This is a genomic window from Pseudomonas sp. FG98, assembly GCF_057808595.1.
In genome coordinates, this window is record NZ_JBMDIJ010000014.1 from 1 (window position 1) to 53,541 (window position 53,541).

A 53,541-nucleotide genomic window follows, 5' to 3' on the forward strand; every position below is an offset into this window, starting at 1 on the left:
GGCTCGAAGTTGCGTTCGAGCAAGTTTTTGGCCACAAAGGCTTCGACGCCTCTGGAACGATATTGATGTCGGCGGCGCTGCCTGCTGGTCAGACTTGCCTCCTCCATGAGTTTTCCTGCCAGATGCCTTCCCACCTTGATCTGCTGGGCCTTCAGGCACTGAGAGATCATCCTCGCACCGGCACTTCCCCGGCTTTCGGCATGCAACTGCACGACTTTTGCCCTGAGTCCGTCACGCTTGAGATTCGGCGTTGAACGGCGACGGTGCCAGTCATAAAACGCGCTCCGGGAAACACCCAGCGCACTGCAAACCTGGCTTGTCGGATACGACTCTCTCAGTTCTTCGATCAGGAAAAACGACCGGGATCCGACATCAAGAGAGCCGTAGCCTTTTTTAAGATTTCGGCCTCGGTTTCCAGCCGTTTGATCTTGGCTCGTAGTTGCTGAAGCTCTCGCTGTTCTTCGCTGATCGCCTTGGTACCTGCCACTGGCTGACCCTTCTGGCGCTCTTTGCGAACCTGATCAACCCAACGCCGCAACGCCGTAGGGCCAACCTGCATCGACGCACAGACGTCGGGAACTGAGCAGTTGTCATCGAGAACCATGCCAGCGCAACGTTGTTTGAACTCGCGGGTATAGGTCTTTCGTTCTTGCATGGAACCTCCTGAATGGGCGAATCATATCGCCCTTAAGAGGTGTCCGGGATCATTAGGCCAGTTCAAGCCAGCTCCCACAAGTTCCTGTGTCGGGCCTGGATCCTGCGGCTGGCCCGGTACCCTGTGGGAGCCGGCTTGCCGGCGATGAGGCCATCAGCTTCGACATCGATCTGCCGGCCGGATTGTTCTTGCGGGCCTCATCGCTGGCAATGCCAGCTCCCACAGGTTCTACGTCTGACCTGCGCCCGGTGCTTGCCCGGGATCCCTGTAGGAGTCTGAACCGCGTTCGTTCTTGCCTTCCGTCGACCAGCTCGTGTTAAATGAGATTCATTACCACTTGTTTCCGTCCGGTCCCTCCATGTCCTCCGCCGACCTCTCCCTGCAAAAAGCCGTGCATTCCCTGTACGAGGATCATCATTCCTGGCTCTGTGGCTGGCTGCGCAACCGACTCGGCTGTGTCGAGCATGCGGCGGACCTGGCCCAGGATACCTTCATCCGCGTTATCACCCTGCGCAAGGCCGCCGAGCTGCGCGAGCCGCGAGCCTATCTGAGCAGTGTGGCGCGCAGCCTGATGATCGATCTGTTCCGCCGTCGTGCACTGGAGCAGGCCTATCTGGAGGCGCTTGCAGCTCGCCCCGAGGCACTGGAGGTGTCCCCGGAAACCCGCCTGCAGATCATCGAAACCCTGGTGGAAATCGACCGCCTGCTCGACGGCCTGGGCGGCCGCACCCGGGAAATCTTCCTGATGGCCCAGCTCGATGGCCTGAGCTACGTGGAGATCGCCCGGCGCCTGGCGGTGTCGGTGACCACGGTGAAGAAGCATGCGGTACGGGCCTTGACCCATTGCCTGCTGCTGGTCGGGGACTGAGCCGTGAGCCTGCCCCGTGACGTGCTCGAAGCCGCCGCCCGGTGGTATGTCGAGCTGCGCTGCGAGCCGAACGCGGCAACCCGTGCCGCACACCAGCGCTGGCTGGACAGCGATCCACGCAACCAGCAGGCCTGGGCCCGGCTCGACAAGTTGCAGGGCACCTTCGGCCAGGTTGCCCCGCAACTGACGCGCAGTGCCTTGGCCGGGGCCCGGGCCAAACGGCGCGAGGTGCTCAAGGTGCTGTCGATCCTGCTCGCCAGTGGCGGCGCCGGTACCCTGGCCTGGCGCGGCACGCCGGTGCAGGCCTTGCTTGCCGACCAGCGCACCGCTACCGGCGAGCGGCATGCCCTGCGCCTGCCCGACGGCAGCCGCTTGCAGCTCAATACCGCCAGCGCGGTGAACATCCGCTACAGCAACGAGCTGCGCCAACTCGACCTGGTCGAGGGCGAGATCCTCGTGGAAACCGCTCGCGATGCCCTGGCCCGGCCCTTTGTCGTGCACACCGCCGAGGGCAGCATCCGAGCCCTCGGCACGCGTTTCCTGGTCCGCCGCGATGCCGGGCTGAGCCAGGTCAGCGTCCTGGAGCATGCGGTGGAGGTGCGTTGTGCGACGGGCGCCCAGGTGCAGCGTGTCGAGGCCGGCCAGCGCCTGGCCTTCAGTGCCGAATCTCCCGGCCCATTGCGCGCGGCACTGCCCGGGGCGGATGCCTGGAGCCGCGACCTGCTGGTGGTCAGCGACTGGCGCCTGGGGGATTTCATCGCCGAACTGCAACGCTATCGCCCTGGCCACCTGGGCTGCGCCGATGCCGTTGGCGATCTGCGGATTTCCGGGGCCTTCCAGTTGGGCGACAGCGATATCGTGCTGGACAACCTGACCACCACCTTGCCGGTGCGCATCCGCCGCTTCAGCCGCTTCTGGGTGCGGGTCGAGGCGGCCTGAAGATTTTTTCACCCAGGGGGTTATCGATTGCGGAACTGCTTCGACTTGTAGGTAGAGGCGCCACAGAGACGCCATTCATCACTGCCACAGGGCGAAAGGAAACCGCATGTCCCGTTCCGTCATCACTCCCTTGAACACCCCGGTCCTGCGCCGGGCGATCCGCTGCGCACTGCTGGGTGCGGCCCTGGCCGCTCCCGCCGGGCTGCTGTTGGGCACTGCTCCGGCACTGGCGCAGGAGCAGGTCGAAATGAGCTTCGATATCGCCCCCGGTCCGCTGGACAGCGCGCTCAGCCAGTTCGCCGCCAACGCCGGGATCACCCTGTCATTCGACCCGGCCCATGCTCGTGGCCTGAAGTCGCCAGGGCTGCGCGGCCGCTACCCGGTCGATGCTGGGCTACGCCAGCTGCTGGCCGGCAGCCGCCTGACGGCGTTGCGCCAGGCCAACGGCAGCTATTCGTTGCTGCCGGCAGCCGGCGAGGGGGTGATGCAACTGGACGCCACCAGCATTACCGGCGCTGTTGCCGAATCGGCCTGGGGCCCGGTGGACGGCTATGTCGCCAGTCGCAGTGCCAGCGCCACCAAGACCGATACGCCGATCCTGGAAATCCCCCAGAGCATCAACGTGGTCACCGCCGAGCAGGTGCAGAACCAGGGCGCGCGCAACCTGACCCAGGCGCTGCGCTACACCCCGGGCCTGAACATCGGCGGCTTCACCGACCGCAACAGCATCGCCGACGAAATCACCAGCCGCGGTTTCGCCCCGACGCCGCTGTATTTCGATGGCGCCTACGTGCCCTACGCCGGCAGCCTCGGCGGCGCGCCGCAGATCGATCCCTACACCCTGGAACGCATCGAAGTGCTCAAGGGACCGTCCTCGGTGCTGTTCGGGCAGAACCAGCCGGGCGGGCTGATCAACATGGTGTCCAAGCGTCCGACCAGCGAAGCGCGCAACCAGGTCAGGCTCGGCGCCGGCAGCTACAACCGGGTCAACGGAGCCTTCGACAGCAGCGGGCCGCTGGATGAGCAGGGCGAGTTCGCCTATCGCCTGATCGGCCTGGCCAACAAGGGCAACGAGCAGGTCGACCACACCCATTCCGAACGCACGCTGCTGGCACCAAGCCTGAGCTGGACGCCGAACGAGGCGACCAGCCTGACCCTGCTGGCGCAGATCCAGCACGACGAGGGTGCGCCCGACTACCAGTCGTTGCCGCGGGTCGGCTCTCTCGACCGGGGCCCGAATGGTGAGCGTATCGATCGCAATTTCTACTCCGGCGACTCGCGCTACAACGACTATCGGCGCGACCAGTTGATCCTCGGCTACGAGTTGCGCCACGACTTCAACGACGATCTGACCCTGCGTTCCACCGCGCGCTATATCGATATTCGCGACCGCTATCGCGGCTTCTACCTGCGCAGCTTCGCCAGCGATGGCGCCGGCGGCACCGACTACACCCGGGCCAACCGGACCAAGCTCGACTGGCGCCAGCACAACATCGCCTGGACCCTGGACAACAACCTCGAATACACCTTCGCCACCGGCGCCTTGCAGCACACCGCCCTTGTGGGCGTCGACTACCGTCACTTCAGCCGCCGCTACGATGGCTACAACGCCAACAACGTGCTGCCGGTGGACCTGTACGGCAAGAACAACTACGACACTTCGAGCGTGGTGCCGACCCTGGATACCCGCTGGGACAACACCGTGCGCCAGACCGGGCTCTATGTGCAGGACCAGATTCGCCTCGACCAGTGGGTGCTGACCATCGGTGGCCGCCAGGACTGGGCCGAGCTGGACAACAAGGACCTGCTGGCGCACTCCATCGCCTCGCAGCGTGACAGCAAGTTCACCGGTCGCGTCGGCCTGACCTACCTCACCAGCTTTGGCCTGGCGCCCTATGTCAGTTACTCGCAGTCGTTCCTGCCCAGTGTCGGCACCGAAGCGCCGGAGCGCGGCGGCAAGGCGTTCGAGCCGACCGAGGGCGAGCAATACGAGTTGGGGGTGAAGTACCAGCCGTGGGAGAAGACCCTGCTGACGGCCTCGCTGTACCAGGTCAAGCAGAAGAACGTGCTGACCGGCGATACCGAGTACCCGCAGTACCAGGCCCAGGATGGCGAGGTGCGGTCGCGGGGCGTGGAACTTGAGTTGAAGACCAGCCTGGAGGCCTTCGACGTGCTCGCTGCGGCGGGTTACATCGACTCCATCTACACCGCCAGCACCTACGGCGACGAGGGCAACCGCAGCGAGGCGCAGGCACCGGTTTCGGCGAGCCTGTGGGTGGACTATCACGTCACGGCGGCCGGCCTGGATGGCCTCACCGTTGGCGGTGGTGCGCGCTACACCGGACGCAAGCCGGGAGATTCGTCGAACTCCTTCGACGTCCCGGCCTACACCGTGTACGACGCCACCCTGCGTTATGACCTGGGACGGCTGCAGCCGAGCCTGCGCGGTTTGCAGGCCAGCCTCAATGTGCAGAACCTGTTCGACCGCAAGTATGTGTCCGACTGCAACTACTCGTTCGGTTGCTACTACGGGCAGGAGCGGGTGGCTTCGGTGCAGATGAGCTACGACTGGTAAAGCGTTCTGCGTTGATGCCAATGGCTTCATCGCTGGCAAGCCAGCTCCCACAGGTTATGCGCCGAGCACAAGTACTGTGGCTGGCCCAAAATCCTGTGGGAGCCGGCTTGCCGGCGATGAGGCCATCAGTCATTCAGACCCCTTTGGTCGACGGCAGCAGGATGGTCAGGATCCCCAGCAACGGCAGGAACGAGCACAGGGTGTAGACCTCGGTGATGCCGTGGATGTCCGCCAGGTGCCCGAGCAGTGCCGCGCCGATGCCGCCGAAGCCGAACATCAGGCCGAAGAAGATCCCGGCGATCATGCCGACGTTGCCCGGTACCAGCTCCTGGGCATAGACCACGATGGCGGAGAACGCCGAGGCCATGATGAAGCCGATGATCACGCTGAGTACGCTGGTCCAGAACAGGTCGGTGTAGGGCAGCGCCAGGGTGAAGGGCGCAGCACCGAGGATCGAGAACCAGATCACTGCCTTGCGTCCGATGCGGTCACCGATCGGTCCGCCGAAGAAGGTGCCGGCTGCCACTGCGCCGAGGAACAGGAACAGATGCAACTGCGAGCTGGCCACCGACAGGTCGAACTTCTCGATCAGGTAGAAGGTGAAGTAGCTGGTGAAGCTGGTCATGTAGAAGTACTTGGAGAACACCAGCAGGGCGAGGATCACCAGGGCGAAGGTCACCCGGCGCCGCGACAGGCCGTGGGTGGCCTTGGTCCCGGCCTTGAGCTTGAACAGGCTCAGGTGGTTGCTGTACCAGCGGCTCAGCTTGTACAGGACGAACATCGAGAACAGCGCCACCAGGCCGAACCAGGCCGTGTGGGTTTGCCCGTAGGGAATGATGATCGCCGCCGCCAGCAGCGGGCCGAAGGCGGAGCCGGCGTTGCCGCCGACCTGGAAGGTCGACTGGGCCAGGCCGAAGCGGCCGCCCGAGGCCAGGCGGGCGATGCGCGAGGCTTCCGGGTGGAAGGTCGAGGAGCCGATGCCGACCAGCGCCGACGCCAGCAGGATGGCACCGAAGCTGCCGACGAAGGCCAGCATGATGATGCCGACCAGGGTGCAGATCGAGCCGACCGGCAGCAGCCATGGCTTGGGATGGCGGTCGGTGTGGTAGCCGACCCAGGGCTGCAGCAGCGAGGCGGTGAGCTGGAAGGTCAGGGTGATCAGGCCGATCTGGGTGAAGCTCAGGCCGTAGCTGGCCTTGAGGATCGGGTAGATCGACGGCAGCACGGCCTGGATCAGGTCATTGACCAGGTGGGCGAGGGCGCAGCCGGCGATGATCTGCATCACCAGCGGGCTGCCGGTGCTGGTGCTGGCTGTGGCTGAGACGGGTGGAGCGGTACTGGCTGTTGTAGTGGACATGCGGGACCTTCCGGAAATAACTCGACACACAAGGAGAAAGCGAGCTTATGCTAGGCGCCCCTCGGTCGCCTGTCTCGCGCGATTGGGACAATGGCTGTCGAGAAACGGGCAAGATGATCAGACCACTGGAAGAATTCGTTCGCGATATCGACCGCGGCGACTGGCGCGTTATCAGCAGCGCCACCGACTACCCGGAAAACTGGCACATCCAGCCGCATTCCCACGAGAAGCATCAACTGATCTACGCCATCGAAGGGGTGATGGTGGTGCACTCGGCCGAGGAGCAGTGGACCGTGCCGCCCAGCCGTGGCATCTGGATGCCGCGCGGGCAGGAGCATTCGATCCGCTGTGTCGGCCCGGTGAAGATGCGCAGCGTGTTCATCCAGCCCGACGATCAACTGCACCTGCCCCGGCAGACCTGCGCGGTGAGCATCTCCAGCCTGCTCAGCGAACTGATCAAGGTCTCGGTGGAGATCCGCCATCCCTGCGCTCCGGACTCCCGCGAGGCGCGGGTCCTGCGGCTGATCCTCGACGAGCTGGAAATCCTCCCGACCTTGCCATTGAACCTGCCGCAACCGCAGGAACCACGTCTGCACAGGCTCTGCGCGGCGTTGCAGGACAACCCCGGCGATAACTCGACCCTGGCGGACTGGAGTGCGCGTCTGGGGCTGGATGAAAAGACCATCCAGCGCCTGTTCCAGCGCCACACCGGGATGACCTTCGGCCAATGGCGCCAGCAGGCGCGCTTGCTGGCGGCGCTGGAGCGGATTGCCCTGGGCGAGAAGATCATCGAGGTGGCGGGGGCGCTGGGGTACGACAGCCCGAGTGCGTTCAGTGCGATGTTCCGGAAGCATTTCGGGCGCACGCCGAGCCGGTTCTTCAACTAGCAGTGGGGACCAATCGCTGCCCGGGTATCTACACATCTCTCTCAGGTACAACACGGACCTTGTGGGAGCCGGCATTGCCGGCGATGAGGCCATCAGATTCGACATATTCCCTGCTGGTCTGTGTTGTTCTTACCGGCCCCATCGCTGGCAAGGCCAGCTCCCACAAGTTTCTGTGTCGGGCCTAGATCCCGTGGTCGACCGGAACCTGTGGGAGCCGGCTTGCCGGCGATAGGGCCAATGGCTGCGGCACCTCCTTCGGATCAGTAGGCGTAGCGCAAGGTCGTCATGAAATTACGCGGTGCCCCGTACAAGCCGGCCGCCGTGGTAGTCAGGTATTCCTTGTCGAACAGGTTGTTGACGTTGACCGTGGCCGACAGCGACGGGGTGATCTGGTAGCGCGCCATCAGGTTGGCGATGGCGTAGCTGCTCTGGGTGGTGGCGTAGCTCAGGGCGTAGCCGGTTTCGCTCTGCCAGTTGACCCCGCCACCCACGGTCAGCTTGTCCAGCTCGCCAGGCAGGCGGTAGCTGGTGAACAGCTTGACGCTGTTGCGCGGGATCTCGGTGACGATGCGCTTGTCATCCGAGTTGAAACTGACGTTGTAGGAGTAGCCGCCGGTGACCTGCCAGCCTTCGCTGATCTCGCCATTGACCTCCAGTTCCACGCCTTCGCTGGTAGTGCCGCTTTCCGCCTTGTAGGCCTGGAAACCGTTGGGTTGCAGCAGGCCGCCGTCGGCCACGGCGAGGTTGTCCTGTTCGACGCGGAACAGCGCCAGGCTGGTGTTCAGGCGGTCGTCGAGGAAGCCGGCCTTGATCCCCACCTCATAACCAGTGCCTTCCTGCGGATCCAGCGGGGTGCCGTTGACGTCGCGGATATTGGCGTTCTGCGGGTTGAAGATCTGCGTGTAGCTGGCGTACGCGGTCCAGGTGTCGTCGAGGTCGTAGACCAGGCCGGCATAGGGGATGACGATGCCGGTCTCGGTGCGCTCGGTCCTGGTCACCGCGCCGGTGCTGTACAGCCGGCTCTTGCTGTCGCGGTTCCAGTCCACCACCCGCGCGCCGAGGATCAGGCTGGCGGCATCGGTCAGGTGCCAGCGCGAGGTCAGGTAGGCGGCGTACTGGGTCTCGGTCAGGTCGCTGTCGCCGAGTTTTTTGAACACCGGCTTCGGTGTGTGCCCGTCCCAGGCGAAGATGTTGTCGATGGTCCCGGCATAACCCGAGCTCGCCCGCTGCCAGCCGCCGTAGTTGGCGGTGCCGCGCTCCTCGATGCGCGACAGGGTGACGCCGCCGATCAATTCGTGCTCGCGGCCGAACAGGTCGAAGCCGCCGGTGAGGTAGGCGTCGATGTTGTCCTGGGTCGGCGCGGCCTGCCAGCGGGTCGGCATGATGAAGGCGCCGCTGCCGTCGGCCATGTCGATTTCGCCGTCCATGTAGGCGACCACCGTGTCGTAGTCGTTGCGCGCGTGGCTGTATTCCAGCTTGCCGCTCCAGCCATTGGCGAAGTGGTGTTCCAGCGAGGTGAACAGGGTGCTTTGCTGGCGATCGTAGTAGGACCAGTCCGGCGAGGTATTGAACGAGCGCTTGATGTCGGTACGCCCGCCATCGGTGGTGAACAGCGGGAAGCCGGTGCGCATCGGCGCGTTGCTGTGGGTCACCTGGTGGCTGAAGCCGGCGGTGAACAGGGTGTCCTCGTCCAGGTCGATTTCGCCGATGCCGTAGAGGGTGGTCAGTTCCTGGCTGAAGCGGTCGATCCAGGCATGCTGGTTCTTCTGCTCGGCGACGAAGCGTCCGCGCACGTTGCCGGCGTCGTTCAGCGCGCCGCCGACGTCCAGGCTCAGGCCATAGCGATCCCAACTGCCGGCTTCGGCGCTGATCAGCACCTGTGGTTCGACGGTCGGCCGCTTGCGGATCAGGTTGATGGTCGCCGACGGGTTGCCCAGGCCGCTGATCAGGCCGGTGGCACCACGGACCACTTCGACGCGGTCATACATCGCGGTGTTCTGCGTGTAGTTGTCCATGTTCGCCGAGGTCGGCACGCCGTCGATCTCGAAGTTGCGGATGGCGAAGCCGCGGGACATGTAGGCGGTGCTGTCGGCGCCGAGGCTTTCGCGGATCACGGTGATGCCGGTGGTGGCGTCGAGGGCGTCGGTGAGGTTGTCGAGTTTCTGGTCTTCCAGGCGCTGGCGGGTGAGCACCGTGATCGACTGCGGGGTTTCCTTGAGCGACAGGTTGAGCCGCGTCGAGCTGCTCGACGACTCGGTGGTGTAGGAGCCGGAGCCTTCGGTGGTGGAGCCCGGCGCCTTGCCGGAAATGCTCAGGGCGCCGAGCTCGATGGTGGAATCGCCGCTTGCGGTGCGGGGCATCAGCAGGTAGCTGCCGTTGCCGTCGCGACGGGCTTGCAGGCCGCTGCCTTCGAGCAGGCGGGCGAGGCCGTCTTCCACCGAATAGTCACCGTGCAGGCCGGGGGACGACAGGCCCTGGACCTGCTCGCTGGGGAAGGCGAAGGTCACCCCGGCACGGGCGGCGAACTGGCTGAGTGCAACGCCGAGCGGGCCGGGGGCGATCTCGAAGCGTGCTACCTGGGTCTGCGCCATGGCCACGCCGGGCACGACCATCACGGGGCTGGCCAGTGCCCCCAGCAGGGCCAGATGGACAGCGCGGGCCAGGGGTGTCGCGGCGTGCTTGGCAAAACGGGACATGCGGATTTCCTTCGGTTGGCGTGGCAGAAGTGCGGCAGTTGTCGCCGCTTCAGTGCATGGCCGAACGAGAATGAAAATCGGCAACCCTTGAGACGAAAGTTTTTTCACGCCGCATCGAGACGCACCCAGTAGCGGGTCAGATAGCGAACGCGGATGGGCAGGGAGCTGGCCAGGTAGCCGAGGACGGCGTCGCTGTCGTCGAGGCGGAAGGCACCGGTGACCTTGAGCCCGGCCAATTCGTTGGCACAGCCCAGGTAGCCCGGGCGGTAGCGGCCCAGTTCGTGGAGCAGGCGCGGTAGCGGCCAGTCCACGGCCATCAGCATGCCGCGGGTCCAGGCGTCGCTGGCGTCGGCCAGGGGCGTGATGTCCTGCAGATGCTGGCTGTCGAAGGCCGCTTGCTGTCCGGCCTCGATGCGCTGGACCCGCTCAGGCGCGCTGCCGGGGCGTATCTCCACGGCATGCTCGAACACCCGCACTTCGCTGCGCCCGTCATGGCTGTAGACGCTGAAGCGGGTGCCAAGGGCGCGCACGCTGCCTTGCGGCGTGTGCACCAGCAGCGGTCGATTGGCCGGGTCCTTGGCGGTTTGCAGCAGCAGTTCGCCGCGATGCAGGCGGATCTCGCGCAGTTCACTGTCGTAGTGCACATCCGCTGCGCTGTCGGTGTTGAGGATCAACTGGCTGCCATCGGCCAGTTGCAGCTCGCGACGTTCGCCCTTGGCCGTACGGTACTCGGCCAGGCGCGACGACAGCGGTTCCACCGCCAGCAGGCTGGCGCCGCCGGCACTGGCCATCAGCAACAGGCCGAGGACCTTGTTCACCGCACGCCGGCGCGCCCGCACATCGGCCAGGGTCGGCAGGGCCAGGTCCGGCGAGAGCAGGGACAGGCGCTGTTGCAGGTGCTCGACCTGGGTCCAGGCCTCGGCATGTCGCACATCTTCGGCCAGCCAGTTGCGCCAGGCCTTGCGCTCCTGTTCGCAGCCCGGCGCGGCACTGAGGTTGACGTACCAGGTGGCGGCGGCTTGCAGCACTTCGCGATCGAGCATGGCGTCAGCCCTGGGCCAGCAGCAGGCATTGGGTGATGGCGCGGACCATGTGCTTCTTCACCGTGGTCACCGACACCCCCAGGCGTTCGCCCACCGCGACATAGCTCAGGCCCTCCAGTTGCACGGCGAGGAAGATGGTGCGGGTGCGTTCGCCGAGCTCGTCGAGCATGACGTCGACGGCGGTCAGGGTCTCGATGATCAGCAGGCGGGTTTCCGGGGAGATATCCGTGGCTTCCGGGCGCAGGGCCAGGGCGTCGAGATAGGCCTGTTCGATGGCGCGACGGCGGAAGCGGTCGATCATCAGCGCCCGGGCGATGGCGCTGAGGTAGGTGCGCGGCTCGCGGATCGCCTCGACATTGCGCGCGCTGAGCACCCTGACGAAGGTGTCCTGGGCCAGGTCCGCGGCATCGCTGGAATTGCCCAGGCGTGTGCGCAGCCAGGTGTTCAGCCAACCGTTGTGCTGCTGGTAGAGGTGGTGCAGGGCGGAGGAGTCGGACATGGCAGGGAAAGGTATTGAGAATTATTCGCTGCATTGTTGGTGAAACGGGTGGGGATAACAAGTCGGCATGAGGAGCTGTTCACCCGCAAAGAACAGATCCAGGAGCAACGCGGACCCTGTGGGAGCTGGCTTGCCAGCGATAGCTGTGGTGAATTCACCGACGTCATCGCTGGCAAGCCAGCTCCCACAGGGGGCGCGTCGCTATCTGAAATTGTGGAGATACCCATGCAGCCATAGGGCAGTCAGCAGCGAAACCCTAGTGTGGCCAGGCCTCCACCAGAAAATCCCGCACCGCCTTGATCCGCGCACTTTCCCGCAGCGAGCGGTGGGTGCACAGCCACACTTCGCGGGTCAGTCCGGGCATGTCCATGACCAGTTCCAGGGTGGGCGTGAGCCGGGCCGTGCGCTTTTCGACGATGCCCAGGCCGGCACCGGCGATCACCCCGTCGTAGATGCCCAGGGTCTGGTTGCAGCGCAGCCATGGCGGCGGGGCGCCGTCCAGGCCTTGCCACCAGGTTTCCAGGTCCTGGTCCAGGCGCGACTCTTCCAGCCCGACGAAATCCAGGCGCGCCCAGTCCCGTGCGGCCACGGCCGGGCGGTGCTGGTCGAGGTAGCGGTTGGCGCCGTACAGGGCGAACTCGATTTCACCGAGGGGTTCGGCGATCAGGTCCCTGGTTTCCGGCTCGGCATAGCGCAGCGACAGGTCGGCTTCGCGGCGGGCCAGGTTGACCGGGTGCGGGGTGGTCAGCACCTCCATGTCCAGCAGCGGATGGCGCGGGCGGATCGGCGCCAGCAAGGCGATGACCAGGAACGACAGCCATTCATCGGCATTGACCCGCACCGTGCCTTCGACGCTTTCCGGCGAGTCGGCCTCGCGCAGGATCTCGTTGGCCGCGCCTTCCATCTGCTCGGCGAAACCGGCGATGCGCTGGCCGAAGGCGGTGGGCAGACAGCCGGTGGAGCTGCGTTCGAGCAGTTGCCCGCCGAGTTGCTCCTCCAGCGCATCGAGGCGCCGCGACAGGGTGGCGGTACTCAGGCGCAGGCGCTGGGCCGCGCGTTTCAGATTGCCGGTCCGGACCACGGCCAGCAGCACATGCAGGTTGTCCCATTCCAGGCGTTTCATATTTGCAACCAGTGCTTGGGATATTGGCTGTTGAGGTACGGAAATGTAGGTCATAAGCTGGCCGGGTTCAACGTTTCCAGGAGTGGCTGACATGACCACCGACAAGACCCTGACTACCCGAATCGTCCATGCGCTGGGCTTCGAATTCTTCGCACTGCTGCTGTGCGCACCGACCATCGCCCTGCTGATGGACAAACCCTTGATGAGTGCCGGGCTGCTGACCCTGGCCATCTCGGTCACCGCTACGCTGTGGAACATGCTCTACAACGTCATGTTCGATCGCCTGCAGGCGCGCCTGGGCTTCCAGCGCACGCCGCTGGTGCGTATCGCCCATGCCCTCGGCTTCGAGGGCGGGCTGATCCTGGCGGTAGTGCCGGCGGCGGCCTGGTGGTTGTCGATCAGCCTGGTGGAAGCCTTCCTCATGGAGGTGGGGCTGCTGGTGTTCCTGCTGCCCTACACCTACCTGTACAACCTGGGCTTCGACAGGCTGCTGGAGCGGCGTCAGCGCCTCACTGTGGCGTTGAAGCCCTGAGCCTTAGCGCTCTTGCAGATGATGGGCGAGTCGCCATGTCACAGCAGCGCCTCGGTTAGGCTGCGCGACCGGCCATCATCCAGGTACCCGGCCCTCGAATTGATCTGTTTGATCAGCTCGAGTGGGTTCAGGGGGATCTTCAGGAAGCATTTCGGGCACTCCCGGCCGGCTTTTCACCTGGCGCGATTTTTTCGTAACTGTCCTTTTGCCATCATTGCGAACTCTTTAGAATCCATACGCGTTCTCCGCTGGTGGAGGCGCATTCGAATGATCAAGGAAGCTGTTATGCATGTAGGAAAAGCGCTGGGCCTGTCGTTGGCACTTACACTGAGCGGTTGCGCCAGCTTCACTTCGGACCAGGTAGCACCGGTGAGCATGCCGTCGATGGCCAGCTACACCAACAAACCGAACGTTTATGTGGATTTTGACTTCTATCAGGGTGAACCGCAGCAGGCCTCTGCCGTGGAAATGCCTGGAGCCCGTGACTCATTGCGTCCGGCACTGCAGAAGACCCTCAATGATTCGGGCCTGTTCGGTCGTATTACCCTTGACGAGTTCCAGAAGCAGCCGGGCGACTACACCTTGCGCTTGAAGGTCTATAACCACGGTGCCAACGGTGGCCAACTGGTGATGGCTGCCATTAGCGGTTTCAGCTTTGGCGTGATTCCGGCTATGGCTACCGACCAATACACCATGACCCTGGAGGCGCTGGATCAGCAGGGTGCTTCGCTGCACAACATCAGCAACCACGACGAGGTCAACACCTGGATCGGCCTGATCTTCATTCCGCTGATGGTCAAGACCCCGACTGCTGCGGTCAATGACACCTTCACCCGTCAGGTCAATGCCCTGCTCAAGCAGATGGTGGAGAGCCAGCAGTTGAAATACTCGGCGCTGGAGTTGCGCACACCACGGGCTTGAATGGAGAAAGAGCCGCTGATACGGCTCTTTCTCTGTGCGTCACTTCATCGCCTGGATGAACAGCGGATCGCTGTACAGCGACTTCAGAAGGTCCTGGACCATCGGGTTGTAGGAGTTGGCGGCGGCAGGGATGGCAACGGCGCCGACGAAGTGACTCTCCCAGGTACGAGTCACGGATTTTGTCTGGTCGTAGATCACCTGGTCGCTGTTGCGCAGGGTAAAGCGTGCCTGCAACTCGCCCTGGCCGGTGCTCGAACCTGCGGTCAGATCGCTCTTGAGCACCAGCACGTCCAGATGGCGCTGCGATTTGGCATCGAGCAGGCCGGCGCGACCCAGCTCATCGTTGATCGCTTCCTGGATGTGCAGGGGGATGCTGCCGCTGGGCGAACGGATCGGGTTGTTCCGCACGGTCAGCGCCTGCTGTTCCTTGCCGGCCTTGACCTCGGCGCGGTCCACTGCCTGCAACGGCGCATGCTCCTTGAGTTGCTGGACGTTGGCGTAGCTCGGCTCGTAGCGAGCCATGTTTACACCGCAGCCTTGCAGGACGAGTATCAATGGAATGAGCAGAAGGGATTTTTTCATGGTGCTTCCTGGCATTTGAATGAGGCGGCGGATTATCTGGTGATGGCCGTTGGCCATCAAGTGTTTGATCCAGCTTTATCCACGGCCGATGACCCAGCCGGAAATTTGCAGATCAGAGGGATTGCAGGAACAGCAATAGCGCATCGCGATCCCCCCGGGGCATTCCTGCGAACCGCTCCCGCGCCGCTTGTGCTTCCCCTCCATGCCAAAGCACAGCCTCGCTCAGGCTGCGCGCCCGTCCATCATGCAGATAGCCAGCCCCCGGATTGATTTGCTCGATCAGCCCGACGCCCCATAACGTCGGCGTGCGCCATTCCCGTTCGTTGGCGAGAAAGTCCTCGCGCCCGTCGGCCAGCCCGTCGCCCATATCGTGCAGCAACAGATCGGTATAAGGCTCAATCACCCGCGTTCCGGCCTTGAGCTGCGGCCGATGGCAAACAGCGCAACCGGCTTTGGCAAACAGGCGCTCCCCGGCCTGCACCTTGTCCCGCTCGCGGCGTGGCGGAGGCGCCAGGTTCACCAGGTAGAAATACAGCTCGCTCAACTGCATCGCGTCCACCTCCGGCTCGCCGCCCTTCAGGGCCAACTGGCAATCCCGTTGCTGTGGTGCGCAGTTTTCCCTGGGGTACAGCGGCGAGGTGATACCGAGGTCGCCGTGCAGGGCACTGGCGATCTGTTGCAGCAGGTCCGGCTGATTGGCCTTGAGCCCGAAACGCCCGGGCTCCAGGCGTTGGCGCTGGACACTCCAGACCTGGTTGACCCGCCCACGCACGCCATCCGCCTTGGGCTCGTCGGCCATGCGTTGCAGTTCCTCGGCACTGACCTGTTCCAGCAAGCCCAGGCCGAACACCGGGTTGCCGACCCGTGCCGAGGTACGGATATCGCCGAGCGGCCCATAACCCAGCTCGCTGAACTGCAAGTGCGGCTGACGCAGGCTGACCACCTCGCCATCGGCCAGTTGCACAGGCCTTTCCTCCCAGCGGATCCGCGCCTGACCTTCGCCACGCACGCCGGGAATACCCAGTTCGTTGAGCTGGTCGCCATAGGCCGGATGGGGCCTGGGGCCGCCATGGGCATCCGTGCCCGGCAAGGACAGGCGCACCAGCATGGTCCGCATCGGCGTCGTTTCGTCCGCCGGTGCCTGGCCGCGACCATTCTTCGGGTGGCAGGCGATGCAGGTGAGACGGTTGTACAACGGGCCGAGCCCGTCCACCGCTTCATCCCGCGACGGCGCGATTACCCAGGCCTGGCGGAACAGCCCGCGGCCCTTGAAGAAACGCTCGCGCTGCATCTCGTCGTCCAGACCTGGCAGCGGCTGGGCGAAGGCTTCGCGGTCGGCCCGGGCGCCAGCGGCAAAGCCCGCCAGTGCGCCAAGCAACAGCAGCGCAGCGATGCGCCTCATAGCCCCATCTCGTCCAGCAGGCGCGCGGCTTCGGCATGGCGGGTGGCGCTGTAGAACTGCCAGCTGATTTCGCGCTGGCCGAGCACGTCCTGGTCACTGGCCGGCTGATGCTCCATGCCGCTGTCCTGGCGTGCGCCGAACAGGGTCAGCAGATCCGCCGAAGCGGCCTGTCCGGCACTGATCGGCGGCACCACCAGGTAGGCGCGCACTGCCTGCAGGTCGCGGCCCATGGCTTCCCCGGCATGCACCCGCGCCCACAGCCCGGCCAGGCGCTCATGGGGTTGCCCGAGCCATTGCACGAACAGCGAAGTGACCAGCGCCAGGCGCTCGCGCGAGGCCTCCTTGTAGCGGTAGGCGCCTGCCTTGGCCGCCACGAACGGGTCGTGGTAACCCGCCGGCAATGCGGCGTAGACAGCAGGGCGCACCGGCAGCTTGCGGATGTCCGGGTCGGCCAGCAGCTTCTGCCCGGCATCGGACAGCACGAAGCGCACGAAGGCCCGCGCGCCGTCCACCTGGCGGGCGCTGCGGGTGATCGCGATATGCGCCGGGTTCAACCCGCCATGGGCCGGATAGACGAAGCCCACCGGCTGGCCGTTGCTCACCGCCGAGGCGACGAAGAAGTCGATGGACAGGCCCACTGCCGCGCGCCCGCTGGCCACCTCGTCGCTGACCAGGGTGCCGCCGCGGCTGACCAGCCGCGACTGCCCGGCGATCTCGCTCCACAGCGCCCAGCCGCGCTCCCAGCCATAGGCCTGGAGCACGATGTCGAGCAGCACCGGGGCGAAGCCGACCCGGCCCGGATCGGGCAGGGCGATGCGTCCGCTCAGGCGCGGGTCGAGCAGGTCGGTCCAGTCCTTCGGCGCGTCCAACCCAAGGTCCTTCAGCTCCTCGGGATTGGTGGCGAAGCCGTAGCCAGCCAGTTCCGTGGCTTGGTAGCGCGCCTGCTCGTCGCGCAGGGCGGTAGCGCCGATGCGCGGCGGCAGGCCGGCCAGGTCGACCCCCAATGGCTGCCAGCCGCCATCCTTGGCCAGCCGGGCGAAATTGCCCGGCGACGGTGCCCAGTACACATCGACCCCGCCCTGGTCCGCCTGGCGCAGGAAGGGCAGGGCATCGAAGCCCTGGCGCCAGAGGATCTGCAGGCGGTAGTCGGGGTTGGCCTGTTCGAAGGCTTCCTCGAAGCGGCTCATCATCTCCTCGGGGTAGCTGGTCAGCACCACCACCGGTTCGGCCGCGAGCAGGCTCGCCGGGCTCAATGCCAGGGCGAGCAGCCATGCCTTACAGCGGAACATTGAACTGCACGAAGTAGTTGCGGCCGATTTCCGGGTAGCCCTCGCTGTACTCGTAGAGGCGGTCGAACAGGTTGCGCACCCCGGCCTCCACCAGCACGTCGTTGCTGAAGCGGTAGCCGGACTTGAAGTTGTACACCGCGTAGCCGCCGGACATCTGCGAGCCATCGGAGACGTTGTAGCGCTTGGACGCGGCTTCGGCGCTGCCGGTCAGGCGCCAGGCATCGTGGTTCCAGGTGGCCGAGGCGAACAGGTTGTGGCGCGGCGTGTCGATCGGGTGCAGCTCGGGATTGCTGCGGTTCTCGCGGTCGAGGAAGGTGTAGCTGGCGCCCAGCTCCCAGTCGCCGAGATCACCCTTCAGGCCCAGTTCGAAGCCTTGGTTACGCGCCTTGGCGATGTTCTGGTACTGGCCGCAGGGCGCTGCGCAGTTGAGTTGCGCCGGCACCGTGACCTGCTGGATCGAGTCTTCGATATTGGCCACGAACAGCGCCGCGTCGAGGTTCCACTGCGGGGTCAGCGCACCGCTGTAGCCCAGCTCGTAATGGGTGGCCCGTTCCGACTTCAGGTCGGGGCTGGGGATCACCGTGCCGAAGCGGGTCGAGTAGCGGTCCTTGATCGTGGCGAAGCGGCTCTTGCGCGACACGGTCAGGCGCACCTGGCCGTTGTGGTCGATGTCCAGCAACGGCCCGGTATTCATGAACAGGCCGAGCTGGCTGTTGACCGCGTCGTCGCTGCCGGTGGGCTCGTCGTACAGGGTCTTGCGCGTCGGCGAGGTGCTGTTGGTGCCGTAGTTCTCGGCGTCCAGGCTCTTGCGGTAGTTGTAGGAGACGCCGCCGACGATGCTGAAGATCTCGTTCAGGCGCAGGGTGTCTTCCAGGGCGATGGATTGGGTCTGGTCGCGGAAGTGGGTCTGCGGGTCGCTACCGTCGCGGGAGCGGTGCACGTCTTCCTTGAAGTGATAGGCCACGCCCAGGCGGTTGCCCTCGGTCAGGGCCAGGTCGCCTTCGATGGAGAAGCCGGTGGATTCGTCGTCGTACTTGCTCGGGAAGCCGGACTGCAGTGTGCCGGGGATGCCGTTGTTGTAGTTGAAGCTTTCCAGCGAGTTCTTGAAGGTGTCGTGGTACACCCGGGACTTCAGGCCGTGCTCGCCGAAGCGGGTGTTGGTGGCGATGAACAGGCTGGTCTTGTCCCATTGCGGCCATTCCCACCAGCGCTTGCGCTGGCCGGTGGCGGGCAGGTCGCCGGCGTAGGGCGGCTGGCCCTTGCGGCCTTGTTGCTGGACGTAGCCGACCACGTATTCGTCGGTGGCGTTGGGAGTGAAGCCGAGCTTGAAGCTGAACTTGCCATCGCGCTTGTTGCTGTTTTCGCGGCGGCCTTCGCCTTGCTGGTTGTTGGTCGGTTCGAAGTCGTCCGGCAGCATCGTGTAGTCGTAGTCGACATAGGACACGCCGCCCTGCATCCACCAGTTGCCCTGATTCGAGCCGACGTTGGCGTAGCTGCGGTAGGCGTTGACGTTGCCATGATCGGTCAGCTCCAGGCCGCCGCCCACTTCGCCCTCGAAGGTTTCGGTAGGGCGTCGGGTCACCAGGTTGATCGCCCCACCCAGGGTGTTCGGTCCGTACAGCAGCGAGGCAAAGCCCTTGGCCACTTCGATGCGCGACAGGTCGTAGGTGGTAAAGCGGCCGAGGTCGATATTGCCGTCGTAGGGCACATAGGTCGGGATGCCGTCGATATACACCGGCACCTGCAGGCGGTCGAAGCCGCGCACGTAGACCACCTGTTCGGCACGGCCGCCGATATAGCTCTGGTTGACGCCGGGGGCCAGGGCCAGGGCGCGGTCGACGGTTTCGCGGTCGTGCAGGCGGATATCCTGCAACTCGACCACGGTGCTGCCGGTGGCGAGCTTGTCGTCCTGCGGGGCGGCGATCTGGATCTCGCCGAGGCTGAAGGGCTTGCTCTGCTCGGCGGCGAGAGCGGACTGGGCACTGATGGCGGCAAGGGCCGCGACCAGGGCGCGAGGGGCGAAGGACTGCATGACTGCTCCATGTTGGTGGGGCTGGTCGTTGCGGGCATGCCATTGCCGGAGGGTGTTCCTGGGGACCTCATCGCTGGCAAGCCAGCTCCCACAGTGTTCATCGACCCTGTGGGAGCTGGCTTGCCAGCGATGACGGAGTAACAGGCGACACATCCTGAATTGCCGTGCACCGAAAACTGATCCAACCCGCTTCGTTATATATTTTTATATACATCGACATCCGCAACGACAGCTCGGGCTTTCCTCCCCGAAAACTACGAGCCATATGGAAAATCCAGCGGAATGTTGACCCGGGGGACAACCGGGTCGCGGCGAATACTAGCGTTGCCAGGTGCTTGCTGACAACGCTGTATATCAAAATACACAACGATGCTGTCGTGATGCCATTCGACGACAGTCGTGATCAGGCAGCCTGGAACTCAGATACGCCCGGCGCTCACCCCGCCATCCACCGGCAGCAGTGCCCCGGTGATCCACGCCGCCTGTTCCGAGGCCAGGAACAGGATCGCCTGGGCCACATCTGCCGGCTGGCCGTTGCGTCCCAGCGGGTGGAAGGCGTTGAAGGTCGGCAGCACTTCCTTGACCTGCTCGGCACTCATGAAGGTGCCGTATACCGGGGTTTCCACCACGGCCGGGGCCACGGTGTTGATGCGAATGTTCGACGCCGCCAGTTCGATTGCCAGGTTGCGGGTCAGCGCATGCACCCCGGCATTTGCTGCCGAATAAGCCGCCGACGGCGTCGCGCCGATGGCCTGGGTCGCCCACAGCGAGCCGGTCTGCACGATCACCCCGCCGCCGCGCTGGAGCATGGCCTTGGCCGCTGCCTGGGCCATGAAGAACTTGCCCTTGAGGATGATGTCGAGGAAGCCGTCGTACTCCGTCGGCGTCACTTCAAGAAAGGGCTTGGGATTGAACACCCCGGCGTTGTTGACCAGGATATCGACCCCGCCGAATGCGTTCTGCGCCACGGCGACCAATGCCTCGGCCGTGGCCGGATCGGCGATATCGCCAGCGAGGATGCGCACCTGCTGCCCGCTGGCGTCGATGCGCAGCGCGGCTTCCTGCAGTTTCTGTTCGTTGCGCCCGCCGATCACCACCTTGGCGCCGGCTGCCACCAGGCGCCGGGTGACCTCTTCGCCGATGCCCGAACCGCCACCGGTGACGATGGCTACCTTGTTAGAAAAACTTTGCATGATGAACACTCCGCGGACTCGTAATGGGATCAACAGGAAACAGCTTGCCGCTCGTTGAAAACCTGCTAGCTTTCGCAGGGCTCCGAACGGTTTCGGGCTCCATTGTTGTCCTGTGCGGGTCTGTCAACAACGCAGGTTATGTTCACTAGCGAGAAAGAAAAACTTTCCATGTCACTGGCCTATCTCAACGCCCTGCGCGCCTTCGAAGCGGCGGCGCGGCACCAGAGTTTCTCCGCCGCGGCGGCGGAGCTGAACGTCACCCCGGCGGCGGTCGGGCAGCAGGTGCGCAGCCTCGAAGCCTGGCTGGGCATTCCGTTGTTCACTCGCGCAGGCAGCGGTACGGCGCGGCTGATGTTGACCGATACCGCCCGAGCCGCGCTGCCGGATATCCAGGCCGGCTTCGACCGCCTCAGTGTCGGCCTGGCGCGGCTCAAGGATGCTGGCGTGCATGCCGGGCTGCGGGTCAGCGTCAGCCCGGCGTTTGCCTCGAAATGGCTGCTGCCGCGCATCGAGCGTTTCCAGCAGGCCCACCCGCGTCTTGATGTGCTGCTCGACACCAACCTGCGCACGGTCGACTTCCAGGCCGAGCGCATCGATATCGGCGTGCGCTACGGCGCCGGCAACTGGCCGGGGCTGACGGCGCTGCACCTGATGGACGAAACCCTGTTCCCGGTCTGTGCGCCGGACTACCCGCTGCTGAAAAAAGGTCGCCTGCCCGAAGCGGCATTGGAGCGCTGCACCCTGATCCACGACCAGTCCATGGCGGGCGACCCGGACTACCCGACCTGGCGCATGTGGATGGACGCGTCCGGCTTCACCGCCATCGACACCGAGCGCGGCCTGCGCATCAACAACTCGGCGGCGGTATTGCAGGCGGCCATGGACGGCCAGGGTTTGGCGCTGGCGCGCAGCGTGATGGTCAAGGACGACCTTGACGCGGGGCGGCTGATCCGGCCGTTTGCCGACAAGGGCGTGGATTGCCCGCTGACCCAGGCGTACTACGTGGTCTACCGGCCGGAGTGCGGGGAGCTGGGCAAGGTGCAGGCGTTTCGCGATTGGTTGTTGGGCGAGGCTGCTCGGTAGTCCTCTTGCGCAGCCTCGCCAGTGCCACCAGCGCCGTTGCCGAGGCCAGGCCACTGATCCACCAGGTGGCCTGCCAGCCGCCAGCCAGGGCGCTGGCCTTGGCCATCAGCGGCGGCAGCAGGCACATGCCGAGCGAGGTCATCTGTTGCACCTGGCCCACGGTCGAGGCAATCAGTCCTTCATCGGGCGCCGACCTCACCGCCAGGAGGAACAGGCAGCCCGGCAGCAACCCGCCAAAGGCCGAGAACAGCAGGATCGCCAGGTACTGCTGCGATGGCGAGGCGGCGAGCAGCGGGGAGAAGGCGGCGAAGGCCATCAGGGTCATGCCGGCGTAGCCGGTCACCAGCAACGGGCCCAGTCGTCCGCCACGGTGCAGCACGGCTGCGGCGGCGAGGCTGCCGAGGATATTGGCCAGGGCGATCAGGGCGCTGAGGCTGCCCGAGAGTATCGGCGTTGCATGTTGGCCGGCGAACAGGCTCGGCGCAAAGCCCACCACGGCCAGCCATTGGCCGGCGTACAGGGCGAATGCCAGCCCCACCAGCAAGGCATCGATGCTGATGACCAGGCGCCGGGCCTCCCGGCGTGGAGCGGTCTGTTCCCGGGGCAGTCCCCTGGCCAGCAGCACGATCGCCAGCGCCGAAGCGCCTGCCGGCACCAGCCACCAGCAACGCCAGCCGCAGGCGTCGATGACCATGGGCCCGATGAAGAATGCCAGCGCGGTGCCGAGCGCCACGTAGCAACCCCACAAGCCCATATGCAGCGGCAAGCGCTCGGCCGCTACGGTCCGGCGCAGCAGCCCCGGTGTGGGCAGCACCACCATCAGCAGGCCGACGCCTTCTGCACCGCGCAACAGCAGCATCGCCCCGGCACTGCCGGCGAAAGCCCCGGCCAGGCTGGCCAGCAGCAGAATGAACTGGCCGCACAGCAGGCTGCGCCGGGCGCCGAGGCGGTCGCAGTACAGGCCGACCAACAGGCCGATGGTCATACCGGCGAACTGCATCAGCGACAGCAGGAAACCGGCCTGGACCAGGGAAATCTGCAGGTCGCCGCGCAACGCCTCGATTGCCGGCGGCACTTTGCCCAGGTGGCTGGCGGCGATCACGCCGGAGAGGATGACGATGGCCGCGGCGGGGGAGAGGGAGCGCATCATGAAGGGCTGTCCGCAGGTGGCTGGAATGGTGTTGGGGACTGAGATAAACCCTAGGGAGTGGGCGAGATAAATCCGGGATAGTCCGGTAAGGGATGGGCCAAGGTGGGACGGCGGTTGCAATAGTGTTGCACAGGTTGCAAGGGTTGGGGCATCGCTGCCCCGCCCCTCATTCCCCCAGGTTGCCGTGGAAGAGATCACCCTGATTGCGAGCGATCACCGCCAGCCGCATGCGCTTGACGACCTTATAAACGAATGCCAACGAGATCCCGTGCTTCATGGCGATCTCGCGATGGTTCCGTCCGGTCCACTCGTCGAAGATCTGCTGGTGCAGCTTGGACGCCTGCAGATGGATACCTTTGGGAATGTACAGTTGCTGACCACCCCAGACCGCAGCCATCTGCATTGCAACCTCCACGCCGTGGGCCTCGGCGGCCTCGTCGCTGACTTCCAACGTTTCCTTCGCTGACTTGGTGACGTGATCAGCGAGCGCCTGGAGCAAGTCGCCAGCCGTGCTCGACTCTTTCATACCGCCTCCTGTTCGGTTCTCTGAAGCCATTGCTTCAGGTGCTCGATGACCTGGCTAGCCTGGGCGCCGGTCAGCCATTGCAACGCGGAAACACCAGTAGATCCTTTGACAAAGTTCACCAGGGCCTCTTCGGAAGCATCCCTGAGCACGCCTGCATCCCTCAGCGACAGCCACAGTGAGCGGATCTTCTTAGACTGGCCGTCCTTCGCCCGTGGCCGTTTGCTAGTGCTAGTTGGTCGAACCTTGAAGCCCTTCAGTTTGAGCTGTTCCAAAACCTGCACCAGGTTTGGAACGCTCAGATCTGCTGTCGATGTGACACCTTCCAATGCAGGCATGCCAGAGAGCATCAGGCGATAGGTATCGTCATCCATCCGCAATTCGCGGCGCGCAACGTGGATCAGCTTGATCAGACGCAGTCGGTTGGCATTGGACGTTGCAGCACTCATACGCCACCTTCCCGTTTGCCCTCGACAGGAGTTGCTTGCTTCTCCAGGCGGCGAATCCGGCTAACCAACTTCTTCTCCACGGCCTTCTGTAGATGAGGCACGGCGAGCGCGGCCCGGCACTGCTCAAGGTCAAAACCTTCCAGGGCGAGCAAACGGTTTTCGGTATCGACCGCACCATACTCCCGGCCCGGTGTAATGAAGGGGTTCGCTTGCGACATATCAAACCCCCTGAGCCAGTCGTGCGACCGGCTGATGGCCAACGGCATGATGCAACTGGGCGGAGCGGCCTGCCTCGTACCCGGCGTCACTGGCCACCTCGTCGCGAGCCTTGAGCTTGCGGCGTTTCATCTTGGCTGTGCCGAGGTTCGGGTATTTCTTCTCCATGTAGGCCTGGATCGCCTCGGCAATGTTGTCCTCGACTCCTGAGAACTGTTCCACCTTGGCCAACACCGCGTCGATCCATCCGTGTGCAAAAGCATCCCCGCGAGCGACCTTGGTAGAGCGTTTACAGCGCTTTTGCGTTGCCAGGTAGTCGCGCCGTGCCTTCTGCAGTTGACGCTCCAGCACCTGATAGGCGTAACCCGCCAACTCTGGCGAGGCTCCGCAACCGATGTAGACAAATGACGCTTGCGTGAGCCAAGACGTGGTGATGATGAAGTGCGAGCCGAAAGCCTCTGCGCAGACGTAGGCCAGGCGCACTCGCCAAGCCGGTGGCTCCCCCTCAGATCCAGCTGCTACCTTGGCCTCGCCAGCCATGCTGGCAAGAACGTCCCCCATTTCCAGATTGTAGGTTTCCATGAGCTTGTGAGCTTGGCGCAGTGCAATTTCCGCTTCGTTTGGGTTGGAGCCCTTGCCCTTCGCCATCTCCAGGCATTTCTTGATCTTGTCGAGGATACGGTCCTGGTCCACGTTACACCCCCGCCAAAGTCAGGTTGATCGGCAGGTACTGATCAGTGGTGCCCTGGCGTTTATAGACCCGGATATAAACGGCGGTGCCATTAACCTGTATGGAGTCCTTCAGCGCCTGCATGGCTGTCTTCCAGGCCGGATCGTTGATTTCCACCCGCAGCAGACTAAGCACATCTTTAACCATGAGCTGGCCCTGGCGGTTCGCCCGGAATGCTCGGTCAACCAAGACGCGCAAATGGTCGTTCGCCCCTTCCGACCAGGTGCTGATGCATTGGTTGATCAGCTCGCGAGCGGCAAGGATCTCTTCGGTGAAGACGATACGGTCTGCATAGGCGCGCTCGATCTTGTACTGGCCGTCATAGGTGGTGATCGAGACATTGCCCTTTTGCCCGCCTAGTTGGACGCCGTAGCGCTCGGAGGACACGGCGATCAGGTCCGCAATGTCAGCAAGAGCCTGTTTCTTGAACTCGGCCAGCAAGGCGCTGATATGCTCGGCGGCATTGCCGAGATCGCGGGCGACACCGTCGCGTAGCTTGTCGTGCTCGCGCACCTGGTTCTCGGGCACCAGGTGTCCTGCGGCATTCATGACGAAACCTGCTGGGATGGTGATCGAGGTCGCTTGGTTTTTTTCAGTCATCTTTCGCTTCCTCTTCAGAAACAGTAATCACAGTCATCTCGCTCAAGGCGATAAACGCGTTAAGGGTGTGGCCGCAATCCTCACAGGTGACAACCACGTCAATCAGGTTCGCATCATGAGCTGCGGAGGAAGCGGTGATTGAGGGATAAGGGACGCCACATTTCTGGCAGTCGCTATCCAGGTGTTCGCTCATCAGTGCGTCCTCCCATCCATAGGCTTGGTGTTCTGCTGATAGGCCAGCGCAAAGGCCCTAAGCCTGGCTGCAGCAGTTTCCCCATCACCGGCCAAGTACGCCTCGCACATGGCAGCCAGGTCCTGGCTAATACGCTGGGATATCGCGACAAAGTTGGTGTGTTGGATATACAGATCGTTGTAGCGATTGCACTCGGCCACCAACGCCAAGTGAAGACTCTCGACGGTTTCTTGTGGCTCGGCTGTTGTGTCGGCCTGTTCCTGGTCGAGCCATCCGCTGCTGCGCTGGAGCTTCGATAAATTCAGCGCCCGCTGTGCCCCCTGCGTGATTTCATCGACCGTGTCGAACGCACCGCCGGCCAGATCGGTAACGTAGTCGTGCAGCGGCGACACTTCGGCAAGAGCGTGCCCCACCGACCAGGACACCACCTCACCACCGTCTACAGTGCGCGGAACCTCTTTGCCGGATGCTCCACGGATGACCAACGTGTCGTAGCGCTCAGGCAGATTGTTCATTGGTCCTGCTCCTTTACCGGGGTAAACCAAACAACACGAACGCCGTCGATGGTGACCATGTTTCGGGTCTTATTACCGAGAGTGCTCCAGCACGCACCCTGCCATTGCTGGCGGAAGACCACCGCCAGGAGATCGGTACTTTCCGCTGCAATGAAAAGAGTCACGTCCAGGACAACCATCGCTTCGATACGCACGCCTGCGTTGCGCAGGCTGCGTGACACCGAGTTGATGGCAGACAGTTTCTGAGCCAGCTCAGGCGTCAGGATTTTGCAGGCCGACGAGGTACATTCGACCGTGGCGCTGGTAGCAGACACCAAATGCAGATGTCTGGCAGGAGTTACTGAGTTGGTGGTCGCCATCTCACACCCCCTTCACTACGTCAGCGGTGACCAGAGGCTCACCGATCTGTGCAGCCAGGTTCATGGCAGCCTTCGTCAGGTTGCTCAGGGCGAGCGGATAGAGCTGGCTGGTCCCGTCTCGGCCACTAGTGCTCAGGCGTTGAATGATCGCCTGGATGCCACACTCGCTGATGACTTCCGGCAGCGGCTTTTGGAGTCGGTTGAAGCGGAACGCAAGGTGCTGTTCAACATTGGCAGCAGGAATGGGAGGTACTGCAACAACCTCTATACGCTGCACGACTTCCCGCACTTCGCCGTTGCGAGGGCTGAGTTTGATAGCCAGCTCAGGCTGGCCGATCAAAATGATTGAAATAAGCTTGGTGAAGCCAATCTCCAGCTCTCGCAACCGCTTCAGCTGTTTCAGCGTCGTGATCGGCAGCGAATGCGCTTCTTCAATGATCAACAGATGCCGGTTACCAGCGGTATAGCTGGTCGTCAGTGCGCGGTGCATCTGGGCGAAACGTGCTTCAGGCGAGGATTTCGTTTTCTCCAGGGGCGCCACCGCAGCCATGATCGCTTCCGCGATATGAGTGCTTTTCAGTGTTTTGCCCTTGATGTCGTTGTCTTCCATCGCGAGGACGTACGGCTCAATAACGACAACCGGGGCGTTCTCGCTGTCGAGACGATGTCGTAGATCACGGCGTATCGTGCTCTTGCCTGACCCGGACTCCGCGATGACTGCAAGGAATCCATCGTGTCGCGCAACCTGATACATGGACTCGCGGACGTAACGGATATCGGGGCTTACGTACATATCCGCGGCATCCTGCAAATCACCGAGGGGGTCGCGGAACAGACCGAACTGTTTCCGCGCGGCTGGTGTAAGTACCTGTTGGGCCATTAGCATGGGCTCGCACTCCTGTTCGTTTACGTGGTTGTTTTCGGGTGGGGATGTAGGGGCCCCGGCGTTGGCGCGCCGGGGTTCCACTTCTTCGAAAGCTGCGCTGATGGCAGCTAGGTTGGCGCCGCGCTGTGCGAGAAACGTCTTGATGCGTCCCTGCAAAGCCTTGCGGTCCAGCGATTTTGGCCACTGGTTGTGGTTGATCAGTTGAGCGATGGCAGCCTGGCTCAGGTCCACCGAGCGGGCCAACTCGGCCTGCGGCACCTTGCCCTCGGCAAGCACGTCCTTGAGCTTCAGCATCAAGCATTCCCTCCGACTACACGCAGGCCAGGCCGGGCGGGCATACGCAGTTGTTGGGTGATGGCGTCGATCTGATCTTCCGGCACGCCGTTGGGGTAGTTGGTTTTGAGCCAAGCCATGGATTCCGCCGTCCAGAGGCTGCCCATCTGGCCACGCAGAAGCTTTGCGGCCTCAACGTGGGAAAGTGGCTGAATCTCCACGGTTGGCGCAGTGATGGGCGAAGCAACACCGCGCCGTGGCATGTAGGACGGCAAGACCGTATCGGTGATGTGTTTGTGCGGATCGATCTCGCCATTGAACGGCAAGGCCCGCGCCTTGCGTGCAGCAGCAGCGTTCTCCTGGGATTCTGTCCCGGTGACCAGCTGTTCGATTGTTTTGCGTGCCTTCTGGGCTGGGGTGTCGGCCTGGGACTTGAAGGATTCGCCGATCACTGCTGAGGTCGCCATGAAGCCGTTGGCATCAATGGCGATTCGCTCGACTACATGGAAGACCTCCCGACCATCCTCGTTTGTCATCACTACCTGGGCGCTGTCTTCATCGCGCCATGGGTTACGGGTGATCAGCAAGGTATCGCCCACCATGATCTGCGGGATGACCGACACATCGAACTGCCCGCCGCGATAGGAAACCTGGAGGAAGTCGTTGACCTTCCGAGTTTCAGGCGCAGTCACCGCCAGCTCTCGGCATACCTCCGCCGAGGGCGCCAGGCGCAGCTGGCCAGCTTGAATGGTCAGCCACTGGCCATAGCGGGTACGACGGTGACGCGTATGGATGGCGGTTGCGTTGTGGTAGCGCATCCACTGGCCAGCCCAACCGTTGATCTGCTCCAGTGTTTCGGCCTTCTGCAGCTTCAAGGCCGACTCAAATTCACGCTCAACAATGTTATGGGCCTGCTCAACCTGCCCTTTGGCGCGGGCGTTGCCCACCTTGTTGATGATGAGCTCGATGCTCAACGCCTTGCACAGGTTGCGGAAGATCGCCGAAGTCATGGCCGCACCGGGGTCCGTCATGATGATGAACGGCACACCATGGAAGGGATCGTTTTCGCCGCGTTTCTGCATGCAGCAGATCAACACGTTGCAGAGGTTTTCCGCAGATTCGGCGCCCAGCACGTACTGCACATAGATTGTGCCGCTGGTGTGGTCAGTGATCACGTAGCGCCACAACCGCTTGCGTTCGATTTTTTTCAGGTTGGTGGGCTTGCCGTCATAGAACTCGGCCTGGCTCATGGTCTTGGCGCCATCATCGTCCAGATAGAACTGGGTGGAGATAGACGCATCGATCTGCCAAACGTGGTTTGGGTGGCGGCTGGCCAAGGAGACAGCCGGCTCCGGTTGCAACAGCTGCTCCGGGTGTAGGCGGTAAGTACGCAGAGCACGGGTAATAGAGCTGATCGATAGTGGTACGAACTCACCCGTCTTTTCGTCGACACGACCAGCCAGGATCTTGCCGTTGCTGCGAAGCCGTTCCACTGCACGCTCAACGGTCGACAGCTGTTTGTTGTTGGCGCGGATCGACTCCAAGAGCAATGCCGAGATCATGTAAGCCTCTGGCTCGCTCAAGGTGGTCTGGCCCGCGTCGGTACGGCGCTTGCGAGGGGCATTCACAGTGACCTCCCGAAGTTTTCGATAGATAGTCGGCAGGGACATGCCCAGCTCAACGGCCGCTGTTCGGCAGAGCTCGGTACGCTGGCCATGCGGGGCAACTTCCACCGCTCGGGCCAGGTCTACGAGGCGTTGGGTCACAACGGCGTTCATGGGTTATGCCCCCGCCAGAGCTTGAGCAACCTGGGTGTCAGCGTCTTCGCGCATCCATTCCGGGGTTGGATTCGAATCAGGGGTAGCTGGGATGCTGTATTCAACGCGGATTGAGGACACGGCACGCTCCACCTGGGCGAGCAAGCCAGCGATCACTGCGCGGTGGTCTGCACCGTCTTCGTCGGCGTGCGCTACAAGGGCTTCTACGGCGGGACGGAGTTTGCAGACGACGGCGGCTTCTGCTTCCGTGGCCAGCTTGGTGGCCTCCTCGCGGATCGCAATGACCTTTTCGTCAGGCGTCCTAGAGGCTACGAGGCGGCGGGTTTTCTCCAGCTCCAGCTTGGTGTCCTGGAGCTTGCCGGAGGTGTCAGCCAGAACCTGGCTCTGCGCCTCATAGTCGGCATTCACGTTGTCGAGTTGCTGAGCCAGCGCCTCTTTATCCTTGGCACTTTTGGCGATCAGCTCTTCGGCCAGATCAACGAAAGCGTCCTTGTCGCCAGACTTGGCCGCTTCGAGTAGAGCCGTTTTCTGGTCTTCGGGAAGCTTGCGATACTGGCGAAGTTCGCGGTAGCCGATGCCCATGCGGGACATGGACTCAAGGGCCTCTTCACCGAAGGCACGGAGATTCGCGATGTCCCGGTCAACCTGGTCCACGGAGCGACCAAGCAGGTTGCAAAACTCCTCCCAGGTACCGGACAGAATTTCCGCACCGTGCGGATTTTTTTTGCCAGCAATAGCGCGATAGAGCTTGGTTTCCTTGACATAGGCCAGCTTTGAAGTCCGCACCGTGCGGGAAAAATCTTCAAATGCCCCTGCCATCTGAGCTTGACCGAGGAGCTGGTTAACTAGGTCGCGTTCATCTTGCATGCCTTGGGCAATGTCACCCAGGACAGTCAGGGCAGCGGCATCTTCCTGAAATGCCTGTTGGTTGATTTCGGCCATGGATTGAATCTCCGTGGTGCTCGCTTTACGGGCCATTCACTACTTCCTTATTCAGTTGGGGGTGCGGGTATAACGCTGGCGTCGTTCGTTCAGCTCTCGCTGGGCCTTGCTCAAGGCTTCCTCGAATGCGAAAGACACCTGCACCAGCCGTGGGCCAAGTTGCCAACGGTGATGATCGTGAGGACTGCGATCTGCCAGGCCGGCAGTGCGAAGGTTTTCCAGGGCGCGCAAAGCGTTGTCATTCGAGCACTCGGCAGCGATGGCCACCTCTTTCAGGAGCATGCCCCGGAACTCGTTACCCGCCAGGGCCAACATCACACGCAGTACGCGCTGCACCTGCTCCGACGTGTACTTATCGTCTCTGATCATGGCTGATCCCCCAGTTCGAGCTGCGGCTGGGCGTGCTGCTGTACGTTTCCGCGATGCCATGCCAGCTCTTCTAGACCCGCCTGGATGGCAGCAAGGGCGGCAGCTGCCTCAACATCGTCAGCATAAAAAGCCATCAACTGGCCTGTCGCATCGTGCAGGGTTGTCTGCAGGGTCTGAATATCGTGTGTGCTAGCGGTACGGCCAGCGGGAACATCAATCAGCAGCTTGCCGCCGCTGCTGGCCAGCCAGCGTGTCACCAAGCTGATGCCACATGCCTGTTCGTAGGCCGGGATGAGCACAGCGGGCATGCGCCCGTTGGCAATCCACTTATAGAGGGTCCAGTGATCCTCCAGCCCCATCAGAGCGGCGATGCGCTCGATGCTGTGGTTGAAGCGCTCTTTTGCGTGCTGCTGGCACAGCTTCAGAGCGTCGCGAAGGTTGGTCGGCTGCACGCGTTTCCATTGGCGAGGGCTCATTGGAAACACTCCCTAGCCAATGCGGATCGGCTTTCCAAACAAAAAGCGCGCTTGATCATTGGCAATATCATTGCGCCATGCACAATGAAATCAGGTAAATTCACTGCCAGGGCGACAGCGATGGACAACGAACTGCAACGTTTGCAAGCACAAGTAGAAGCGCAGAGCTTCGTAATCGAAGAGTTGCTGCGGATCTGTGTACAATCTGGGCAGGTTGACCCAATGGCTATCGCTAATGGCTGGCGTTCAATACGGCAAAGTCCAACGTTCGTTGCGGCAGACGCCGCAGCGAAACGGAGGCTGGCCGATGAACTAGATGCTTGGGCTGATGTGATCATCATGCGACTTCCAGAGCCTTGGCCGGGTCGGTGCAGATCTCACCCGCTTTCAAGCCCAGCTTGATGGCAATTTCATGAGCCTGGCCGCGCACGCACTTCTTGCGGCCACCGAGCACTTCGAAAACAAGGTTCGGGGAGAATTTGTTGGCGACCGCCCATTGGGTGATCGAAACGCCCTTGGACTTGAGCTCCTCACGAGCCTGGTCAGGGGTACGTAGCTTCATGAGGGAAGCTCCTTTCGAGGGGTTATGGCGCCGCTTTAGGTGCCGACTAAGTGACCATTCGTGGTGGGATGGTGTGAACTAATATTGGTGTAAGGGTTACACATTGTCAATTGATTCTGTGGAATATCTACACATTCGCTTGCGAGATGAGCTGGAACGCCATGGGCTCTCGCTTGCCGATGCGTCGCGGGTCATTGGTGATTCTTCTAGTCAGGGGCTTCGTGATGTGTGTTCCGGGCGGAAGCGGGCTACCGCCGAGCTAATTGGGCGTCTCGCAGTCACGGGGATCGACGTACTTTTCGTGCTAACGGGGCTGCGCACAGCCCCAAATGCCTTGGCGTCGGGACTGTTGCCTTCAGATGAACAGCTTCTGCTCGACAGTTATCGGGGGCTCAGTGCGGCGAAGAAAAAGCAACTGCTCGTATCGCTGTTGAGCGGTGACGTGGCGAAAAAATCAGCGAAGGACGGCAATGTTGTGGTCAGCGGCTCGGGTAACAGAGCTGCAGGTAGGGACTACAAGGAGTGAGGAGTAGTGGTTCGTGAGGGATAACGAAGTTAATGTCGGCGGCGAACAAAATAGGGCTGCTGGACGCGATTACTACGAGTTCAATTTCAGACCCCATCATGAGGCCAGTACTCAGCGCGATTCGCGTGAGCTTGTACCTGCTCAAAAGAAAGAGTTGTACGACCTAGGCACGAAGTGCTGCGAGCTGGGAGCAGACTCCAAAGATATTTGGCGAGCGGTCTTCGCCGAGCTCGGTGTCAAGCAGATCGGCGACATAACTGCCGAGCAATTCCAGCAAGCTCGCAACGTGTTGCAGCGACGACTCGACAGTCTTTTGGAAGAAGAAGATAAGCGACGACTGGTTGGCAAGATTCTCCGCACGACCACCGAGAAGGATGCAAAGTCTGAGCTGAATAACTTCTGCGACGTGACCTTCGGACGTACCCATCTCAACAAGTTAAAGCGAGCTGAGCTTCAGCGTGTGCTGGAGTTTGTCCAGGGCTTTCAGATTCAACCTCTGGCAGGCGGAGCCAAGCAGGCGTATCTACAGCGTATGCCTCTGAGAGAATTTTTACTGACCCACAGAGCGCATGCTACTGGGCTGTTTGTATTCGGTGTGTTCGTAGGAAAATTCTGGTTCTGATCCGATCAGTGCTGGATAGGGCTATTAAAGGAGAGAGGGATGTCTGACGTTGTCTTTGTTATGGGATTGATTTTCGTGGCGTTTGCCATTGCTGGTTTGTTTAAACCCGCACTGTTCAAAGACAAGAAAACGGGCGAAGTGCCCAGTCGTTGGCCAATCTTTTTTGCTGGGATGATGATTGCGGCTGTCGCGTTTTACATCGCTCACTACTCAGCTCCTCGACCAAAAGCTAAGCAGGTGCCAGAGGTTGCCGCCTCGGACGTGAAAGCGAGCTCGACTGTTGCCCAGGCCTCTATTTACCCTAGTGGGAGCCCTAATGCTTTGGTTGCGGCCACACGGCTAGTGGAGGCTTTGGACAAAACTATGCTCGCGGGTCCCAGTGTTATTCAGAGTGGCAACCTGCAGGCAATAGGTGCGCACAGTCGCCTGTTTGGGGACTTGGCTGAATCGGCCAAAGAGCAGTTTGGCGCCACAATTTATGACCCTCTTGGCCGCTGTGGTATTGCTGGCGGCAACGCTCGCAGTTGGTGGCACGCACAAACCGACGCAGCTCGTAAGGGTGGCGTAGAGTCGACTCCAGGTGCGATCAAGGACTTCTTAGATCAGTATCAAGAGAACCGAAAGGAATGCTTGGCAGCTGCTGGAAACGAAACGGATCAATGATCTCAGAACGCGTGAGTGCTTAACATCATATGACTATGACACTGCGACGTAGAAGGTTTTCGAAGTACCAAAGCCCAAGCACTGCAGTGAAAGTCGACCTGCGGCAGATAGCTGAATCTCTTTAAACCTGATTAAAAGAACTCCTGCTACACGCCGCCGATCATGGCGGCGTGTTCGTTTCGGCGCCGTTCTGGCGCCCAACCAGCAGGAGGCGTCATGCGACCCAACACCCCGCGCGGCATCCGCAATCACAACCCCGGCAACATCCGACACGTCAAAGGCACTCGCTGGCAAGGTATGTCGGCGAACCAGAACGACGCCGACTTCGTCCAGTTCACTGGCGCCCAGTGGGGCATCCGCGCTATCGCGCGCACCCTGATCACGTACCAGGACAAACATGGTCTGCGTACCCCACGTTTGATCATCGGACGGTGGGCGCCGCCCAACGAGAACAACACTGAAAGCTACATCCGCAACGTGGCTAACCGCATGGGTGTATCGCCTGATGGGCGAATCGATGTGTACGACTACGGGACCATGCTCGTCCTGGTGGTTGGGATCATCGGACATGAAAACGGCTCAGGCCCACTCCCTGGCGGCGCCTGGTACGGCGATGCACTGATCAGCGAAGGTCTGCAACTGGCAGGCATCGTTCCTGGTGCCTACCACGGGGAGCCGCTATGAAACTGATCGCCAACTGGCGCCGTTGCTATCGCCTCTACAGCGTCCAGCTCGGCCTGCTGATCGCTCTGTTCGGCTTCCTGCAGATCAACGTGTTACCGATGTGGGAAGCGCAGCTCTCTGATCGGGCCTATGCGGTGCTCAACAGCGCGCTGGCCCTTCTGCTGTTCCTCGCCCGCCTGGTGAAACAGGGGCCCGACCAGGACACGCCATCGTGAAGCTGCAGCTGCTGTTGCCGTTGCCACTCACCTGGTTTTGTATCCCACCCACCGCTGCTGGCAGTTGGTTGACCTGTGCCAGCCGGCGACCGCGCAGCATGCGCAACCGGAGGCGCAAGCATGGCCGCATTTGATTACTTGTCCCTGCCGACTGGTCTGGCCTGGGCTGTTGCAGCCTGCGCCCTGAGCGCGGCTGCAGCAGGTTCTGTCGGGTACGGGCTGGGAGACCGTCAGGCTGCGGCAGCAGGTGCTGCTGACCTGGCGGATCTGAAACGGCAGCACGCCGAGCAAGCCTTGGCAAATGGGCAAAAGAACCTGGACGACCTGCTAAGCGAGATGCGCCGTGCCAACGATGCGGAAGCCCAGCTCATCAACGCGAAGGCCCAACACCAAACCGAGCTGGATCATCTCCAGGAGCGAATCCCCAATGTCACCACCGTTTACCTGCCTGCGCCTGCGGCAAAGCCTGTTGCCATTCCTCGTTGCGTGTTCACTGCTGGCTGGCTGCGCGACTACAACGCCGCCCTCGGTGTGCGAGCCGCTGCCCAAGGCACCACTGCCAGCCACCCTCAAGCAACGTCCATCCCAGCCCCCGGCACTGACGCCGAACTACTGGAAAGCGGTGTCACTCCCGCCGACATCCTGGCACACGCCCAGGACTACGGGATGTGGGCTCGCAACAACCTGGCGCAGCTCAATGCGTTGCTCGACCGTCAAGAACAAAAGGACTGACCGTGTATGGATGTAGCTGACCAGGCGCAGGACAACGACTTCACCGAGGCCGCGTTGCTGGCCCATCGCAGTGGCCTGCAGCACCGCTCTGGCCCATCGGCGTACCGCTGCGAGGAATGCGGTGATGCGATCCCGGAAGATCGCCGCCAGGCCGAGCCGGGTACCGAGCACTGTATTGATTGCAAGAGCGCCCTGGAGCATTTGGCCAAGCGAGGACTGCGATGAACCTGAACGAGTTGGAGTTCGGTTTCCAGACTGTGCAATGGGTGGTGATCACTGTGGTGGGTATCTACACCTGGATGACCAACCGCCAGGCCGCCAGTGCGCAGGAGATGCTTGAACTGCGTACCCGCATCGTCGCCCTGGAGGAGCGCATCCGGCACCTGCCGGATCACGCCGCCATCACGGAACTGCTTGGCGACATGAAGGCTGTCCGTGCCGAACTCACGGCCATGCAAGGCCTGACCCGCGCCGTGGACCGCATCAACGATTATCTACTGCGAGAAAAACCATGAGCCAATACGCCGATTTCCTGCGCCAGGACATGCGCCTGGTGATCCTGCGCCTGCTCGCTGAGATGCCTGCGTATAGGGCGAATAGCTCAGTGCTCAATGCCGCTCTGGACAGCTACGGCCACAGCATCAGCCGTGACCAGGTGAAGACCGAGTTGCAGTGGTTATCCGAACAAGGTGCCGTCTCGTTGGATGATATCGGCCCGGTGCTGGTGGCCACGTTGACAGAGCGCGGCCAGGATATTGCGGCCGGTCGTGCCCGCGTTCCCGGCATCAAGCGTCCGGGGGCCTGACCATGGCGGGTAAATCCTCCATCAACCGCTTACCCCCAATGGTCAAGGCTTACATCCAAAAGCTGCTGCGCGAAGACCGGATGACCCTGGACGAGATGCTGGAGGACATTCGCCATCGTTTCCCCAACGAAAAAGCGCCCAGCCGTAGCGCCCTCGGCCGTTTCAAGGTGGGCTTCGAGCAGCTCACAGAGAAGGCTCGGCAGACCCGCGAGCAGGCTGAAGCCTTCGTCGGCGCTTTGGGCGAGGATGCCAGCGACAAGACTGGCGCCTTGCTGGTCGAGGCCATCTCGACCCTGACCTATCAAGCGGCGCTGGGTGCCCATGAAAACGATGACGTGACCATCAAGGAGGTGGCCACCCTGGCCCGCGCTGCCAAGGCGACCATGGAAGCCAGGACCCTGAGCGTGAAGGAACGCCAGGCTATCGAGCGTGCTGCCCGCGACCGGCTCCTCCAGGAGCAAGCCGCCGAGCTGGACAAGGAAGTTCGCAGCGGTGGCATGGACGAGGAACAGGCACTGTTCTGGAGGCAGAAGTTCCTCGGGGTCAAGGTATGAGCGCTCCGGCAGTGAAGCCCAGCACCAGTACTCTGCGGGTCGTCGAGTGGGACGAACTGCCGGAGTCCGTCCGCTCCATCCCCCAGGGCTACAACCCCATCACCGAAGGACTGCTGATGGCCCACCAGGCCGATTGGCTGGCCATCAACGCCCAGATCAAGCTTTGCGAGAAAGGTCGCCGTACCGGCATTACCTTCGCTGAGGCGCTGGACTCCGTGATCACGGCTGCATCACGCAAGAGCGCGGGCGGCATGGACGTGTTCTACGTCGGCGACACCAAGGAAAAGGGGCTGGAGTTCATTGGCTATTGTGCCAAATTCTCCCGCGTTATCGCTGAGGCCCAGGCCTCGGGTGTCAGCGAGATCGAGGAGTTCCTGTTCGAAGACCAGGACGAGTCCGGCAACACCCGCCAGATCAACGCCTACCGTATCCGTTACGCCTCGGGCTTCAAGATCGTTGCGCTGTCGAGTAACCCTGCCAACCTGCGTGGTCTGCAGGGCAAGGTGATTATCGACGAGGCGGCATATCACAGGAACGTCTCTGCCGTGCTCGATGCCGCGACCGCGTTGCTGATCTGGGGTGGACGGATCGTCATCATCAGTACCCACAACGGCAAGGCCAATGCCTTCAACGGCATGATCAAGGACATCCAGGAAGGCCGCTACGGCGATGCCGCGGTGGTCTACAAGGCCACCTTTGACGATGCCGTCGCCAATGGATTGTTCGAGCGACGCTGCATGATGCGCGGCGAGGAGCCGACCGCCGAAGGTAAGGAAGCCTGGTACAAAAGCATTCGCAATGCATACGGCCCGCGTAAGGCGCAGATGCGCGAAGAGCTGGATGCGATCCCTCGGGACGGCAACGGCGTGTGTGTACCTGGCGTGTGGATCGAAGACGCCATGCGTCCGGATCGGCAAGTCCTCCGGCTCGCCCTGGATGAAGGTTTCACCCAGCAAGCGGTCTATCGCCGCGAAGCGTTCATAGAGACCTGGATGGAACTGCACCTGCTGCCGTTGCTGAAGCAACTCAACCCTGAGCTGCGTTGGTATCTCGGCATGGACTACGCCCGTCACCGCGACTTTTCTGTCATCTGCCCGATGTCTGTCGATCAGCAACGCCACCGCGATGTGCCGTTCGTGATCGAGATGCACAAGGTGCCGACCCGGCAGCAACAGCAAATCCTGTTCGCGATTCTGCGGGGCCTTCACAACTTCATCAGCGCTGCTCTGGACGCCTCGGGCAACGGCGAGACGCTGGCCGAGGACACCGCCGATGAGTTCGGCCATGAACGTATTCACCAGGTGAAGCTGTCTCGTGCCTGGTATGGCGCCTGGATGCCGCGCTTTGTCGGCCTGTTCGAAGACGGAACCATCACGCTGCCCAAGGACGACTCGCTGCAACAAGACATCCGTGCAATCGAGACAGTCGATGGCATCCCGATGATCGTCAAAGCCCGTCAGCAGGACCTCAAGGACCCCGAGCTTTACCGCCACGGCGACTTCGCCGGGGCTGGCGTGCTGGCCAACTTCGCCACCCTGGACAGCGCGTCTGCTCCAGTCAAAGTCAAATCCCGCCGCCGTCGTGCGGCATCTCAGATCTTCCAGGGGTACGCATGAGCAGCAAGGGCCTGTGGGTCAGTCCCACCGAGTTCGTCACCTTCGCCGAAACCCGGCGCGACAAGAGCCTGACAGACCACATCGCCAGCCGTGGTCGCAGCTTCGATGCGCAGGCTCTAGGCATGTACCTGCCCAACCCTGACCCGATCCTCAAGGCCCAAGGCAAGGACATCAAGGTCTACCGGGATCTGCGCAGCGCGGCCCTGGTCGGCGGCAACATCCGTCGCCGCAAGTCGTCTGTGCTCGCGCTGGAGCGTGATCTGAAGCGCCGCCAGGCTCCGGTCCGCGTAGAGCGGTTCGTCCGCGACTGGCTGGCTGATCTCGACCTGGACCGCATAATCCGCGAGCTGATCGATGCTGCGCTGTTCGGCTATCAACCGGTTGAACTGATGTGGAAATCCGTCGGTTTGCACCTGATACCCGACGACCTGCTGGGCAAGCCCGCCGAGTGGTTCCTGTTCGACCAGGACAACCAGCTGCGCTTCCGTGCCCGCGATGCCGGCATCCAGGGCGAGCTGTGCGACCCGCAGCGATTCATCGTTGCCCGGCAAGACGCGACCTACAACAACCCGTACGGTTTCGCCGACCTGTCCATGTGCTTTTGGCCGGTGGTATTCATGAAGGGCGGGCTGAAGTTCTGGGTGCAGTTCACAGAGAAGTACGGCAGCCCGTGGCTGATCGGCAAGCACCCGCGTGGTGCGGCGACCAAGGAAACCGACGATCTGTTGGACAGCCTGGAGCAGATGGTCCAGGACGCCGTCGCGGTCATCCCCAATGATTCCAGCGTCGAGATCAAGGAAGCCGCAGGCAAGACCGGTAGTGCTGATGTGTACCGAGAACTGCTGATGTACTGCCGCAGCGAGATCAACGTCGCGTTGCTTGGCCAGAACCAGACCACAGAAGCGACCTCGAACCGCGCCAGTGCGATGGCCGGGCTGGACGTAACCGAGGACATCCGAGACGGTGACGCCAGCATCGTCGCGGCAACGCTCAATGCAGCGATCCGTCTGGTGGTCGATCTCAACTTCGGCGAGCACGTCGATGCCCCCGTGTACGAGCTGTGGGAACAGGAGCAGATCGACAAGACCCTGGCCGAGCGCGACCGATCCCTGACCGAGTCGGGTGTGAAATTCACTGCCGCCTACTGGCAGAGAACCTACAACCTCCAGCCCGGCGATATCGAAGAGGTCTCTTCGACCGCTCAGCCCGAATTTGCCGAGGCGCCTGCTGTACGCCCGGTCCTGGATCAATACGCGCTCGACCAGGCGATTGAGGGCCTGGCCGCCACCGAACTGCAGCAGCAGGCCGAGCAAGCGTTGCTCCCCGTGATCGAGGCGCTGCAGCAAGAGAACGATGAGTCCAAGGCACTGGGAATGCTTGCAGAGATCTCGGTAGACCTGGACGCCATCGCCCTGCAGGAGAACCTCGCGCGTCTGATGTTCATCGCAGATACCTGGGGCCGCCTCAGCGCCTCGGCAGACCTGGAGGACTGAGCATGGCCAAGTCCGTTAACCCGGTTGACCTCAAGGCGATCTTCGGGCTGGAACCTGCTGCCGCGATCACTTACCTCAAGAGCAAGGGGTATGCGATCACCTGGGACTGGCAGGACATGCTCGATGCCGCCCATGACCAGGCATTCACCGTGGCCAAGGCCATGCGCCTGGACCTGCTGTCGGACATCCGCGAGTCGCTGGAGCGTGCGCTGCAGGAAGGTCGAACCCTGAAGCAGTTTACCGCCGAGCTTCAGCCGATCCTGGAGAAACAGGGTTGGTGGGGCAAGCAGGTGATAGTCGATAGTCAGGGCGAAGCCGAGCTGGTACAGCTCGGTAGCCCGTACCGGCTCAAGACCATCTACCAGACCAACCTGCAGAGCGCTTACATGGCCGGTCGCAAGGCGGCCATGGAAGACGCGGCGGAAACCCATCCGTACTGGCGATACGTTGCGATCATGGATGGCAAGACCCGGCCAAGCCATGCTGCGCTCAATGGTGTGGTGTACCGCCACGACGATCCGGTGTGGTCTGCGATCTATCCACCGAACGGCTTCAACTGCCGCTGCCGCGTGACCGCGCTGTCCGAAGCCGCCATGAAACGTCGCAAGCTGACGCTCGTATACAGCGCCGAGACTGTGCGCCAGGAAACTGTCGAAGTCGGAGTGAACAAGCGTACCGGAGAAGTCAGGACCGCCGAGGTTACAGTGGTTAGGGTTACTGGCTCGGACGGCAAAGTCCGCCAGTTCCGTACTGATCCTGGATTCAATCACAGTCCAGGTGAAGGCCTGGCCGACGTACTGAAAGCGAAGGGGGCTGCATGATCACGCTTGACCTGGATCACCAGGCGATTCAGAAAGCACTCTCCAGGGTCGAATGGGCTGTCGGCGAACTGGCGCCGCTGATGCGCGGCATCGCCGCCGAGTTCGCCAGCATCACAGAAGAGAACCTGGAGGACGAAGGCCAGTCGGGCAATGCCTGGCCGACATTGTCCGAGGTCACCACTGCTATTCGGGAAGCGTCCGGTACCTGGCCAGGTCAGATGCTCCAGATCTCTGCAGGCGGGCTGGCGGCATCGATCACTACGCACGCAGATAGTAGTAGCGCCCTGGTGGGCAGCAACAAGGTGTATGCCGCAATGATGCATTTCGGGGGCGAGAAACAGGAGTTCCCGAACTTGTGGGGCGACATTCCTGCGCGCCCCTACTTGCCGATGGACGAAGATGGCAAGCTGCAACCCGAGGCCGCAGAGTCGATCCTGGATCTCGCCCTTGCTCACCTGGAAAAGGCCGCTCGCCGGTAACGGCCTCTGGAGCGCCGAAGCTGTTCAGGCGCTCCGGTTCATCCAGCAATCGCTTGGCAACGCTGTTTGCTGCTTTACAAGGCTTTATAAAAGCTAGTCCGCATGCTGTCCGGCACTTCGTTTCTCGTCTCTCGCCAATCCCGAGCATTGCCACTCTTTAAACCCGATTAAAAGTCAGGCCGACATCGGCGGGTCAGGCTGTGCGCATCGTCATCAAACGCAGCGCACAGCTCATGAAACCACTGCACATTTTCAAGCCCGGCAAGCACGTCGCCATGAGCGGTGACAGCTTCAGCTTCAGCGAATCAGATCTGACTGCCACCGTCTTGGCCTACGACCCTGCTCGACATGAAGCCCCCCTGGTGATCGGTCACCCCAAGCACGACGCACCAGCGGCGGGCTGGGTTCAATCGCTCAGTGCCAGCACCGAAGGGTTGATCGCCACCCCCACGCAAGTTGACCCGGCGTTCGCCGACCTGGTGGGCAAAGGCAGCTTCAAGAAAATCTCCGCCTCCTTCTATCACCCGGACTCCCCGAACAACCCTGTCCCTGGCGTTTATTACCTGCGCCATGTCGGCTTCCTCGGCGCACAGCCGCCAGCGGTGAAGGGCCTGCGGCCCATCGAGCTGGCCGATGGCGAAGAAGGTGTTATCGAGTTCGGCGACTTCGGTCACGAAACCAGCGCGTCCCTGTGGCGCCGGCTGCGTGACTTCCTGATCGGTGATCGCGGCCTGGAGGTCGCCGACCAGGTGATCCCCGACTGGCAAATCAACAGCCTCGCCGAGGCTGCGCGTGAGCATGAGCCGCGCCCGTCCTTTTCAGAACCCGTCCCACCCATCACCGAGGAATCCACCGTGAATCCCGAAGAGATCGCCGCCATGCAGGCGGAAAACGAGCGCCTCAAAGGCCAGGTCCAGCAGCACCAGGAACAGAGTCGCAAGGCCCGCCTGGATGGCATCCATCAAAGCCACGTCGCCTTCGCCGAAGGACTGGTCAGCGAAGGTCGCCTGCTGCCCAAGCATGCCCCTGCGTTGATCGCAGCCCTGGACTTCGCCGAGTCCAACGACAAGCCCTTGGAGTTCGGCGAGGGCGACGAACGTCAGCCGGTCACCACTGGCCTCAAGGCGATCTTCAGCGACCTGCCCAAGCAGATCGACTTCGCCGAGAAGGCCAGCAAGGGGCGCCACGGCGGTGGCTCGGTGAAGGCCGACCTGGAGTTCGCCGAGAAGAACACCGACCCCGACCGCCTGGAGCTGCACCAGCGCGCAACCGCACTGGCCGCAGAGAAGAACATCCCCTACGAGTCGGCCGTTCGCCAACTCATCTAATCCACAGGAGCCACCATGGCAGATCGCTTGAGTAAACTCCGGGTCGTCGATCCGGTACTGACCAACCTGGCGCGCGGCTACCGCAACGCCCAATTCATCGGTGAAGCCTTGTTCCCGATTGCCTTCATGGACAAGGAAGCGGGCGTCATCCCACTGTTCGGCAAGGAAGCGTTCGAGCTGTATCACACCGAGCGCGCGATTCGTGCTCAGTCCAACATCATGAATCCCGATGATGCTGATGGCCTGGACGTGGTGCTGCGTGAGCATGACATCGCTTACCCAGTTGACTACCGCGAACAGAACGAAGCCATGTTCGATGCCCAGGCACGCGCTTCGCGCCGCGTCGTCGACGTGATTGATCTCCGTCGCGAAGTCGCCTGCGCCAAGCTTGCTCAAAGCCCGAGCACCTATCTGTCTGGCGCCAAGGTGACCCTGGCCGGCAACAGCCAGTGGAGCAACGGTGGTGGCGACCCGATCCAGGATGTCGAGCGCGGCAAAGAAGTTATCCGCAGCCGTATCGGCGTTCGCCCGAACACCATCACCATGGGTGCTTCGACCTACGCATCGCTCAAGTTCCACCCGAAGCTGCAGGAAGCTCTGGGCAGCAACGAGCGCAAGCTGATCACCATCGAGCATCTCAAAGCGCTGTTCGGTATCAATGACATCTACATCGGTGAAGCGCTCGCCAACACCAACTCGGTAGGCGACATCTGGACCGACACCCTGCAGCTGGCCTATGTCTCCAAGCCACAGGCTGGCTCACAGACCAACTACGAAGATCCGAGCTTCGGCTACACCCTGCGCCGCAAAGGCATGCCCGAAATCGACACCTTTGACGGCGCTGGCGGAAAGCTCCACTTCGTGCGCAACACCGACATCTACAAGCCCGTCGTCGTCGGCGCCGATGCCGGCTACCTGATCTCCGATATCAACGGCTGAGGTGGACCATGGCTGAGAAATCTACGCGACAAGACAAAGAGCAGAAGCCCGAGGTTGCCAAGGATCAGGCAGCTCAAGCAGGCAACGGCCCCGATACGCCGACCACCGGCCCGCAAGCCTCGGTCATTGTCGATGCCAGCCGGGCGCCAGAGCCCGAGCCAGAACCCGAAACACGCGGCTACCGCGTTACTTCCCGCAGTGATGTGCTGCTCAACGGCCAGCTGTACACCGAAGGTGACGATCTTCTGCTGACCGATGCCGTCGCACGGTCTCTGCTTAAAAACCGCTGTATCGAACCAAAGGACGATTCCCAATGAAGACCAAGCAAACTGTGCTCACTACCACGTTGCTGGCCCTGGTCGATCTGCCACGTCATCGCTTCGCCGGCCTGGACGGCGGCCTGTGCGCTGCAGGCGCCAAGTCCTTGGGCTCGGTTGCGGCGGATACCGAAGCGGATAACACCGCTCCCGTGGATGTCCTCGGTATTTGCCTGGTTTCTGCAGGCGGGGCTATCGCGGCAGGCGCCGAAGTCGAATCGGACGCCACTGGCCGTGCCGTCGTTCACGCGGAAGGTGTCAGCAATGGCACTGCGCTGGACGCCGCGACGGCAGCGGGCGACATCATCCGTATCGTGCGCGGGATCTGACCATGCGCTACTGCAACCGCGACGACGTAGGTCGGGCGATCCCTGAACTGACGCTTGTTCAGCTCTCCAACGATGATCCTGCAGCTGATCTGCCGGACGAGGGCGTGATCGAAGATGGTGTCCGCCAGGCCGAGGAACTGGTAGACGGCTATCTGCGCGGACGCTACGAGCTGCCGATTGATCCAGTACCGACTGTGTTGCGGGATGCAGTCGTACTGCTGGCTCGGCACTGGCTCTACCAGCGCCGGCCAGAAGGCGCGATGCCGGATGCGGTCAAGGACAGCCGCAAGGACACCATCAAGCTGCTGGAAAGCATCCGTGATGGTGTCGTCACCTTGGGCATGCCTACCGGTCAAGCAGCCCCCGAGCCTGGCGAAATCCGTGTCCGCTCTCGTCGCCAGCAGTTTGGCGATGATGTCTGGAGGGGCTACTGATGGCGCCGAAGACTCAAACCACGGTACTGCAGGACGCTCTACTGGCTCGCCTGCAGGAGCACTTCACTCGGGAGCTGTCGGTGGAGTTGTTCCCGGAAGCACCAGGACAGTACCGCCTGAACCACTCCCGTGGCGCCATCCTGGTGGCATACGGGCGTAGCAAGTTCAACAACACCGAGGCAACCGATGCGGCCTTCCAGGAGCGCCAGTTGATCTTCCGTCTAACCCTGGTGTTCCGCCAGCTCAATGGCAAGGACGGCGTCACCAGTTACCTGGACCGCATTCGCGAGGTGCTGACCGGCTGGTACCCACCACACTGCGACCGTGCATGCCAGCCATTGATGGAGCAGTTCCTGGGACACGCCCAGGGCGTCTGGCAGTACGCCCTGGACATCACCACTGGCGCAACGCAGGTCCAGGTCGTAGCTCCACACAGCGATCCGCTCCTTACCCGCGCCGACTTCGAACATGAGGGTTTCCAATGAATCTCACTCGCTACCGCTACAGCGGTCCGCAGAGCGCAGCCTGCCTGCGCGTTGACGGTGGACTGCTCGACGTCCAGCTGCTACCAGGTCAGCCGGTCGAGCTGCCTGCCGACCATGACTACACGAAGGTGCTGCTGGAGCTGAAGCATCTGGAGCCCGAGCCAGCAACGGCAACCAGCAAACCCGCGAAGCAGAAGGCAGTCGCGAAGCATGAAGGAGATCAAGCCAATGGCAGCTAACTATCTGCATGGCATCGAGACGACGGAAGTCGAGCGCGGCCCTCGGGGCGTGAAGGTGGTCAAGTCGGCTGTCATCGCCCTGATCGGCACTGCGCCTACCGGGCCGGTGAAGAAGCTGACGTTGTCGCTCAACGACATTGACGGCGCCCAGTTCGGCGGCCACCTGACAGGCTTCAGCATTCCCGAGGCACTCGATGGCATTTACGACTTCGGCGCAGGTACGGTCCTGGTCTACAACGTGCTCGATCCCGCCGTGCACCGCAGCAACGTGGCCGGCGCAGCGGGCGAGTTTGCTGACAACGACCGGTTGCAACTCGACCATGGTGCCTTGCAAGTCCTGGCCGTGAAGAGCGAGGACGGCTCTACCACCTATGACCTGGACATCGACTACAGCGCCGACATGCTCGGCGGCCTGGTCACGCGGCTCAGTTCCGGCTCGATCCCGGTCAATGGTCAGGTGAAGATCGATTACACCCACGCCGACCCCACCAAGGTCACGCCAGCGGACATCATCGGTGCGGTTTCGGTCGCAGGTCAGCGCACCGGGTTGCTGGCGTTCCAGGACAGCTATAACGAGTTCGGTTTTTTCCCGAAGATCTTCATCGCACCGGGTTTCAGTACGCTCAACTCCGTCAGCGTCGAGCTGATCGCCTCGGCGACCAAGGTCGGTGGCATGACTTACATTGACGCACCTATCGGTACCACCGTTCAGCAAGCCATCGCCGGGCGCGGGCCGGCCGGCTCGATCAACTTCAACACCAGCAGTGACCGAGTTCGTCTGTGCTACCCGCATGTGAAGGTCTACGACGCAGCGAACGGTGAACGGCTGCAGCCTCTGTCGATTCGGGCCGCTGGCTTGCGGGCGAAGGTGGACAACGACAACGGCTACTGGTGGAGCAGCTCCAACAAGGAACTGTTGGGCGTTATCGGTCTGGAGCGTCCACTGACGGCCCGCATCGACGATGCCGGCAGCGAAGTGAACCTGCTCAACGAGAACGGCATCACCACCGTGTTCAACTCGTTTGGCACCGGCCTACGCCTGTGGGGCAACCGCACGGCGGCCTGGCCGACCGTAACGCACATGCGCAACTTCGAAAACGTGCGCCGTACCAAAGACATCATCGACGAGTCGATCCGCTACAGCTCGCTGCAGTTCGTGGATCAGCCGATTACGGACGCGCTGATCGAGAGCATCACCGAGAGCGTCAACCAGTTCATGCGCAAGCTGATCGGTGACCAGGCACTGATTGGCGGCGAATGCTGGTACGACCCAGCGCGCAACCCACAGACCGAGCTGGAGCTCGGGCACATGCTGTTCAACTACAAACTCACCGTGCCGCTGCCGTTTGAGCGGGGCACCTTTGAAACCGAAATTACCGGGGAGTACCTGGTCAACCTGGGGGCCGAGTAATGGCAGGGTTCAGCGCACACCGCATCACCAACGCCTCTGTCTACTTGGACGGCAACAGCTTCTTCGGACGTGTCGAGGAAATCGACCTGGGCACGGTCAAGGCCGTGATGAGCGACTTCCAGGGACTGGGCATGGTCGGCCTGATCGAGCTGCCGGACGGGATCGACAAGCTGGAAGGCAAGATCGTCTGGAACAGCCTGTACTACGACGCCGCCAAGCGCTTCGCAACGCCGTTCAAGACAGTTCAGTTGCAGCTCCGGTCGAACGTCCAGGTCTTCAACAGCGCTGGCCTGGTGGACGAGATGCCACTGGTCACGTTGATGACCGTGATGTTCAAGGAGTACCAGTTGGGGACGTACAAGCCGCGCGACCCGACGAAGTTCGAATCGCCGTTCTCCGCGATCTACGTCCGGCAGATGCTCAACGGCAGCGAGGTGGTGCTGCTGGATTACCTGGCCAACATCTTCAAGGTTGGGGGGGAGGATCAGTTGGCCAAGTATCGGAAGAATATCGGGCAGGCTTAGCCACGACAATGCGCCCGTTCATACGGAATCGGAGCCCCGCCATTGTGCGGGGCTCTGTTTTCAGGTACGAATTCTTTGAACAACCCACGCAAGGAGCGTTAAATGTTTGAAGATTTTATGAACGACACGATTTCAGTACGAAAGCAAAACGGAGAAACTCTGGAGGGGATCAAGGCTTCCGTACAGCCCAATCAGGTGGATATTGATCGGTCGGATATTTTGATTGAGGTCGGTGATCTGATTCAGCGGAAAATGTCCAATGGAGCAACCGAAACCTACGAGGTTCTTGATCCAACATTTTACGAGGCGTTCCACGGCATCCCTGCTCATTATCAAATCAAAGTTAAAAAGCTTGGCTTGCCTGAAGCCAAAGCAAAGGTTGAACGCATCACCTACAACTTCCACGGGCACAACGCCCGAGTCAATAACAACTCCGTTGATAACTCGACTAACACGGTTACGCTCGGCGCTGACATGCAAGACTATGTTGAGGCTCTAAGACAGATAATTTCCACGCTCGATGCCTCTCAACGAAGGGCGGCGTCAGAGATCGTGGATGCTGTGGAGGCTAATCTGGCCTCCCTAAAACCCAGCAAGACGGTTGTTTCTGCGTTACTAACCGCGCTACCACACGTAGCCAGCATCAGCACTATCGCGTCTTCAATTCTTGCCGCTCTATAATCTTGGCCCCGCGTTAGCGGGGCTTCCTCTTTAAACCCGGTCAAAAGCCAGCCTCACCGCCCGGTGCGATGCTCAGGTCTCTTTCAGAGCAACTGATCAACCCGGAGAAATTGATGGCCGACCAACTCAGCATCCCCCTCAAATTTCCTTTCGCCACTGCCGCTGGCAACCGTATCGAATCGCTGCCGATCAAGCGCCTCAAGCGCAAGGATCTAGCCGCAGCGCACAACTTCTCGCCAAAAGACGAAGCCGCCCAGGAAGACTTCCTGTTCGCCAAGATGACCGGCCTGACCGTTGAGGACCTGGGCGAACTGGACATTGCCGATTCGCGGGTCGTCACTGACGTGTTTCGGGAAATGGCTGGCGGCGGAGACATTGCTGTTGTCCTGGGACGAGGCGCTGCTCCTGGTGCTCAGGATGCAGCCCTCGGAAATCCGCAAGCTGACAATGGATGACTATTGGCGCTGGTGCGAGGTGTGCGAGCGGGAGATCAACCGCCGCGTTGAGGCCGCCGAGCAACTGAGGCAATAAGCGCGATCGCCCCAGCGACCAGCCCGCCAATCAGGGCGCCACCTGCCGCAATGGGGGTGGCCGCCAGGGCCAGCACCGGCAGGCCAAGGCAGAACATTAGCACCGCCAGCCAGAACGGCAGATGCACCAAGCACAGCCAGGCGAGCCAAATCACACCCGCGCCGACGGCGAGTGCATAGAGAGTTTTGGCAGTGATCAAGGCGACTTTTTCGAACATTCCAGCAGCGTAGCAAACTATGGCCAATGAAGTCCTGGTTGGATTAAAGATCGGCGCAGCCGTCTCGGGTAGCCTGCATGCAGCGTTCGGTACAGCCAAGTCCACGGTACAGCAGCTTGGCCGGGCGACCGATGGGTTGACTGCCAAGCACAAAACCTTGGGTGCAGAGTTGTCTGCCGCTTTGGCCAATGGCGGTACAGGCTTGGGTCGAATGCGCCGCCAGTACGATCAGATCGGGAGAAGCATCGACCAACTCAAGCTTAAGCAGGAGCGTCTCAACACCAGGATCGCACGCGGCGAAACACTGAAGAACGCCCGCGCGGACCTGCGTGGCCAGGCAATGGAGACAGTCGGAACCGCAGCGGTGCTGGGAGCCCCCATCGTTCAGTCGATGCGTACGGCTATCGATTTTAAGGACCAGACCAATGACATCGCGATTACGGGTGGCTTTGACAGAGCGGAAGAGGAGCGTCTGAGCAATGTCATGCGCGGCGCTGCCTTGAGGTGGAACCAGACTCAAACCGAAGTCGCGAAAGGTGCAGCCGTGCTTATCGCAGGCGGTATATCGGATGCGAAAGAGCTAGCGGCCTATTCACCCCTGATGGCCAAGTTCGCGACTGCAACGCGAGCCAGTATGGATGACCTTGGTTCGGTGGCGATTGCCCTGAATGACAACCTTGGCATTAGTGCTGCCGGATTCGAGCGGTCCATGAATATGTTGGCCTCGGCGGGCAAAAGCGGGCAATTCGAACTGGCGGATATGGCCAGATGGTTACCTCAGTTGACCCCGCAGTTCGCGGCACTAGGCATCACAGGCGAAAGAGCGGTCGCCGAAATCGGGGCCTCTCTGCAAATCGCCCGACGCGGCGCGGGTACCAACGACGAAGCGGCGAACAACTTCAAGAACTTCCTATCGAAGCTAACAGCCAAGGACACGCTCAAGTCGTTTGAAGGGGCGGGTATAGACCTTCAGAAGTCCATGGGAAGCCTAGTCGGCAAAGGTCTTACGCCCGTCCAGGCGATGCTGGAAATCATTACTCAGTACGTCGGGAGTAAGGGACCAAAGGCAGCTGGCGAGTTTCAAAAGGCGATGGAGATCAAAGACGACGCTGAGCGGGAAACGGCTCTAAAGCGCCTGAATGAGGCATACAAGCTGGGCGAGTTGTTTGCTGATATGCAGGTGCTGTCCTTTGTACGACCCGCGCTGGCAAACCGAAAGGATCTAGCTGGAATTCAGCAGACCAGCATTGATGACGCCGACAAGGGCGTCGGTGATGCGGATTGGAAAAAGCGAATGGAGAGCCCCAAAGAGCAACTGAAGCAACTTGGGGTCAATTTGGCAGACATAGGTATTTCCATTGGTAGTGCATTAATTCCTGCCTTGGTAGATGTCACCCAGGCGGTGGTGCCGGTGATGCAATCATTCTCCGCCTGGGCAAGCGAGAATCCAGGGGTCATCAAGGGGGTTGTCGGCCTGGTCGCCGGCTTGCTGGCTGGCAAGCTGGCATTCATCGGTTTGGCCTACGGCGTCAACCTGATGCTGTCGCCTTTCGTTGCCATGCGCACCACGATCACCAGCCTATCCGCGAAATGGACGCTCCTGCGGGCCATGTGGCAAATGGGCAAGTTTGCCCCAGCGATCAGCGGACTCAGGCGGGTGGGCTCAGGCATCGGCACGGTGTTGCGCTTCAGCGGGCTGTTCCTGCGCGGTATAGCCACGGCTTTCGGTGCGCCGTTGATGATGGCTGCCCGAGGTGTACTCGCCCTGGGCAGAGTCCTGGGCGGCACCTTGTTGTTCGGCCTTAAGCTGGCCGGCCAGGCCGTGCTCTGGCTTGGACGAGCCTTGTTGATGAACCCAATTGGCCTGGCGATCACCGGGATCGCGGTTGGCGCGTACCTGATCTACCGCTACTGGGAGCCGATCAAAGGATTCTTCAGCGGGCTGTGGGCGGAGATCAAAGCCGGATTCAACGGTGGCCTGGCGGGCATCGTTGGGCTGATCGTCAACTTCTCGCCCATCGGACTGTTCTACCGAGCATTCAGCGGGGTCATGAATTACTTCGGAATTGAGCTGCCGGCGAAGTTCAGCGAATTCGGCGGCATGATTATTACGGGGCTAGTGAACGGCATCGGCAATGCCCTGACTGCGGCAAAGGAGTCGATTGTCGGTGTTGGCACTTCGATCAAGGGTTGGTTCACCGAGACGCTTGGCATCCAGTCGCCGAGTCGTGTGTTCATTGGCTACGGAGCGAACATCAGTGAAGGCGCGGCAATTGGTATCACTGATCAGGCCGGGCTTGTCCACCAGGCGGCTCTAGGCCTGTCGGGTATGACTGCGGTTGATCTGGCCGCACCAAGGATCGGCCAACCTGATACGCCGTCCTTGGCAAGGACACCGCCTTCTCCTGATCAGGTGTCAATGGCTAGCCGCATTGGTGCTCCTGGTGCGATGTCACCGGCACAGGGCGAGAGCGCCATGGTCGTTCACTACTCCCCGAAGATCGAGCTGCCTCCTGGTGCGAATGTCCAGGAAATCAACCAAGCGCTGAAAGGCGGCTATGACGAGTTCGTTCGCTTCATGGAGCGCTTCCAGCATGACCGCCGTCGTCGCAGCTACGGCCCGGACAACGGAGGGTTAGCCTGATGTTCGCGATCCTGGGAGACATTGAGTTCACGGTTGCAGGCGGCATCGTCGGGATGGAACTGCGCAGCGCTGCAGAATGGGCCGAGCACGCCCGCATCAAGGGCAAGCCACTGCTTGAATGGATCGGCGAGGGGCTGGATGAGACGAGCCTGAGCATCGAGCTTCGCCCGCAGCTTGGCGACCCCGCCGCCCGCTGGAAATCGCTGCGCGAGGCCAAGGCGAGACACGAACCGCTCGCCCTGGTTCTGGGCAACGGCGACTATCTTGGCCCTCAGGTAATCGCAGATCTGAGCCTGACTCATCACCGTATGTCCCCGACAGGCCAGCTTGCATCGGCGACAGTGCAACTGAGCTTGCGCGAATACACCGGGGCCTTTACCCGTAAAGTGCGGCCAACTCCGGGGCTTATCAGTCCCGCAGTCAGCGGCACCAGTGCCGCTGCAGCTGGCTCGCCTGGTCTGCTGTCGAAGTTCATGCCATCGCCCAGCACGGTCCAGGCGGTGATCGGTCACGCGAAGACTGCGGCGAATGTTCTGCAGGCCGGCAAGAATCTCTACGACCAGGTGAAAGCTGGTAACGCCTCGATGATCCTGGGGCAGGTCCCGCAGTTGCTCGGGGTCACTGCCCGAGCGATTGAACCGCTGCAGAGCCTTGCCGGCGCTGCGGGACTTCTCAAGGACGGTGCAGACCTGGTCAAGTTGGGGGATGACGTACTGGGCAGCGTGATGGGCGCTCGCTCCAGCTTGAACCCTGTGGATCTCGGGAACATTGTCGAGCGCTTCTCGGCATCGCGGGACTCGCTCGACCAGGCCCTGACCACCATAGACAGCGCACGCACTCGGCTGGCAGGCCTGGCCGCGCAAGTCATCACCAGGAAGGTCTGACCATGTTTATCCAGCATGTCACTACCGAGGGCGAGCGCTGGGATGCTTTGGCCTGGCTTTACTACGGCGATGCCCACCGCTATCACCCCATCGTCCAGGCGAACCCACATGTACCGCTCGATGCCGCCTTGCCGGCCGGACTGGTACTTGCCATCCCAATGCTTGAGCAACAAGCCGCTACCGAGGATCTGCCACCGTGGATGCGTTGACGCCAAACCAGGTGCCCGACGCTCGCTTCGTGCTGAGCTACATGCACCGCAACATCACTCACGACATCAGCGTTCATCTCATATCGCTGGCCTATTCCGACTTCCTGACCGGACAGGCCGATAGCCTGGACATCGAACTGGAGGACGCCGAGGGTAAGTGGACCGATGCCTGGTATCCAGGACATGGCGACATGCTGACCTTGTCCATCGGCTGGCAAGGAAAGCCGCTGCGGGTCCTGGGCAACTTCGAAATCGATGAGGTCGAGCTGAACTCACCACCCTCTACGGTGAACATCCGAGCCCTCGGTGCCGGCATCCAGTCCGCCCTGCGCACCACTGAACACCGTGCCTACGAAAACACCACGCTCGATGCCGTTGCCAAGCAGATCGCATCGCGGCAGGGGCTTGAGCTGATCGGGCGTATCGAGCCGATCAAGCTCGACCGGCTTACGCAGCAAGAGTCTGACTTGACCTTCTTGCGCAACCTGGCAGGCGAGTACGACTACGCATTCAAGGTCACCGGCAAGCGAATGGTCTTCCACGCAATCAGCGACCTGGCCAAGGGCAAACCAGTGGCGAGCTTCGCGCTCGGCGACCTGGCAAGCGTCCGGGTGCGCGATCAGATCACCGTCGTGCCGCAGAAGGTCGCGGTCAAGCACAAGGAGCCGGCGCAGAAAAAGCTGATCGCCTATGACATCGTCAACGGAGAAACCGTGGCCGTGCCGAGCAGTTCGAGCAAGGCAACCACCAGCGCGGACACCAAGAAGCAGCGCAAGCGCGCGGCGTCTGAGGAGTTGGCCAAGGCTAAGGCCAAAGCCGACCTGGCCAAGTCCAACCGTGAGCGCACAATTGGCAGTTGGACAACGATGGGGCGGCCTGACTTGGTGAGCGGTAATGTCGTGACGCTGATCGCTGCAGGGAAGCTGGGCGGCGATTACCTGATCACGGCTTCTCATCATCGGATCACCCGTAGCGGCGGGTACACGGTCGATCAGGAGGCGTGCCGAGTAGGAGCCGCGTCGATCTCATTGAGCAAGGACAGCATCAAGCCTGACCTGGCGCTTTCAAGTTACGGTCCGCAACGTGAGGTGGTCGTCTGATGGGTGTTGAACTGGAATACGGCGATGTCAGTGCCGTGGACTACCTGACGTGCCGTATACGTGTGCGCCTGGACGACCGGGATGGGGTCGAGAGCTATTGGCTAAACGTGCCGCAGCGTAATTCTCAGGGCACGAAGCGGCGGCCATTGATGCCGGAGATTGGCGAACAGGTGGCAGTGCTGCTCGATAGCGATGGTGTCGGCGGTGTTTGCCTGGGCGGCATCTATTCAACCGCTGAGCCACCGCCAGTGGTCGATGAAGATACCGACTACGTGCGGTACAGCGATGGTACGGTGGTGAGCTATGACCGGAAGGCCGGAGTGATGACACTGGATAACGTGGGTGACTTGGTATTGAAGTGC

Annotated in this window: 64 protein-coding genes and 1 pseudogene (1 of these 65 only partly in view); 37 read left to right on the plus strand and 28 right to left on the minus strand. The window is 62.0% G+C overall.

Going from position 1 to position 53,541, the window contains the following annotated elements; all coding sequences use genetic code 11:
* Window positions 1-212 (minus strand): IS3 family transposase (locus ACODSK_RS11880; RefSeq protein ID WP_489016178.1); only part of this gene is annotated, 212 nt, incomplete at its 3' end.
* A gap of 134 nt (window positions 213-346) precedes the next feature.
* Complete coding sequence (locus ACODSK_RS11885) at window positions 347-655, minus strand: transposase (RefSeq protein ID WP_489016179.1); 309 nt, start codon at window positions 653-655, stop codon at window positions 347-349.
* Between the two features lie 358 nt (window positions 656-1,013).
* Between ACODSK_RS11885 and ACODSK_RS11890 the strand changes: the two genes are divergently transcribed.
* From ACODSK_RS11890 to ACODSK_RS11900, 3 genes are all read left to right on the plus strand, one after another.
* On the plus strand, window positions 1,014-1,523 hold the full coding sequence (locus ACODSK_RS11890) for a sigma-70 family RNA polymerase sigma factor (RefSeq protein WP_489016181.1): 510 nt from the start codon (window positions 1,014-1,016) through the stop codon (window positions 1,521-1,523).
* A gap of 3 nt (window positions 1,524-1,526) precedes the next feature.
* Window positions 1,527-2,462, plus strand: coding sequence for a FecR domain-containing protein (locus tag ACODSK_RS11895; RefSeq protein ID WP_489016183.1), 936 nt, complete (start codon window positions 1,527-1,529; stop codon window positions 2,460-2,462).
* 106 nt (window positions 2,463-2,568) lie between these two features.
* The gene (locus ACODSK_RS11900; protein WP_489016185.1) at window positions 2,569-5,037 is read left to right on the plus strand and encodes a TonB-dependent siderophore receptor; all 2,469 of its coding nucleotides are present in this window, start codon (window positions 2,569-2,571) and stop codon (window positions 5,035-5,037) included.
* Between the two features lie 133 nt (window positions 5,038-5,170).
* Here the strand turns inward: ACODSK_RS11900 and ACODSK_RS11905 are convergent, their stop codons facing one another.
* Window positions 5,171-6,394 (minus strand): MFS transporter, encoded by a 1,224-nt coding sequence (locus ACODSK_RS11905; RefSeq protein WP_489016186.1) that lies wholly within the window; start codon window positions 6,392-6,394, stop codon window positions 5,171-5,173.
* A gap of 113 nt (window positions 6,395-6,507) precedes the next feature.
* Between ACODSK_RS11905 and ACODSK_RS11910 the strand changes: the two genes are divergently transcribed.
* Window positions 6,508-7,281, plus strand: a complete 774-nt coding sequence (locus tag ACODSK_RS11910; protein ID WP_489016188.1) for an AraC family transcriptional regulator — start codon at window positions 6,508-6,510, stop codon at window positions 7,279-7,281.
* Between the two features lie 260 nt (window positions 7,282-7,541).
* Here the strand turns inward: ACODSK_RS11910 and ACODSK_RS11915 are convergent, their stop codons facing one another.
* From ACODSK_RS11915 to ACODSK_RS11930, 4 genes are all read right to left on the minus strand, one after another.
* Complete coding sequence (locus ACODSK_RS11915) at window positions 7,542-9,977, minus strand: TonB-dependent siderophore receptor (protein ID WP_489016190.1); 2,436 nt, start codon at window positions 9,975-9,977, stop codon at window positions 7,542-7,544.
* A gap of 104 nt (window positions 9,978-10,081) precedes the next feature.
* Window positions 10,082-11,020 (minus strand): FecR domain-containing protein, encoded by a 939-nt coding sequence (locus tag ACODSK_RS11920; protein WP_489016191.1) that lies wholly within the window; start codon window positions 11,018-11,020, stop codon window positions 10,082-10,084.
* A 4-nt stretch (window positions 11,021-11,024) separates the two neighbouring features.
* Window positions 11,025-11,519: a sigma-70 family RNA polymerase sigma factor gene (locus ACODSK_RS11925; protein ID WP_489016193.1), complete on the minus strand. Its 495-nt coding sequence runs from the start codon at window positions 11,517-11,519 to the stop codon at window positions 11,025-11,027.
* 256 nt (window positions 11,520-11,775) lie between these two features.
* Window positions 11,776-12,642: a LysR family transcriptional regulator gene (locus ACODSK_RS11930; RefSeq protein ID WP_489016195.1), complete on the minus strand. Its 867-nt coding sequence runs from the start codon at window positions 12,640-12,642 to the stop codon at window positions 11,776-11,778.
* 91 nt (window positions 12,643-12,733) lie between these two features.
* On the opposite strand from ACODSK_RS11930, the gene ACODSK_RS11935 reads away from it, so the two are divergent.
* Both ACODSK_RS11935 and ACODSK_RS11940 read left to right on the plus strand, forming a co-directional pair.
* Entirely contained in the window at window positions 12,734-13,174 is a 441-nt protein-coding gene (locus ACODSK_RS11935) for a multidrug/biocide efflux PACE transporter (protein WP_489016197.1), read from the plus strand.
* A gap of 285 nt (window positions 13,175-13,459) precedes the next feature.
* Window positions 13,460-14,095 (plus strand): hypothetical protein, encoded by a 636-nt coding sequence (locus ACODSK_RS11940; RefSeq protein ID WP_489016199.1) that lies wholly within the window; start codon window positions 13,460-13,462, stop codon window positions 14,093-14,095.
* 39 nt (window positions 14,096-14,134) lie between these two features.
* Here ACODSK_RS11940 and ACODSK_RS11945 read toward each other — a convergent pair whose 3' ends face one another.
* From ACODSK_RS11945 to ACODSK_RS11965, 5 genes are all read right to left on the minus strand, one after another.
* Entirely contained in the window at window positions 14,135-14,677 is a 543-nt protein-coding gene (locus ACODSK_RS11945) for a hypothetical protein (protein WP_489016200.1), read from the minus strand.
* A gap of 112 nt (window positions 14,678-14,789) precedes the next feature.
* A complete protein-coding gene (locus ACODSK_RS11950) occupies window positions 14,790-16,079 on the minus strand; it encodes a di-heme oxidoreductase family protein (RefSeq protein WP_489016202.1) in 1,290 nt (429 codons plus the stop codon).
* Window positions 16,076-17,368 carry an ABC transporter substrate-binding protein gene (locus tag ACODSK_RS11955; RefSeq protein ID WP_489016203.1) on the minus strand — a complete coding sequence of 431 codons (1,293 nt, stop codon included), beginning with the start codon at window positions 17,366-17,368 and terminating at the stop codon, window positions 16,076-16,078. Before ACODSK_RS11955 ends, ACODSK_RS11950 begins: the two co-directional genes overlap by 4 nt.
* On the minus strand, window positions 17,355-19,400 hold the full coding sequence (locus ACODSK_RS11960; protein WP_489016205.1) for a TonB-dependent receptor plug domain-containing protein: 2,046 nt from the start codon (window positions 19,398-19,400) through the stop codon (window positions 17,355-17,357). The genes ACODSK_RS11955 and ACODSK_RS11960 overlap by 14 nt, the downstream gene beginning before the upstream one ends.
* Before the next feature lie 419 nt (window positions 19,401-19,819).
* The gene (locus ACODSK_RS11965; protein ID WP_489016207.1) at window positions 19,820-20,593 is read right to left on the minus strand and encodes an SDR family NAD(P)-dependent oxidoreductase; all 774 of its coding nucleotides are present in this window, start codon (window positions 20,591-20,593) and stop codon (window positions 19,820-19,822) included.
* Window positions 20,594-20,761: 168 nt separating this feature from the next.
* On the opposite strand from ACODSK_RS11965, the gene gcvA reads away from it, so the two are divergent.
* Window positions 20,762-21,676 carry a transcriptional regulator GcvA gene (gene gcvA, locus ACODSK_RS11970; protein ID WP_489016208.1) on the plus strand — a complete coding sequence of 305 codons (915 nt, stop codon included), beginning with the start codon at window positions 20,762-20,764 and terminating at the stop codon, window positions 21,674-21,676.
* A gap of 124 nt (window positions 21,677-21,800) precedes the next feature.
* On the opposite strand, the pseudogene ACODSK_RS11975 reads toward gcvA, so the two are convergent.
* The 15 genes and pseudogenes from ACODSK_RS11975 to ACODSK_RS12045 all read right to left on the minus strand — a co-directional run.
* A pseudogene (locus ACODSK_RS11975) lies at window positions 21,801-22,826 on the minus strand (MFS transporter); the annotation flags it as partial.
* Between the two features lie 166 nt (window positions 22,827-22,992).
* On the minus strand, window positions 22,993-23,352 hold the full coding sequence (locus tag ACODSK_RS11980; protein ID WP_489016210.1) for a Mor transcription activator family protein: 360 nt from the start codon (window positions 23,350-23,352) through the stop codon (window positions 22,993-22,995).
* Window positions 23,349-23,798 carry a gp16 family protein gene (locus tag ACODSK_RS11985; protein WP_489016212.1) on the minus strand — a complete coding sequence of 150 codons (450 nt, stop codon included), beginning with the start codon at window positions 23,796-23,798 and terminating at the stop codon, window positions 23,349-23,351. Before ACODSK_RS11985 ends, ACODSK_RS11980 begins: the two co-directional genes overlap by 4 nt.
* Window positions 23,795-24,016 (minus strand): hypothetical protein, encoded by a 222-nt coding sequence (locus ACODSK_RS11990; RefSeq protein ID WP_489016213.1) that lies wholly within the window; start codon window positions 24,014-24,016, stop codon window positions 23,795-23,797. Before ACODSK_RS11990 ends, ACODSK_RS11985 begins: the two co-directional genes overlap by 4 nt.
* A gap of 1 nt (window position 24,017) precedes the next feature.
* Entirely contained in the window at window positions 24,018-24,707 is a 690-nt protein-coding gene (locus tag ACODSK_RS11995) for a DUF2786 domain-containing protein (protein WP_489016214.1), read from the minus strand.
* Window position 24,708: 1 nt separating this feature from the next.
* Window positions 24,709-25,344, minus strand: coding sequence for a DUF3164 family protein (locus tag ACODSK_RS12000; RefSeq protein WP_489016216.1), 636 nt, complete (start codon window positions 25,342-25,344; stop codon window positions 24,709-24,711).
* A complete protein-coding gene (locus tag ACODSK_RS12005) occupies window positions 25,337-25,537 on the minus strand; it encodes a ribonuclease P Rpr2/Rpp21/SNM1 subunit family protein (protein WP_489016218.1) in 201 nt (66 codons plus the stop codon). The genes ACODSK_RS12000 and ACODSK_RS12005 overlap by 8 nt, the downstream gene beginning before the upstream one ends.
* Window positions 25,537-26,052 (minus strand): hypothetical protein, encoded by a 516-nt coding sequence (locus ACODSK_RS12010; protein ID WP_489016219.1) that lies wholly within the window; start codon window positions 26,050-26,052, stop codon window positions 25,537-25,539. The genes ACODSK_RS12005 and ACODSK_RS12010 overlap by 1 nt, the downstream gene beginning before the upstream one ends.
* A complete protein-coding gene (locus tag ACODSK_RS12015) occupies window positions 26,049-26,411 on the minus strand; it encodes a hypothetical protein (protein ID WP_489016221.1) in 363 nt (120 codons plus the stop codon). The genes ACODSK_RS12010 and ACODSK_RS12015 overlap by 4 nt, the downstream gene beginning before the upstream one ends.
* 1 nt (window position 26,412) lies before the next feature.
* Window positions 26,413-27,591, minus strand: coding sequence for an ExeA family protein (locus ACODSK_RS12020; RefSeq protein ID WP_489016222.1), 1,179 nt, complete (start codon window positions 27,589-27,591; stop codon window positions 26,413-26,415).
* Entirely contained in the window at window positions 27,591-29,348 is a 1,758-nt protein-coding gene (locus ACODSK_RS12025) for a transposase family protein (protein ID WP_489016224.1), read from the minus strand. The genes ACODSK_RS12020 and ACODSK_RS12025 overlap by 1 nt, the downstream gene beginning before the upstream one ends.
* Before the next feature lie 3 nt (window positions 29,349-29,351).
* Entirely contained in the window at window positions 29,352-30,326 is a 975-nt protein-coding gene (locus ACODSK_RS12030; protein ID WP_489016226.1) for a hypothetical protein, read from the minus strand.
* A gap of 15 nt (window positions 30,327-30,341) precedes the next feature.
* Entirely contained in the window at window positions 30,342-30,659 is a 318-nt protein-coding gene (locus ACODSK_RS12035; protein WP_489016228.1) for a hypothetical protein, read from the minus strand.
* On the minus strand, window positions 30,656-31,135 hold the full coding sequence (locus tag ACODSK_RS12040; RefSeq protein ID WP_489016230.1) for a hypothetical protein: 480 nt from the start codon (window positions 31,133-31,135) through the stop codon (window positions 30,656-30,658). The genes ACODSK_RS12035 and ACODSK_RS12040 overlap by 4 nt, the downstream gene beginning before the upstream one ends.
* Before the next feature lie 337 nt (window positions 31,136-31,472).
* Complete coding sequence (locus ACODSK_RS12045; protein ID WP_038410257.1) at window positions 31,473-31,697, minus strand: DNA-binding protein; 225 nt, start codon at window positions 31,695-31,697, stop codon at window positions 31,473-31,475.
* A gap of 103 nt (window positions 31,698-31,800) precedes the next feature.
* On the opposite strand from ACODSK_RS12045, the gene ACODSK_RS12050 reads away from it, so the two are divergent.
* The 25 genes from ACODSK_RS12050 to ACODSK_RS12170 all read left to right on the plus strand — a co-directional run bounded on the left by ACODSK_RS12050 (window position 31,801) and on the right by ACODSK_RS12170 (window position 48,049).
* Window positions 31,801-32,223, plus strand: a complete 423-nt coding sequence (locus ACODSK_RS12050) for a hypothetical protein (protein WP_489016232.1) — start codon at window positions 31,801-31,803, stop codon at window positions 32,221-32,223.
* Window positions 32,224-32,236: 13 nt separating this feature from the next.
* A complete protein-coding gene (locus ACODSK_RS12055) occupies window positions 32,237-32,845 on the plus strand; it encodes a hypothetical protein (protein ID WP_489016234.1) in 609 nt (202 codons plus the stop codon).
* Between the two features lie 39 nt (window positions 32,846-32,884).
* Entirely contained in the window at window positions 32,885-33,508 is a 624-nt protein-coding gene (locus ACODSK_RS12060) for a hypothetical protein (protein WP_489016235.1), read from the plus strand.
* A gap of 216 nt (window positions 33,509-33,724) precedes the next feature.
* Window positions 33,725-34,192: a structural protein gene (locus ACODSK_RS12065; RefSeq protein ID WP_489016237.1), complete on the plus strand. Its 468-nt coding sequence runs from the start codon at window positions 33,725-33,727 to the stop codon at window positions 34,190-34,192.
* Window positions 34,189-34,407, plus strand: coding sequence for a DUF7940 domain-containing protein (locus ACODSK_RS12070; RefSeq protein ID WP_489016239.1), 219 nt, complete (start codon window positions 34,189-34,191; stop codon window positions 34,405-34,407). Before ACODSK_RS12065 ends, ACODSK_RS12070 begins: the two co-directional genes overlap by 4 nt.
* Window positions 34,408-34,527: 120 nt before the next feature.
* Window positions 34,528-35,139 carry a lysis protein gene (locus ACODSK_RS12075; RefSeq protein WP_489016241.1) on the plus strand — a complete coding sequence of 204 codons (612 nt, stop codon included), beginning with the start codon at window positions 34,528-34,530 and terminating at the stop codon, window positions 35,137-35,139.
* A gap of 6 nt (window positions 35,140-35,145) precedes the next feature.
* The gene (locus tag ACODSK_RS12080) at window positions 35,146-35,364 is read left to right on the plus strand and encodes a TraR/DksA C4-type zinc finger protein (protein WP_489016242.1); all 219 of its coding nucleotides are present in this window, start codon (window positions 35,146-35,148) and stop codon (window positions 35,362-35,364) included.
* Window positions 35,361-35,654, plus strand: a complete 294-nt coding sequence (locus ACODSK_RS12085; RefSeq protein WP_489016244.1) for a DUF2730 family protein — start codon at window positions 35,361-35,363, stop codon at window positions 35,652-35,654. The genes ACODSK_RS12080 and ACODSK_RS12085 overlap by 4 nt, the downstream gene beginning before the upstream one ends.
* The gene (locus ACODSK_RS12090; RefSeq protein WP_489016246.1) at window positions 35,651-35,944 is read left to right on the plus strand and encodes a VpaChn25_0724 family phage protein; all 294 of its coding nucleotides are present in this window, start codon (window positions 35,651-35,653) and stop codon (window positions 35,942-35,944) included. The genes ACODSK_RS12085 and ACODSK_RS12090 overlap by 4 nt, the downstream gene beginning before the upstream one ends.
* 2 nt (window positions 35,945-35,946) lie before the next feature.
* Window positions 35,947-36,498 carry a phage protein Gp27 family protein gene (locus ACODSK_RS12095; RefSeq protein ID WP_489016247.1) on the plus strand — a complete coding sequence of 184 codons (552 nt, stop codon included), beginning with the start codon at window positions 35,947-35,949 and terminating at the stop codon, window positions 36,496-36,498.
* Window positions 36,495-38,114: a hypothetical protein gene (locus ACODSK_RS12100; protein WP_489016248.1), complete on the plus strand. Its 1,620-nt coding sequence runs from the start codon at window positions 36,495-36,497 to the stop codon at window positions 38,112-38,114. The genes ACODSK_RS12095 and ACODSK_RS12100 overlap by 4 nt, the downstream gene beginning before the upstream one ends.
* Window positions 38,111-39,607, plus strand: a complete 1,497-nt coding sequence (locus tag ACODSK_RS12105) for a phage portal protein family protein (protein ID WP_489016250.1) — start codon at window positions 38,111-38,113, stop codon at window positions 39,605-39,607. The genes ACODSK_RS12100 and ACODSK_RS12105 overlap by 4 nt, the downstream gene beginning before the upstream one ends.
* Before the next feature lie 2 nt (window positions 39,608-39,609).
* Entirely contained in the window at window positions 39,610-40,428 is an 819-nt protein-coding gene (locus ACODSK_RS12110) for a phage head morphogenesis protein (RefSeq protein ID WP_489016252.1), read from the plus strand.
* The gene (locus ACODSK_RS12115; protein ID WP_489016253.1) at window positions 40,425-40,907 is read left to right on the plus strand and encodes a phage virion morphogenesis protein; all 483 of its coding nucleotides are present in this window, start codon (window positions 40,425-40,427) and stop codon (window positions 40,905-40,907) included. Before ACODSK_RS12110 ends, ACODSK_RS12115 begins: the two co-directional genes overlap by 4 nt.
* Window positions 40,908-41,140: 233 nt before the next feature.
* Window positions 41,141-42,235 carry a peptidase gene (locus ACODSK_RS12120; RefSeq protein WP_489016254.1) on the plus strand — a complete coding sequence of 365 codons (1,095 nt, stop codon included), beginning with the start codon at window positions 41,141-41,143 and terminating at the stop codon, window positions 42,233-42,235.
* A gap of 15 nt (window positions 42,236-42,250) precedes the next feature.
* Window positions 42,251-43,174: a major capsid protein gene (locus ACODSK_RS12125; protein WP_489016256.1), complete on the plus strand. Its 924-nt coding sequence runs from the start codon at window positions 42,251-42,253 to the stop codon at window positions 43,172-43,174.
* A gap of 8 nt (window positions 43,175-43,182) precedes the next feature.
* Window positions 43,183-43,491 carry a hypothetical protein gene (locus ACODSK_RS12130; RefSeq protein ID WP_489016258.1) on the plus strand — a complete coding sequence of 103 codons (309 nt, stop codon included), beginning with the start codon at window positions 43,183-43,185 and terminating at the stop codon, window positions 43,489-43,491.
* Window positions 43,488-43,820: a capsid cement protein gene (locus tag ACODSK_RS12135; protein ID WP_489016259.1), complete on the plus strand. Its 333-nt coding sequence runs from the start codon at window positions 43,488-43,490 to the stop codon at window positions 43,818-43,820. Before ACODSK_RS12130 ends, ACODSK_RS12135 begins: the two co-directional genes overlap by 4 nt.
* A gap of 2 nt (window positions 43,821-43,822) precedes the next feature.
* Window positions 43,823-44,254 (plus strand): gp436 family protein, encoded by a 432-nt coding sequence (locus ACODSK_RS12140; protein WP_489016261.1) that lies wholly within the window; start codon window positions 43,823-43,825, stop codon window positions 44,252-44,254.
* Window positions 44,254-44,739 carry a Gp37 family protein gene (locus ACODSK_RS12145; RefSeq protein ID WP_489016263.1) on the plus strand — a complete coding sequence of 162 codons (486 nt, stop codon included), beginning with the start codon at window positions 44,254-44,256 and terminating at the stop codon, window positions 44,737-44,739. The genes ACODSK_RS12140 and ACODSK_RS12145 overlap by 1 nt, the downstream gene beginning before the upstream one ends.
* On the plus strand, window positions 44,736-44,978 hold the full coding sequence (locus ACODSK_RS12150) for a hypothetical protein (RefSeq protein WP_489016265.1): 243 nt from the start codon (window positions 44,736-44,738) through the stop codon (window positions 44,976-44,978). Before ACODSK_RS12145 ends, ACODSK_RS12150 begins: the two co-directional genes overlap by 4 nt.
* Window positions 44,950-46,389, plus strand: a complete 1,440-nt coding sequence (locus ACODSK_RS12155) for a phage tail sheath subtilisin-like domain-containing protein (RefSeq protein WP_489016267.1) — start codon at window positions 44,950-44,952, stop codon at window positions 46,387-46,389. Before ACODSK_RS12150 ends, ACODSK_RS12155 begins: the two co-directional genes overlap by 29 nt.
* The gene (locus ACODSK_RS12160) at window positions 46,389-46,913 is read left to right on the plus strand and encodes a phage major tail tube protein (protein ID WP_489016269.1); all 525 of its coding nucleotides are present in this window, start codon (window positions 46,389-46,391) and stop codon (window positions 46,911-46,913) included. The genes ACODSK_RS12155 and ACODSK_RS12160 overlap by 1 nt, the downstream gene beginning before the upstream one ends.
* 102 nt (window positions 46,914-47,015) lie before the next feature.
* Window positions 47,016-47,594, plus strand: coding sequence for a hypothetical protein (locus ACODSK_RS12165; protein WP_489016271.1), 579 nt, complete (start codon window positions 47,016-47,018; stop codon window positions 47,592-47,594).
* Between the two features lie 113 nt (window positions 47,595-47,707).
* Window positions 47,708-48,049 (plus strand): phage tail assembly protein, encoded by a 342-nt coding sequence (locus tag ACODSK_RS12170; protein ID WP_489016272.1) that lies wholly within the window; start codon window positions 47,708-47,710, stop codon window positions 48,047-48,049.
* A gap of 35 nt (window positions 48,050-48,084) precedes the next feature.
* Here the strand turns inward: ACODSK_RS12170 and ACODSK_RS12175 are convergent, their stop codons facing one another.
* On the minus strand, window positions 48,085-48,342 hold the full coding sequence (locus ACODSK_RS12175) for a hypothetical protein (RefSeq protein ID WP_489016274.1): 258 nt from the start codon (window positions 48,340-48,342) through the stop codon (window positions 48,085-48,087).
* A 19-nt stretch (window positions 48,343-48,361) separates the two neighbouring features.
* On the opposite strand from ACODSK_RS12175, the gene ACODSK_RS12180 reads away from it, so the two are divergent.
* The 5 genes in view from ACODSK_RS12180 to ACODSK_RS12200 are tightly spaced (at most 2 nt apart) and all read left to right on the plus strand, a layout consistent with a single transcriptional unit that may run on beyond the window.
* Window positions 48,362-50,986 (plus strand): phage tail tape measure protein, encoded by a 2,625-nt coding sequence (locus ACODSK_RS12180; protein ID WP_489016276.1) that lies wholly within the window; start codon window positions 48,362-48,364, stop codon window positions 50,984-50,986.
* A complete protein-coding gene (locus ACODSK_RS12185) occupies window positions 50,986-51,870 on the plus strand; it encodes a phage tail protein (protein ID WP_489016278.1) in 885 nt (294 codons plus the stop codon). Before ACODSK_RS12180 ends, ACODSK_RS12185 begins: the two co-directional genes overlap by 1 nt.
* A 2-nt stretch (window positions 51,871-51,872) precedes the next feature.
* Window positions 51,873-52,079 carry a tail protein X gene (locus ACODSK_RS12190; RefSeq protein WP_489016279.1) on the plus strand — a complete coding sequence of 69 codons (207 nt, stop codon included), beginning with the start codon at window positions 51,873-51,875 and terminating at the stop codon, window positions 52,077-52,079.
* Entirely contained in the window at window positions 52,067-53,179 is a 1,113-nt protein-coding gene (locus ACODSK_RS12195; RefSeq protein ID WP_489016281.1) for a phage late control D family protein, read from the plus strand. Before ACODSK_RS12190 ends, ACODSK_RS12195 begins: the two co-directional genes overlap by 13 nt.
* A protein-coding gene (locus tag ACODSK_RS12200; protein ID WP_489016283.1) for a phage baseplate assembly protein V crosses the window boundary here: on the plus strand, window positions 53,179-53,541 show its 5' portion. It continues 171 nt past the right edge of the window; 363 of the gene's 534 nt are visible here — the first part of the coding sequence; its start codon is at window positions 53,179-53,181; its stop codon lies off the right edge, out of view. Before ACODSK_RS12195 ends, ACODSK_RS12200 begins: the two co-directional genes overlap by 1 nt.

What these genes read in the sequence shown, in the direction of transcription:
- ACODSK_RS11885 (WP_489016179.1), bottom strand. Translation starts at nt 655, where the DNA reads ATGCAAGAACGAAAGACCTATACCCGCGAGTTCAAACAACGTTGCGCT.
- ACODSK_RS11890 (WP_489016181.1), top strand. Translation starts at nt 1,014, where the DNA reads ATGTCCTCCGCCGACCTCTCCCTGCAAAAAGCCGTGCATTCCCTGTAC.
- ACODSK_RS11900 (WP_489016185.1), top strand. Translation starts at nt 2,569, where the DNA reads ATGTCCCGTTCCGTCATCACTCCCTTGAACACCCCGGTCCTGCGCCGG.
- ACODSK_RS11905 (WP_489016186.1), bottom strand. Translation starts at nt 6,394, where the DNA reads ATGTCCACTACAACAGCCAGTACCGCTCCACCCGTCTCAGCCACAGCC.
- ACODSK_RS11910 (WP_489016188.1), top strand. Translation starts at nt 6,508, where the DNA reads ATGATCAGACCACTGGAAGAATTCGTTCGCGATATCGACCGCGGCGAC.
- ACODSK_RS11915 (WP_489016190.1), bottom strand. Translation starts at nt 9,977, where the DNA reads ATGTCCCGTTTTGCCAAGCACGCCGCGACACCCCTGGCCCGCGCTGTC.
- ACODSK_RS11920 (WP_489016191.1), bottom strand. Translation starts at nt 11,020, where the DNA reads ATGCTCGATCGCGAAGTGCTGCAAGCCGCCGCCACCTGGTACGTCAAC.
- ACODSK_RS11925 (WP_489016193.1), bottom strand. Translation starts at nt 11,519, where the DNA reads ATGTCCGACTCCTCCGCCCTGCACCACCTCTACCAGCAGCACAACGGT.
- ACODSK_RS11930 (WP_489016195.1), bottom strand. Translation starts at nt 12,642, where the DNA reads ATGAAACGCCTGGAATGGGACAACCTGCATGTGCTGCTGGCCGTGGTC.
- ACODSK_RS11935 (WP_489016197.1), top strand. Translation starts at nt 12,734, where the DNA reads ATGACCACCGACAAGACCCTGACTACCCGAATCGTCCATGCGCTGGGC.
- ACODSK_RS11940 (WP_489016199.1), top strand. Translation starts at nt 13,460, where the DNA reads ATGCATGTAGGAAAAGCGCTGGGCCTGTCGTTGGCACTTACACTGAGC.
- ACODSK_RS11945 (WP_489016200.1), bottom strand. Translation starts at nt 14,677, where the DNA reads ATGAAAAAATCCCTTCTGCTCATTCCATTGATACTCGTCCTGCAAGGC.
- ACODSK_RS11950 (WP_489016202.1), bottom strand. Translation starts at nt 16,079, where the DNA reads ATGAGGCGCATCGCTGCGCTGCTGTTGCTTGGCGCACTGGCGGGCTTT.
- ACODSK_RS11955 (WP_489016203.1), bottom strand. Translation starts at nt 17,368, where the DNA reads ATGTTCCGCTGTAAGGCATGGCTGCTCGCCCTGGCATTGAGCCCGGCG.
- ACODSK_RS11960 (WP_489016205.1), bottom strand. Translation starts at nt 19,400, where the DNA reads ATGCAGTCCTTCGCCCCTCGCGCCCTGGTCGCGGCCCTTGCCGCCATC.
- ACODSK_RS11965 (WP_489016207.1), bottom strand. Translation starts at nt 20,593, where the DNA reads ATGCAAAGTTTTTCTAACAAGGTAGCCATCGTCACCGGTGGCGGTTCG.
- gcvA (WP_489016208.1), top strand. Translation starts at nt 20,762, where the DNA reads ATGTCACTGGCCTATCTCAACGCCCTGCGCGCCTTCGAAGCGGCGGCG.
- ACODSK_RS11980 (WP_489016210.1), bottom strand. Translation starts at nt 23,352, where the DNA reads ATGAAAGAGTCGAGCACGGCTGGCGACTTGCTCCAGGCGCTCGCTGAT.
- ACODSK_RS11985 (WP_489016212.1), bottom strand. Translation starts at nt 23,798, where the DNA reads ATGAGTGCTGCAACGTCCAATGCCAACCGACTGCGTCTGATCAAGCTG.
- ACODSK_RS11990 (WP_489016213.1), bottom strand. Translation starts at nt 24,016, where the DNA reads ATGTCGCAAGCGAACCCCTTCATTACACCGGGCCGGGAGTATGGTGCG.
- ACODSK_RS12000 (WP_489016216.1), bottom strand. Translation starts at nt 25,344, where the DNA reads ATGACTGAAAAAAACCAAGCGACCTCGATCACCATCCCAGCAGGTTTC.
- ACODSK_RS12005 (WP_489016218.1), bottom strand. Translation starts at nt 25,537, where the DNA reads ATGAGCGAACACCTGGATAGCGACTGCCAGAAATGTGGCGTCCCTTAT.
- ACODSK_RS12010 (WP_489016219.1), bottom strand. Translation starts at nt 26,052, where the DNA reads ATGAACAATCTGCCTGAGCGCTACGACACGTTGGTCATCCGTGGAGCA.
- ACODSK_RS12015 (WP_489016221.1), bottom strand. Translation starts at nt 26,411, where the DNA reads ATGGCGACCACCAACTCAGTAACTCCTGCCAGACATCTGCATTTGGTG.
- ACODSK_RS12020 (WP_489016222.1), bottom strand. Translation starts at nt 27,591, where the DNA reads ATGCTGAAGCTCAAGGACGTGCTTGCCGAGGGCAAGGTGCCGCAGGCC.
- ACODSK_RS12025 (WP_489016224.1), bottom strand. Translation starts at nt 29,348, where the DNA reads ATGAACGCCGTTGTGACCCAACGCCTCGTAGACCTGGCCCGAGCGGTG.
- ACODSK_RS12030 (WP_489016226.1), bottom strand. Translation starts at nt 30,326, where the DNA reads ATGGCCCGTAAAGCGAGCACCACGGAGATTCAATCCATGGCCGAAATC.
- ACODSK_RS12035 (WP_489016228.1), bottom strand. Translation starts at nt 30,659, where the DNA reads ATGATCAGAGACGATAAGTACACGTCGGAGCAGGTGCAGCGCGTACTG.
- ACODSK_RS12040 (WP_489016230.1), bottom strand. Translation starts at nt 31,135, where the DNA reads ATGAGCCCTCGCCAATGGAAACGCGTGCAGCCGACCAACCTTCGCGAC.
- ACODSK_RS12045 (WP_038410257.1), bottom strand. Translation starts at nt 31,697, where the DNA reads ATGAAGCTACGTACCCCTGACCAGGCTCGTGAGGAGCTCAAGTCCAAG.
- ACODSK_RS12060 (WP_489016235.1), top strand. Translation starts at nt 32,885, where the DNA reads ATGTCTGACGTTGTCTTTGTTATGGGATTGATTTTCGTGGCGTTTGCC.
- ACODSK_RS12065 (WP_489016237.1), top strand. Translation starts at nt 33,725, where the DNA reads ATGCGACCCAACACCCCGCGCGGCATCCGCAATCACAACCCCGGCAAC.
- ACODSK_RS12070 (WP_489016239.1), top strand. Translation starts at nt 34,189, where the DNA reads ATGAAACTGATCGCCAACTGGCGCCGTTGCTATCGCCTCTACAGCGTC.
- ACODSK_RS12075 (WP_489016241.1), top strand. Translation starts at nt 34,528, where the DNA reads ATGGCCGCATTTGATTACTTGTCCCTGCCGACTGGTCTGGCCTGGGCT.
- ACODSK_RS12080 (WP_489016242.1), top strand. Translation starts at nt 35,146, where the DNA reads ATGGATGTAGCTGACCAGGCGCAGGACAACGACTTCACCGAGGCCGCG.
- ACODSK_RS12085 (WP_489016244.1), top strand. Translation starts at nt 35,361, where the DNA reads ATGAACCTGAACGAGTTGGAGTTCGGTTTCCAGACTGTGCAATGGGTG.
- ACODSK_RS12090 (WP_489016246.1), top strand. Translation starts at nt 35,651, where the DNA reads ATGAGCCAATACGCCGATTTCCTGCGCCAGGACATGCGCCTGGTGATC.
- ACODSK_RS12095 (WP_489016247.1), top strand. Translation starts at nt 35,947, where the DNA reads ATGGCGGGTAAATCCTCCATCAACCGCTTACCCCCAATGGTCAAGGCT.
- ACODSK_RS12100 (WP_489016248.1), top strand. Translation starts at nt 36,495, where the DNA reads ATGAGCGCTCCGGCAGTGAAGCCCAGCACCAGTACTCTGCGGGTCGTC.
- ACODSK_RS12105 (WP_489016250.1), top strand. Translation starts at nt 38,111, where the DNA reads ATGAGCAGCAAGGGCCTGTGGGTCAGTCCCACCGAGTTCGTCACCTTC.
- ACODSK_RS12110 (WP_489016252.1), top strand. Translation starts at nt 39,610, where the DNA reads ATGGCCAAGTCCGTTAACCCGGTTGACCTCAAGGCGATCTTCGGGCTG.
- ACODSK_RS12115 (WP_489016253.1), top strand. Translation starts at nt 40,425, where the DNA reads ATGATCACGCTTGACCTGGATCACCAGGCGATTCAGAAAGCACTCTCC.
- ACODSK_RS12120 (WP_489016254.1), top strand. Translation starts at nt 41,141, where the DNA reads ATGAAACCACTGCACATTTTCAAGCCCGGCAAGCACGTCGCCATGAGC.
- ACODSK_RS12125 (WP_489016256.1), top strand. Translation starts at nt 42,251, where the DNA reads ATGGCAGATCGCTTGAGTAAACTCCGGGTCGTCGATCCGGTACTGACC.
- ACODSK_RS12130 (WP_489016258.1), top strand. Translation starts at nt 43,183, where the DNA reads ATGGCTGAGAAATCTACGCGACAAGACAAAGAGCAGAAGCCCGAGGTT.
- ACODSK_RS12135 (WP_489016259.1), top strand. Translation starts at nt 43,488, where the DNA reads ATGAAGACCAAGCAAACTGTGCTCACTACCACGTTGCTGGCCCTGGTC.
- ACODSK_RS12140 (WP_489016261.1), top strand. Translation starts at nt 43,823, where the DNA reads ATGCGCTACTGCAACCGCGACGACGTAGGTCGGGCGATCCCTGAACTG.
- ACODSK_RS12145 (WP_489016263.1), top strand. Translation starts at nt 44,254, where the DNA reads ATGGCGCCGAAGACTCAAACCACGGTACTGCAGGACGCTCTACTGGCT.
- ACODSK_RS12150 (WP_489016265.1), top strand. Translation starts at nt 44,736, where the DNA reads ATGAATCTCACTCGCTACCGCTACAGCGGTCCGCAGAGCGCAGCCTGC.
- ACODSK_RS12155 (WP_489016267.1), top strand. Translation starts at nt 44,950, where the DNA reads ATGAAGGAGATCAAGCCAATGGCAGCTAACTATCTGCATGGCATCGAG.
- ACODSK_RS12160 (WP_489016269.1), top strand. Translation starts at nt 46,389, where the DNA reads ATGGCAGGGTTCAGCGCACACCGCATCACCAACGCCTCTGTCTACTTG.
- ACODSK_RS12165 (WP_489016271.1), top strand. Translation starts at nt 47,016, where the DNA reads ATGTTTGAAGATTTTATGAACGACACGATTTCAGTACGAAAGCAAAAC.
- ACODSK_RS12170 (WP_489016272.1), top strand. Translation starts at nt 47,708, where the DNA reads ATGGCCGACCAACTCAGCATCCCCCTCAAATTTCCTTTCGCCACTGCC.
- ACODSK_RS12175 (WP_489016274.1), bottom strand. Translation starts at nt 48,342, where the DNA reads ATGTTCGAAAAAGTCGCCTTGATCACTGCCAAAACTCTCTATGCACTC.
- ACODSK_RS12180 (WP_489016276.1), top strand. Translation starts at nt 48,362, where the DNA reads ATGGCCAATGAAGTCCTGGTTGGATTAAAGATCGGCGCAGCCGTCTCG.
- ACODSK_RS12185 (WP_489016278.1), top strand. Translation starts at nt 50,986, where the DNA reads ATGTTCGCGATCCTGGGAGACATTGAGTTCACGGTTGCAGGCGGCATC.
- ACODSK_RS12190 (WP_489016279.1), top strand. Translation starts at nt 51,873, where the DNA reads ATGTTTATCCAGCATGTCACTACCGAGGGCGAGCGCTGGGATGCTTTG.